Origin of the sequence: Lysobacter enzymogenes (assembly GCF_017168095.1) — a bacterium.
Classification (GTDB): Bacteria; Pseudomonadota; Gammaproteobacteria; order Xanthomonadales; family Xanthomonadaceae; genus Lysobacter; species Lysobacter enzymogenes_D.
This window is the reverse complement of record NZ_LXSD01000346.1, coordinates 1-46,571: the sequence shown is the minus strand read 5'-3', so window position 1 is coordinate 46,571 and position 46,571 is coordinate 1. Positions and strand designations below refer to the sequence as shown.

Annotated in this window: 37 protein-coding genes and 1 riboswitch; of the genes, 13 read left to right on the top strand and 24 right to left on the bottom strand. The window is 67.9% G+C overall.

Annotation, left to right across the window (positions count from 1 at the left end):
• From A7A76_RS12920 to btuB, 6 genes are all read right to left on the bottom strand, one after another.
• Positions 1-693: CobD/CbiB family cobalamin biosynthesis protein (locus tag A7A76_RS12920; protein ID WP_241200915.1), on the bottom strand; the 693-nt coding region annotated here is incomplete at its 3' end.
• Positions 690-1,997, bottom strand: coding sequence for a cobyrinate a,c-diamide synthase (locus A7A76_RS12915; protein WP_343225332.1), 1,308 nt, complete (start codon positions 1,995-1,997; stop codon positions 690-692). The genes A7A76_RS12915 and A7A76_RS12920, both read right to left, overlap by 4 nt.
• A complete protein-coding gene (gene cobO / locus A7A76_RS12910; RefSeq protein WP_206411564.1) occupies positions 1,994-2,626 on the bottom strand; it encodes a cob(I)yrinic acid a,c-diamide adenosyltransferase in 633 nt (210 codons plus the stop codon). The genes A7A76_RS12915 and cobO overlap by 4 nt, the downstream gene beginning before the upstream one ends.
• Positions 2,623-3,222 carry a hypothetical protein gene (locus A7A76_RS12905; RefSeq protein ID WP_428995143.1) on the bottom strand — a complete coding sequence of 200 codons (600 nt, stop codon included), beginning with the start codon at positions 3,220-3,222 and terminating at the stop codon, positions 2,623-2,625. Before A7A76_RS12905 ends, cobO begins: the two co-directional genes overlap by 4 nt.
• Before the next feature lie 22 nt (positions 3,223-3,244).
• A complete protein-coding gene (locus A7A76_RS12900; protein WP_241200914.1) occupies positions 3,245-3,886 on the bottom strand; it encodes a hypothetical protein in 642 nt (213 codons plus the stop codon).
• Positions 3,887-3,927: 41 nt separating this feature from the next.
• Complete coding sequence (gene btuB, locus A7A76_RS12895; protein ID WP_206411563.1) at positions 3,928-5,841, bottom strand: TonB-dependent vitamin B12 receptor; 1,914 nt, start codon at positions 5,839-5,841, stop codon at positions 3,928-3,930.
• A 117-nt stretch (positions 5,842-5,958) separates the two neighbouring features.
• A riboswitch (cobalamin riboswitch) is annotated at positions 5,959-6,224 on the bottom strand.
• Positions 6,225-6,726: 502 nt separating this feature from the next.
• Between btuB and A7A76_RS12890 the strand changes: the two genes are divergently transcribed.
• Complete coding sequence (locus A7A76_RS12890) at positions 6,727-9,108, top strand: TonB-dependent receptor plug domain-containing protein (protein WP_206411562.1); 2,382 nt, start codon at positions 6,727-6,729, stop codon at positions 9,106-9,108.
• Positions 9,109-9,399: 291 nt separating this feature from the next.
• Positions 9,400-11,448, top strand: coding sequence for an amidohydrolase family protein (locus A7A76_RS12885; protein WP_206411561.1), 2,049 nt, complete (start codon positions 9,400-9,402; stop codon positions 11,446-11,448).
• Between the two features lie 169 nt (positions 11,449-11,617).
• Here A7A76_RS12885 and clpB read toward each other — a convergent pair whose 3' ends face one another.
• The 7 genes from clpB to rluD all read right to left on the bottom strand — a co-directional run bounded on the left by clpB (position 11,618) and on the right by rluD (position 20,426).
• Positions 11,618-14,203: an ATP-dependent chaperone ClpB gene (clpB, locus tag A7A76_RS12880; RefSeq protein WP_206411560.1), complete on the bottom strand. Its 2,586-nt coding sequence runs from the start codon at positions 14,201-14,203 to the stop codon at positions 11,618-11,620.
• Positions 14,204-14,447: 244 nt separating this feature from the next.
• A complete protein-coding gene (gene gloA / locus A7A76_RS12875; protein WP_206411559.1) occupies positions 14,448-14,978 on the bottom strand; it encodes a lactoylglutathione lyase in 531 nt (176 codons plus the stop codon).
• 52 nt (positions 14,979-15,030) lie between these two features.
• Positions 15,031-16,617: a hypothetical protein gene (locus tag A7A76_RS12870; RefSeq protein WP_206411565.1), complete on the bottom strand. Its 1,587-nt coding sequence runs from the start codon at positions 16,615-16,617 to the stop codon at positions 15,031-15,033.
• Between the two features lie 508 nt (positions 16,618-17,125).
• Positions 17,126-17,830 carry a DUF4166 domain-containing protein gene (locus A7A76_RS12865; protein WP_206411558.1) on the bottom strand — a complete coding sequence of 235 codons (705 nt, stop codon included), beginning with the start codon at positions 17,828-17,830 and terminating at the stop codon, positions 17,126-17,128.
• A gap of 15 nt (positions 17,831-17,845) precedes the next feature.
• Positions 17,846-18,679, bottom strand: coding sequence for a hypothetical protein (locus tag A7A76_RS12860; RefSeq protein WP_206411557.1), 834 nt, complete (start codon positions 18,677-18,679; stop codon positions 17,846-17,848).
• Positions 18,676-19,455 (bottom strand): peptidoglycan editing factor PgeF, encoded by a 780-nt coding sequence (pgeF, locus tag A7A76_RS12855; RefSeq protein ID WP_206411556.1) that lies wholly within the window; start codon positions 19,453-19,455, stop codon positions 18,676-18,678. Before pgeF ends, A7A76_RS12860 begins: the two co-directional genes overlap by 4 nt.
• Positions 19,452-20,426 (bottom strand): 23S rRNA pseudouridine(1911/1915/1917) synthase RluD, encoded by a 975-nt coding sequence (gene rluD, locus A7A76_RS12850; protein WP_206411555.1) that lies wholly within the window; start codon positions 20,424-20,426, stop codon positions 19,452-19,454. The genes pgeF and rluD overlap by 4 nt, the downstream gene beginning before the upstream one ends.
• A gap of 105 nt (positions 20,427-20,531) precedes the next feature.
• Here rluD and A7A76_RS12845 point away from each other — a divergent pair, with 105 nt between their 5' ends.
• Entirely contained in the window at positions 20,532-21,449 is a 918-nt protein-coding gene (locus A7A76_RS12845; protein ID WP_206411554.1) for an outer membrane protein assembly factor BamD, read from the top strand.
• A gap of 406 nt (positions 21,450-21,855) precedes the next feature.
• Here the strand turns inward: A7A76_RS12845 and A7A76_RS12840 are convergent, their stop codons facing one another.
• From A7A76_RS12840 to sucC, 4 genes are all read right to left on the bottom strand, one after another.
• On the bottom strand, positions 21,856-23,490 hold the full coding sequence (locus A7A76_RS12840) for an NAD+ synthase (protein ID WP_206411553.1): 1,635 nt from the start codon (positions 23,488-23,490) through the stop codon (positions 21,856-21,858).
• Positions 23,491-23,504: 14 nt separating this feature from the next.
• Positions 23,505-25,463 (bottom strand): acyltransferase family protein, encoded by a 1,959-nt coding sequence (locus A7A76_RS12835; RefSeq protein ID WP_206411552.1) that lies wholly within the window; start codon positions 25,461-25,463, stop codon positions 23,505-23,507.
• Between the two features lie 91 nt (positions 25,464-25,554).
• Positions 25,555-26,430 carry a succinate--CoA ligase subunit alpha gene (gene sucD, locus A7A76_RS12830; RefSeq protein ID WP_206411551.1) on the bottom strand — a complete coding sequence of 292 codons (876 nt, stop codon included), beginning with the start codon at positions 26,428-26,430 and terminating at the stop codon, positions 25,555-25,557.
• A gap of 13 nt (positions 26,431-26,443) precedes the next feature.
• Entirely contained in the window at positions 26,444-27,610 is a 1,167-nt protein-coding gene (gene sucC, locus A7A76_RS12825) for an ADP-forming succinate--CoA ligase subunit beta (protein ID WP_206411550.1), read from the bottom strand.
• Positions 27,611-28,000: 390 nt separating this feature from the next.
• Here sucC and A7A76_RS12820 point away from each other — a divergent pair, with 390 nt between their 5' ends.
• The 6 genes from A7A76_RS12820 (at position 28,001) to A7A76_RS12795 (ending at position 35,814) form a co-directional block, all read left to right on the top strand.
• Positions 28,001-29,626, top strand: coding sequence for a sensor histidine kinase (locus A7A76_RS12820; protein WP_206411549.1), 1,626 nt, complete (start codon positions 28,001-28,003; stop codon positions 29,624-29,626).
• Between the two features lie 97 nt (positions 29,627-29,723).
• On the top strand, positions 29,724-31,133 hold the full coding sequence (locus A7A76_RS12815) for a sigma-54-dependent transcriptional regulator (RefSeq protein ID WP_206411548.1): 1,410 nt from the start codon (positions 29,724-29,726) through the stop codon (positions 31,131-31,133).
• Between the two features lie 442 nt (positions 31,134-31,575).
• On the top strand, positions 31,576-31,998 hold the full coding sequence (locus tag A7A76_RS12810; RefSeq protein WP_206411547.1) for a pilin: 423 nt from the start codon (positions 31,576-31,578) through the stop codon (positions 31,996-31,998).
• An 836-nt stretch (positions 31,999-32,834) separates the two neighbouring features.
• Positions 32,835-33,257: a pilin gene (locus A7A76_RS12805; protein ID WP_206411546.1), complete on the top strand. Its 423-nt coding sequence runs from the start codon at positions 32,835-32,837 to the stop codon at positions 33,255-33,257.
• A 133-nt stretch (positions 33,258-33,390) separates the two neighbouring features.
• The gene (locus tag A7A76_RS25885) at positions 33,391-33,807 is read left to right on the top strand and encodes a pilin (RefSeq protein ID WP_206411545.1); all 417 of its coding nucleotides are present in this window, start codon (positions 33,391-33,393) and stop codon (positions 33,805-33,807) included.
• A 102-nt stretch (positions 33,808-33,909) separates the two neighbouring features.
• Entirely contained in the window at positions 33,910-35,814 is a 1,905-nt protein-coding gene (locus tag A7A76_RS12795) for a hypothetical protein (RefSeq protein ID WP_206411544.1), read from the top strand.
• A gap of 52 nt (positions 35,815-35,866) precedes the next feature.
• Here A7A76_RS12795 and A7A76_RS12790 read toward each other — a convergent pair whose 3' ends face one another.
• The 6 genes from A7A76_RS12790 to A7A76_RS12765 are packed head-to-tail and all read right to left on the bottom strand — an operon-like array spanning position 35,867 to position 41,337.
• Positions 35,867-36,769 (bottom strand): lysylphosphatidylglycerol synthase domain-containing protein, encoded by a 903-nt coding sequence (locus A7A76_RS12790; RefSeq protein ID WP_206411543.1) that lies wholly within the window; start codon positions 36,767-36,769, stop codon positions 35,867-35,869.
• 16 nt (positions 36,770-36,785) lie between these two features.
• Complete coding sequence (locus A7A76_RS12785; protein ID WP_206411542.1) at positions 36,786-37,850, bottom strand: hypothetical protein; 1,065 nt, start codon at positions 37,848-37,850, stop codon at positions 36,786-36,788.
• Complete coding sequence (locus A7A76_RS12780) at positions 37,847-38,527, bottom strand: hypothetical protein (RefSeq protein WP_206411541.1); 681 nt, start codon at positions 38,525-38,527, stop codon at positions 37,847-37,849. The genes A7A76_RS12785 and A7A76_RS12780 overlap by 4 nt, the downstream gene beginning before the upstream one ends.
• Positions 38,524-39,375: a hypothetical protein gene (locus A7A76_RS12775; RefSeq protein WP_206411540.1), complete on the bottom strand. Its 852-nt coding sequence runs from the start codon at positions 39,373-39,375 to the stop codon at positions 38,524-38,526. The genes A7A76_RS12780 and A7A76_RS12775 overlap by 4 nt, the downstream gene beginning before the upstream one ends.
• Entirely contained in the window at positions 39,366-40,475 is a 1,110-nt protein-coding gene (locus A7A76_RS12770) for a UDP-N-acetylglucosamine 2-epimerase (RefSeq protein ID WP_206411539.1), read from the bottom strand. Before A7A76_RS12770 ends, A7A76_RS12775 begins: the two co-directional genes overlap by 10 nt.
• Positions 40,476-40,485: 10 nt before the next feature.
• Complete coding sequence (locus A7A76_RS12765) at positions 40,486-41,337, bottom strand: glycosyltransferase family 2 protein (protein ID WP_206411538.1); 852 nt, start codon at positions 41,335-41,337, stop codon at positions 40,486-40,488.
• Between the two features lie 134 nt (positions 41,338-41,471).
• Between A7A76_RS12765 and pilB the strand changes: the two genes are divergently transcribed.
• From pilB to coaE, 4 genes are read left to right on the top strand one after another with little or no spacing between them, the layout of a single operon-like run.
• A complete protein-coding gene (gene pilB / locus A7A76_RS12760) occupies positions 41,472-43,199 on the top strand; it encodes a type IV-A pilus assembly ATPase PilB (protein ID WP_206411537.1) in 1,728 nt (575 codons plus the stop codon).
• A gap of 3 nt (positions 43,200-43,202) precedes the next feature.
• Positions 43,203-44,471 carry a type II secretion system F family protein gene (locus tag A7A76_RS12755; RefSeq protein WP_206411536.1) on the top strand — a complete coding sequence of 423 codons (1,269 nt, stop codon included), beginning with the start codon at positions 43,203-43,205 and terminating at the stop codon, positions 44,469-44,471.
• 19 nt (positions 44,472-44,490) lie between these two features.
• Complete coding sequence (locus A7A76_RS12750) at positions 44,491-45,378, top strand: prepilin peptidase (RefSeq protein WP_096376938.1); 888 nt, start codon at positions 44,491-44,493, stop codon at positions 45,376-45,378.
• Positions 45,378-45,992, top strand: coding sequence for a dephospho-CoA kinase (coaE, locus tag A7A76_RS12745; RefSeq protein ID WP_206411535.1), 615 nt, complete (start codon positions 45,378-45,380; stop codon positions 45,990-45,992). Before A7A76_RS12750 ends, coaE begins: the two co-directional genes overlap by 1 nt.
• A gap of 173 nt (positions 45,993-46,165) precedes the next feature.
• Here coaE and A7A76_RS12740 read toward each other — a convergent pair.
• The coding region (locus A7A76_RS12740) for a thiamine phosphate synthase (protein WP_206411534.1) at positions 46,166-46,571 on the bottom strand (406 nt) is incomplete at its 5' end.

Below are 46,571 nucleotides of genomic sequence, written 5' to 3'. Positions count from 1 at the left end.
CGCCTGCGCGCGCCAGCAGCGCAGCGCGCGCCGGCCGCGGCCGAGCGCGGCGTAGGTCAGCGCGGTCAGGCGCGCGGGCAGCCAGTTGAGCGCGTCGTCGATGCGCGCCGCGGCCCAGCCGAAGCGCTCGAAGCGCGCGGTGCGATAGCCCCACATCGCATCCAGGGTATTGCTCAGCCGGTACAGCACCGCGCCGGCCGGGCCGAGCAGGGCGAACCAGAACAAGGCGGCGAACACTGCGTCGCTGCCGTTCTCCAGCACCGATTCGGTCGCCGCGGCGGCGACGCGCTCGGCGTCGAGCGCCTGCGTATCGCGGCTGACGATGCGGCCGACTGCGGCGCGCGCGCGTTCGAGTTCGCCGGCCTGCAAGGCGTCGGCGACCGGCATGGCGTGCTCGCGCAGGCTGCGCAGGCCGATGGCCAGGTACAACACCGCCGCCGCATACGCGCCGCCCAGCCACGGCGACCACTGCCACAGCGCCCAATGCAGCGCGCCCGCGGCCGCGCTCAACGGCAGCACCGCCAGAAGCCACGCCGCCACGCCGCGCACTCGGCGGTCGGCGTGCAGCGCGGTTTCCAGCGCGCGCGCCATACGGCCGAAGCCGACCAGCGGATGCGCGCGGCGCGGCTCGCCCAGCGCGGCGTCGAGCAGCGCGCCGCCGAGCATCGTCCACGCCAGCGCCTGCGCGCTCATGCCAGGAACAGCCGCACGGCCGCGTCCGGATTGGAGGGGAAATAGAAATGCACGAAGCTCGCGCTCATGCGGCCGCGGCGGTACAGCGCTTCGCGGCTCGGCCCGCCGTTGGGGTTGACCGACATCGCCGCGGCTTCGTCGGCGATCTCGGCCTGGGCGTAGTGGAAGGTGTGTCCGCGCAGCTCGCCCTCGGGCAGCGCTACCGATTGCAGACCGAGCGCGGCCAGGCGCGCGCCGATGCGGGCGCTACCGCGCAACAGGCCGGCCATCGGCGCGGCGCGGCCGTCGCGCTCGACCAGTTCGTCCAGGCAATACAACAGGCCGCCGCATTCGGCCAGCAGCGGTTTGCCGGCGGCGACGTGCGCGCGCAGGCCGTCGCGCAGCGCCGCGTTCGCCGCCAAGGCGTCCAGGTGCAGTTCCGGATAGCCGCCGGGCAGCCAGACCGCATCGCACTCGGGCAAGGCCTGGCCGGCGATCGGCGAGAAGAAAATCAGTTCGGCGCTGGCCTGGCGCAACAGTTCGAGGTTGGCCGGATACAGGAAACAGAACGCGGCGTCGCGCGCCACGGCGATGCGGCGACCGCTCAATGCGGCGGTCGGCGCAGGCATCGGCACGGCGGCGAATTCAACCGCCGGCGGCAACTGCGCATCGGCGTGCGCCGCCCAGGCGTCGGCGAGCGCGTCCAGGCGCGCGTCGAGGTCGCTCAGCTCTCCTGCCGCGACCAGCCCCAGGTGCCGCTCCGGCAGCGCCAGCGCCGGATCGCGCGGCAGCGCGCCGAGCCAGCGCAGCGACGCCGGCAGGCTCTCGCGCAGCAACTGCGCGTGATAGGCGCTGCCGATCCGGTTCGCGGCGACGCCGTACATCGGCAAGCCGTCGCGATAACTCGCCAGCCCAAAGGCGAGCGCGCCGAAGGTCTGCGCCATCGCCGAGCCGTCGATCACCGCCAGCACCGGCACGCCGATGCGCTGGGCCAGGTCGGCGCTCGACGGCGCACCGTCGAACAGGCCCATCACGCCTTCGATCAGGATCAGGTCGGCTTCGCCCGCGGCCGCGTGCAGGCGCGCGCGCACGTCGTCCTCGCCGCACATCCATAGGTCCAGTTGCTGCGCCGGCGCGCCGCTGGCGCGCTCGAGCACCATCGGGTCGAGGAAATCCGGCCCGGTCTTGAACACCCGCACCCGTCGCCCCTGGCGCGAATGCCAGCGCGCCAGCGCCGCGGTCACGCTGGTCTTGCCCTGGCCAGAGGCCGGGGCGGAAATTAGCAGCGCCGAGCAATGGGCGGGACCGGGCGCCGCGATACTCACAGCTCGATCCCCTTCTGCGCCTTGATCCCGGCCTTGAACGCATGCTTGACCACGCGCATGTCGGTGACCGTGTCGGCGACTTCGACCAGCGCATCGGGCGCGCCGCGGCCGGTGATCACCACGTGCTGGCGCGGCGGCCGCGCGCCGACCGCGGCGACCACTTCGTCGACGGCGATGTAGCGATGGGCCAGGGCGATATTGAGTTCGTCGAGCAGGACGAAGTCGTAGGCCTCGTCGCCCAGCATGCGCGCGGCCACCGCCCAGGCCGCCTGCGCGGCGGCGATGTCGCGCTGCTTGTCCTGGGTTTCCCAGGTGAAGCCCTCGCCCATCACGTGGTAGTCGAGTTCTTCGAAGCGGCGGAAGAACGCTTCCTCGCCGGTGGCGAAGCTGCCCTTGATGAACTGCACCACGCCGCACTTGAAGCCGTGGCCGAGCGAGCGCGCGAGCATGCCGAAGCCGGACGAACTCTTGCCCTTGCCGTTGCCGGTGTTGACCACCAGCACCCCGCGCTCGATGGTGGCGCGGGCGATCTTGCGGTCGATCAGCTCCTTCTTGCGCTGCATGCGCTCGCGATGGCGCTCGTCGCTGGCGGCGGCGAAGCCGGCGCGGTCGTCGTCGTTCTCGCTCATGCCGCAGCTCCGGCGCGCTGGCGCGATTCGAACAGGCGCGCGACGGCGTAGACCACGAAGCCCGCGCCGACGTAGCCGGCCAGGGTGCCGAGCGTGCGCGGGTAATAGCGCGGGATGCGGTCGAGGAAGCCGGCCCAGGTCGCGTCCGGATAACGGCCGGACAGGAAATAGAAGCCGCCCTTGGAAATCAGGTAGGCGATCACCGACGTCGCCAGCAGGCACAGCACCAGCACCGGCACCGTGGCGATGCGGTCGCGGTGCATGCGCGCGTAGACGCGTCCGCCCCACCACAGCGCGCCGTAGGCCAGCGCCAGCGCCCAATAGGCCGGCGACAGGCACCAGTCGGTGACTCGCCCCAACGCCAGGCTGGCCAGGTCGAGCAACGAGGACAGCACGAACAGCGCCGGGAACAGCCAGGCCGGGCGCAGCAGCGCGCCGGCCAGGAAGAACACCGCCCACGACGCGCTCGGCAAGGCGTCGACGGTGGCGAAGTGCTGGCCGCGCGTGCACACCATCAGCGCGGCCAGGGCCAGCGCGGCGGCGATCTGCGCGTTGCGCGAGCGCAGCGGCAGCGCGGCCTCGCTCGGCGGAAGCATCCAGGTCATGAGCGATTCCTCCTCAACCGCGCCGCGGCGCGATGTCGGCGCGCGGCCGGGCGAAGCGCGCGATCAGCGCGTGCGCCAGCAGCGCCGCGCCGATGTAGGCCATCGTGGTGCCGACGAACAGCGGCCCCCAGCGCCACACGCGATCGATGTATTCGGCGAAGTTCGGATCGGCGTAGCGGCCGCCGAACCAATAGAACGCGCCGTTGGAAATCAGGAACGACGCCGCCGCCGCAACCAGCGCCACCGCCAGCGCGCCGAGCATCGCCCGCGGCCGCGCCGACATCGACGGCGCCCAGGCCCGGCCCAGGTACCACAGCACCGCGTAGGCCAGCAGCAGGAACGCATACGACGGCGTCACGCAGTAGTGCTGGAAGAAATCCATGCCGCGCCCGGTGATGGCGATGTAGTCGATCGCCACCGCCGCGGCCAGCAGGCCGGCGAACAAACGATGGCGCTGCAGGTACAGCCCGCCGAGGAAGAACACCGCCATCGACGCATCGGGCAGGTGCAGCGCGGCGCCGATGGCGTGGAAGCGGGTGGCCGCCATCAGGATCGACAGCGCCGCGAGAATCGCCAGTTGCGCCGGGCCCGCGATCAGCGGACGCAGCTCGGCGTGGAACGGGGACGGCGTCCGGGAGTGGGTCGTGGGCTTCATCGTCGCCTCTGGGTGGTCATCTCGTGTGGGCCCGGCCGCGATCAGCGCTGGGGACGGTAACGCAGGCTCAGCAGATAGGTGCGGCCGGGTTGATTGTAGAAGGCCGCGGTTTCGTAGCGCCGGTCGAACAGGTTGTTGGCCGCCAGCTGCACGCTCCAGTCCGTGCCCAGCGCGTAGCCCACGCGCAGGTCGGTCAACGCGTAGCCGCCCAGGCGGCGGGCGTTGGCGAGGTCGTCGTAGCGGTCGTTGGCGGCGTAGACGCTGGCGCCGATCGACAGCGCATCGCCGGCGCCGACTTCGAAACGGCGGTCCAGGTCGATGCGCGCGCTCTGCCGCGCGCGCCGCGGCAGCACGTTGTCGCGGTAACTGCCGCGGCTGTCGTTGCGCGGGTCCAGCCAGGTCGCGCTGGTGCGCAGGTCCCAGCCGGCCAGGCGCGTGTCGAGCACCGCTTCCAGGCCGCGGATGCGGGCGCGGTCGACGTTGCCGGGCAGGCCGATCGAGGCGTCGTAGGCGATCAGATCGTCGATCCGGGTCTGGTACGCGTTGAGCGACCACACCTGGCGCGCGCCTTCGCCGAAAGTTCCGCGCAGACCCAGCTCGAAACTGCGCGAGGTCTCCGGGCCCAGGTCGGGATTGCCGTAGCCGGGGTAATACAGCTCGTTGAAGGTCGGCGCCTTGAACGCGGTGCCGTAGCTCGCGGTCAGGCGCAGCGCGTCGCTGAGGTTCCAGCCCCACAGCACGCTGCCGGTGGTCTTGCCGCCGAATTGGCTGTCGTCGTCGCGGCGCACGCTGGCCTGCAGCGCGTACGCGCCGAACTCGCGCTGGTATTGGCCGAACGCGCCGCGCAGCACGCGCGAATCGCGCTTGTACGCGGTGTTGCTGTCGACCTCGTCGCGCTGCCAGTCGAAGCCCAGGGTCAGCAGGCCGCCGCCGAGGCCGAGGTCGCCCTGCAGCGAACCGAGCTGGCGGCGGGTGTCGAAGGTGCTGGAGTACTTGCCGTCCTTGTACTGCTCGCTCAAGTCCCAGCTGCGGCCGGCGTTGAGGCTCAGCGCGAGGCGCTCGCTGGGGCGATAGCGCAGCTTGGCGCCGGCCACCTGCTGGACGATGTCGGCCTGGTTGTTCTGGCTGCCGTCGTACTCGTTATAGCCTTCGGCGCGGAACGCGCGCGCTTCGGCATCCCACTGCTCGTTGAAGCGATAACCGCCCTGCACCGTCAGCGAGGTGTTGCGGTAGCCGTCGCGGTCGGGCGAGTGGGTGAAGCAGCCGGCGCCGCCCGGCGAGGGCTTGCCGCGGCAGGCGTTGATGCCGTCGGTGTCCTCGTGCGCGGCGTTGATCGAATACCAGCCGCGCTCGCCCTTGCCGGCCACGCCGGCGGCGGCGCGATGGGTCGCGTTGCTGCCGACGCCGACGCTGACGCTCGGCGCGAACGGGCCCTGCGGGCGGCGGGTGAAGATCTGGATCACGCCGCCGATGGCTTCCGAACCGTACAGGCTGGAGAACGGGCCGCGCACGATCTCGACCCGCTCGATCTGCTCGACCGGAATGTCCTGCAGCGACGCGCCGCCGCTGGTGGCCGAGCCGAGCTTGATCCCGTCCACCAGCACCAGCACGTGGTCGGATTCGGTGCCGCGCAGGAACAGCGAGGTCGACTTGCCCGGCCCGCCGTTGTTGGCCAGCGACGCGCCCGGGGTGCCGCGCAGCAGGTCCGGCAGCGAGGCCGGCTGCAGGCGCTCGATTTCGGCGCGGTCGATCACGGTGACCGCGGCCAGGGTCGCGTCCTGGGTCTGCGCGGTGCGGCTGGCGGTGACCACGACCTGGTCGAGATCGACCGCGGGCGCGGCCTGCGCGCCGGCGGCGGCGCCGAGCAGGGCCAGCGACAGGGCCGGCGCGAGCGTGCGCAGCGCCTGGCGGGAAAGCGGGCGCGAAAAGAGCGGGGACGAAGCGAAGGACGGCATTGCGTGCGGGTCTCCAGGCCGCGCCTCACCCGCGCGGCCGACAAGGGTCGGGACCGGCGAGGAAACGGCACGGAGGAATGCGCGCAGGCGCGATCGTCCGCAACCAGGCCCACCGCCGGTCGGTTCGCGCTCCGGGCCGGTCTCCGGGCTTGCGAGCGGAACCTGATCGAGCGTCCTTGTCCGGGTTCCCGTACCGCGCCTTCCCATGCCGGCCGTAGGCCTGGGCACAGTGGCGGTTGCGGTGCGTCGACTCGCCTACCGTTGCGGGGGCAGCTCCGGCTTGAGCGCGCGGACCGTTCTGGACGAACTGGCCAGCGGCGCGACCGGATTCCCGTTTCAATCGCCGGACTGTGCCGGCGATCACCTTGAGCGCGGGCATCTTAACAGTGTGCGGCCGCAACGACGCCAGCGCGGCGTGCGCCCAGCGGCGCGCGGCCTGTCGCGACCCGGCCGCCGACAGCGCGAAAGCCGCGCAACCCCGACCCGGCGGCGGCCCGGGCCGCGACCGGACCCGCGTCGATTTCGGACCAGTCCCATACCCACACGCCGGCGCGCCCGGCGATGCTGGAGCCGCTGCACGCCTGCGCGCGGCTCGCCCGATCGAATCTCCATCTGTGCGATTTCTGGCCGCCGGCCCGTCCCGCAGTCGCGGGTCCGGCGGATTTTTTTGCTCGCGCCCGCGCCGTCCCCTCATCCGGCACCCGCTCCGCGCCCGCCCGGCTCGGCGCTCGCCCTTGCCGTGGCGCCATCGCGGCGCCGAAAACGTGGCGACTACCACTTTTTGATTACTTGCGTTAGCCGGTTTCTGGCCGCTTCATTGACCCGGTTGTTATGACCGTGTTAAACCCGAATGACATCGCTGTCAGTCCCCTTGCAGGAGCCTTCATGCACGCCAGCCGCACGCACCGCCTCCGCGCCCGCCATCCTTTGACCCTCGGTCTGCTGATCGCCCTGGCCGCGCCCGCCGCGCTGGCCCAGCAGCCCGCGCCGCAAGCCGACGCCAAGACCCTCGACCAGGTCATCGTCACCGGCACTCGCGTGTCCGACCGCACCGTGGCCGAGTCCACCGCGCCGATCGACATCATCACCCCCGAAACCCTGGAAGCCACCGGCACCGTCGAGCTGGCCACCGCACTCGCGCGCGCCCTGCCGTCGCTGAACTTCCCGCGCCCGGCGATCACCGACGGCACCGACGCGGTGCGCCCGGCGCAGTTGCGCGGCCTGGCGCCCGATCAGGTGCTGGTGCTGGTCAACGGCAAGCGCCGCCACACCACCGCGCTGATCAACCTCAACGGCAGCCAGGGCCGCGGTTCCTCACCGGTGGACCTCAACGCGATCCCGATCGCCTCGATCGAGCGCGTGGAAGTGCTGCGCGACGGCGCCTCCGCGCAGTACGGCTCCGACGCCATCGCCGGCGTGGTCAACGTGGTGCTCAAGGGCTCCGGCAAGGGCGGCTCGATCGCCGCGCGCTACGGCCAGTACAGCGCCGGCGACGGCGAGCAGTACCAGCTCTCCGGCGATGTCGGTTTCGAAGGCGAGCGCGGCTGGCTGCGCCTGGCCGCGCAGGGCGGCCACCAGGACCAGACCAACCGCGCGCGGCCGTTCCAGGGCGTGGTCGAACAGCGCTACGGCGATCCGGAAATCGATCAGGGCGCGTTCTCCTACAACGGCGAATTCAAGCCGGTGGATTACCTGAGCTTCTATTCCTTCGGCAGCTACAGCGAGCGCGATGTGCTGTCCAACGGCTATTTCCGCTTCGCCGCCGACCCGCGCAACATTCCTTCGATCTATCCCAACGGCTTCCTGCCGCAGATCCACAACATCAGCAAGGACCGCGCCGCGGTGTTCGGCGTGCGCAGCGAAACCGCCGGCGGCACCCAGATCGACCTGAGCTACAACTACGGCCACAACGGCCTGACCTTCGACATCGAGAACACCCTCAACCGCAGCCTCGGTCCGAGCTCGCCGCGCAAGTTCTACGCCGGCGCGCTGGAAGTGACCCAGCACGTGCTCAACCTCGACTTCACCCGCCCGGTCGACTTCGGCTGGAAGTACCCGATCACCTTCGCCTGGGGCGCGGAATGGCGCGGCGAGGAGTTCAGCCAGCGCGCCGGCGAGCCGCTGTCCTACGCCAACGGCGGCGTGCCCGCCTCGAACGGCCAGATCATTCCCGGCGCGCAGGTGTTCTCCGGCTTCCGCGCCAGCGACGCCGGCGAGTTCGACCGCCACAGCTATTCGTTCTATCTCGACGTGGAAGGCGACCTGACCGAGAAGTTCTCCGCCGGCGTGGCCGCGCGCTACGAGAGCTACAGCGATTTCGGCGACACCACCTCGGGCAAGCTGTCGGCGCGCTACGCCTTCACCGACAAGGTCGCGCTGCGCGCCACCGCCTCCACCGGCTTCCGCGCGCCGTCGCTGCAGCAGCAGTACTTCCAGTCCATCGCCACCAACTTCATCAGCGGCATTCCCTACGAGATCGGCACCTTCCGCGTCGACAACCCGGCCGCGGTGGCGCTGGGCTCGGAGCCGCTGAAGGCCGAGGAATCCACCAACTACAGCCTGGGCCTGGTGTTGCAGCCGGCCGACGGCTTGTACATCACGGTGGATGCGTACCACATCAAGGTCGACGACCGCATCCTGCTGTCGGAAAACCTGACCAGCACCGCGGTGCGCAACTATCTGCAGGCCAACGGCTATCCGGGCATCGGCGGCGGCCGCTATTTCACCAACGCGGTCGATACCAAGACCCAGGGCGTGGATATCGTCGCGACGCAGGCCTGGGATCTGGCGGCGGGCAAGTTCAACCTCACGCTCGGCTACAACTACTCCAAGACCGAGATCGAGCACATCGCGCCCAACCCGGCGCGGCTGGCGGCGATCGATCCGGCCGCGGTGCGCATCGGCCGCACCGAGATCGGCCGCATCACCAAGGGCGCGCCGAAGGACAAGTTCTTCCTCAGCGGCGACTGGAAGACCGGCCACTGGAACTTCAACGCCACCGCCACCCGCTACGGCGAGTTCACCGAGCTGCACGCGACCGACCCGCTGCAGGACCAGACCTTCAGCGCCAAGTGGACGCTGGACCTGGCCGCGACCTATCGCCTGAACCAGTGGGACTTCACCATCGGCGGCGACAACGTGCTCAACGAGTATCCCGACGAGTCCAAGCTGGTGCGCGGCACGCGCAACTACCTGCCGTACAACACCGCCTCGCCGTTCGGTTTCAATGGTGCGTTCGCGTATCTCAAGGTCGGGTACAAGTGGTGATGCCGCTGGCGATTTGAATGCGTGAGCGGAGGCCCGGGCGATCCGGGCCTTCGTTTTTTGCGCGGCCCTCATCCGCCCTGCGGGCACCTTCTCCCGCAAGCGGGAGAAGGAACAGCGAGCGACGCTGCGGCAGGAAGCCCCTCTCCCGCTTGCGGGAGAGGGATTGGGGTGAGGGCCGTCACACTCGCCGCCCCCTGCCCTTTCCGGCACATCCCCGCCGCCGCCGAATCGGCTATACAACGCCAGCGCCACCCGCGCCCCGTTGCCAGCACGCCACCCCGGAGCCCTTCGATGCGCCCGATCGCCCTGCTGTCGCTGTCCCTCGCCCTGTGCTCCGCGTTCGCCGCCCACGCCGCGCCCGCCACCCGCGACTACGCCGTGCTGATGCAAGGCCGCCCCGCCGGCGAACAGACAGTCGCCGTCGCCGCCGACGGTTCGGTCCGGGTCGACTTCCACTACACCGACCGCGGCCGCGGCGACCGCAGCACCACGCGCTGGCGCGCCAACGACGACGGCACCCTGCGCGAGTACAGCGGCAGCGGCAACGATTACCTGCTCACTCCGTTCGAAGAAAGCTACCGCGTCGACGGCGCCAAGGCGCGCTGGAAGAACCCCAGCGAACAGGGCGAACGCGAGCTCGCCGCGCCGGCGTTCTTCCTGCCGCTGCAGGCCGCGCCGGAAGCCACCGGCGCGCTCGCCCGCGCCTTGCTCAAGGCGCCGCAAGGCAAGCTGGCGCTGTTGCCGGCCGGCGAAGCGCGGATCGAACGCGTCGGCGAGTATCCGATCGCCGGCCGCCAGGGCACGGCGAACCTGCGGCTGTACAGCATTCTCGGGCTCGACTTCACCCCGCGCATGGTCTGGCTGCGCGAAGACGGCAGCACCGCCGCGACCATCGCCGCCTCGGGCTGGTTCGTCACCGTCGATCGCGAGTTCGAGCCGGCGGTGGCGAAACTGATCGAGCTGCAGGAAGCCGCCGGCGCGCGCTGGGGCGCCGAGTTCGCCCGGCGCCTGACCCACGCGCCCCAGGGCCCGCTGCTGATCCGCAACGCGCGCCTGTTCGATCCGCGCGACCTCAGCGTCGCCGCCGGCAGCAGCGTGCTGGTCGAGAACGAGCGCATCGTCCGGGTCGGCCCCGACGCGCAGGTGCGCGCGCCGCAGGGCGCGCAAGTGATCGACGCGCGCGGCCGCTTCCTGATGCCCGGCCTGTGGGACGTGCACAAGCACTACAGCAGCACCGAGGACGGCGCGCTCGACATCGCCGCCGGCGTCACCAGCGCGCGCGACATCGCCAACAACTTCGACACCTTCCTCGAGCGGGTCAAGCGCTTCGACGCCGGCAGCGAAATCGGCCCGCGCGTGCTGATGGCCGGCTTCATCGACGGCCCCGGCCCCTACGCCGGCCCGACCAAGATGCTGGTGTCCACGCCGGAAGAAGCGATCAAGGCGGTGGACTTCTACGCCGACCGCGGCTACATGCAGATCAAGAGCTATTCGTCGCTGAAGCCCGAACTGGTGCCGGTCATCGCCGACCGCGCCCACGCCCGCGGCCTGCGCTACAGCGGCCACGTGCCGGCATCGATGTCGGCGCGGCAGTTCATCGAGAACGGCGCCGACGAACTGCAGCACCTGCTCTACGTCGAACTCAACTTCATGTACCCCGGGGTCAAGGACACCCAGAGCATGCAGCGGCTGACCGCGGTCGCCGCGCACGCGCACGAGTACCCGCCCGAAGCGCCGCCGGTGCGCGAGTTCATCGACTTCCTCAAGCGCCACCGCACCGTGATCGACGCGACCATGGCGCTGGAGGAAGACCTGTTCGGCGGCGACCCGACCGACAAGACCCCGCCGGGCCTGCGCGGCGTGGCCGAACGCTTCCCGCCGCAGGCGCGGCGCAATCTCAGCTGGGGCGCGCTGAAGCCGCCGCACGGCCAGGAAGAAGCCTACAAGCAGGCGTTCCCGAGCATGCTCAAACTGCTCAAGGCGCTGCACGACGCCGGCGTGACGATCCTGCCCGGCACCGACGCCATGGCCGGCTACATGCTGCACGCCGAGCTGGAGAGCTACGCGCGCGCCGGCATCCCCAACGCCGAAGTGCTGCGCCTGGCGACGCTGACCCCGGCGCAGGTGCTCGGCGTGGACAAGGATCGCGGCGTCATCGCGCCGGGCAAGTACGCCGACCTGGTGCTGATCGACGGCGACCCGCTCAAGGACATGCGCGACATCCGCAAGATCGATGCGGTGTTCAAGGGCGGCAAGCGCTTCGATCCGGGCGAGATCGAGCAGGCGCTGGGGATCGCGCCGCGCAAGCAGGGTGCGGTGGCGGTGGCTGGCGGGGAGTGACGCCGGGGTTTGCGGTGGCGCGGTCGCGGCTTGCGCCGCTCCTACAAGGGCTACCTGTAGGAGCGGCGCAAGCCGCGACCGCGACAACCCGAACCACCGCGCAACCGCATCATCCCGAAAACGAAAACGGCCCGCATCGCGGGCCGTTTTCTTTCGCAATTCCCGCGCCTCACCCCTTGGCGAACACCAGATGCCCGCCCGCGGCATCCACCCGGATCGTATCGCCGCTGACGAACTCGCCGCCGAGAATCTTCTGCGCCAGCGGATTCTCGATCTGCTGCTGCACCGCGCGCTTGAGCGGCCGCGCGCCGTACACCGGATCGAAACCGACATTGCCGATCAAGGTCAACGCCGCCTCGCTCAACGCCAGCTTCAGGCCGCGCTCGCCCAGGCGCTTCTCCAGCCCGTGCAGCTGGATCTTGGCGATCTCGCGGATCTGGCTCTTCTCCAGCGGGTGGAACACCACGATGTCGTCGAGACGGTTGATGAACTCCGGACGGAAGTGGGTCTGGACCACGCCCATCACCGCCGCCTTCATCTGCGTGTAGGCCTCCGGCGAGGAATCGGCGCTGAGCTCCTGGATCATCTGCGAGCCCAGGTTCGAGGTCATCACGATCACCGTGTTGCGGAAGTCCACGGTGCGGCCCTGGCCGTCGGTCAGGCGGCCGTCGTCGAGCACCTGCAGCAGGATGTTGAACACGTCCGGATGCGCCTTCTCGACTTCGTCGAGCAGGATCACGCTGTACGGACGCCGCCGCACCGCTTCGGTGAGGTAGCCGCCCTCCTCGTAGCCGACATAGCCCGGAGGCGCGCCGACCAGGCGGCTGACCGCGTGCTTCTCCATGAACTCGCTCATGTCGATGCGGACCATCGCGTCGGACGAATCGAACAGGAATTCGGCCAGCGCCTTGCACAGCTCGGTCTTGCCCACGCCGGTCGGGCCGAGGAACAGGAACGAGCCGCTGGGACGATTGGGATCGGACAGGCCGGCGCGCGAACGCCGCACCGCGTCGGACACCACCCGCACCGCCTCGTCCTGGCCGACCACGCGCGCGTGCAGCGCCTGTTCCATCTTCAGCAGCTTGTCGCGCTCGCCTTCGAGCATCTTCGACACCGGGATGCCGGTCCAGCGCGCGACGACCTCGGCGATCTCCTCGGCGGTGACCTTGTCCTGCAGCAGCTTGAAGCCCTGGGTTTCGGCTTCCTGCGCGGCCTTGAGCTGCTTTTCCAGTTCCGGCAGCTTGCCGTACTGGATCTCGCTCATGCGGCCGAAGTCCTGGGTGCGCTGCGCGGCTTCCAGGTCGAGCTTGGCCTGCTCGATCTGCTCCTTGATCCTGGTCGCGCCCTGCAAGGTGGCCTTCTCGGCCTTCCACACCTCTTCCAGGTCGTTGAACTCGCGTTCGAGCGCGGCGATCTCGGCTTCCAGGTCGGCCAGGCGCTGTTTGGATTCGGCGTCCTTCTCCTTCTTCAGCGCCTCGCGCTGGATCTTGAGCTGGATCAGCCGGCGTTCCTTGCGGTCGAGCTCTTCCGGCTTGGAGTCGATCTCCATGCGGATGCGCGAGGCCGCCTCGTCCATCAGGTCGATGGCCTTGTCGGGCAGCTGGCGGTCGGCGATGTAGCGGTGCGACAAGGTCGCCGCGGCGACGATGGCCGGGTCGGTGATCTCCACGCCGTGGTGCACGGCGTAGCGCTCCTTGAGCCCGCGCAGGATCGCGATGGTGTCCTCCACCGTCGGCTCGCCGACGAACACCTTCTGGAAGCGGCGCTCCAGCGCGGCATCCTTCTCCACGTACTTGCGGTATTCGTCCAGCGTGGTCGCGCCGATGCAGTGCAGCTCGCCGCGCGCCAGCGCCGGCTTGAGCATGTTGCCGGCGTCCATCGCGCCTTCGGCCTTGCCGGCGCCGACCATGGTGTGCAGTTCGTCGATGAACAAGATCACCTGGCCTTCGTTCTTGGCCAGGTCGCTGAGCACCGCCTTGAGCCGCTCTTCGAACTCGCCGCGGAACTTGGCGCCGGCGATCAGCGCGCCCATGTCGAGCGAGAGCACGCGCTTGCCGCGCAGGCCTTCGGGGACTTCGTTGTTGATGATGCGCTGGGCCAGGCCTTCGACGATCGCGGTCTTGCCCACGCCGGGTTCGCCGATCAGCACCGGATTGTTCTTGGTCCGGCGCTGCAGCACCTGGATGGTGCGGCGGATCTCTTCGTCGCGGCCGACCACCGGATCGAGCTTGCCGTTCTCGGCGCGCGCGGTCAGGTCGATGCAGTACTTTTCCAGCGCCTGGCGCTGTTCTTCGGCGTTTTCCGATTGCACGCTCTCGCCTCCGCGCAGTTTGTCGATGGCCGCCTCGAGCTTGGCCTTGGTCGCGCCGGCGGCCTTGAGCGCGCGGCCGGCATCGCCGCCGTCGTCGAGCGCGGCGAGCAGGAACAGCTCGCTGGCGATGAAGGCGTCGCCCCGCTGCTGCGCCAGCTTGTCGGTGACGTTGAGCAGCCGCGCCAGGTCGTTGCCGAGCGACACGTTGCCGGCCTGGCCGCTGACCTTGGGCAGCTTCTCCAGCGCCTCGCCGAGGCGCTCGCGCAGCAGCGGCACGTTGACGCCGGACTGGGCCAGCAAGGGGCGCGTGCTGCCGCCGCTCTGGTCGAGCAAGGCGGTCAGCAGGTGCGCCGGTTCGATCACGCTGTGGTCGCGCCCGACCGCCAGCGATTGCGCGTCCTGCAAGGCCTGCTGGAAGCGCGAGGTCAGCTTGTCCATCCGCATGGAGGGTTCTCCGAAAGGTAGGTGGCGGCTGCCGCGCGAGTCTGCCAAGCGGGCCGCGAATGAGCTGTTAATGCGGGCTTTGGCGGGTGTTTCAAGATGGCTGGAGACGCGGAATTCAGCCGGTGGGGACGACCGGGGACGTGCGCTCCGGGGCCCGAAAAAACGAATCCCCCGGCCGCGGGCGCGGCTCGGGGGATCGGTTGCGTGAAGCTCCGGCGGCCGCGGACGGCGCCGCGAGCGGGCCTCAGACCCGCGAGGTCGGCTGCAGGATCTCGACCCAGTAGCCGTCCGGGTCCTTGATGAAGGCGATGTCCTTCATGCGCCCGTCGGTCAGGCGCTTCTGGAACGCCACGCCGAGCTGCTCGAAGCGCGCGCAGGCCGCTTCCACGTCCGGCACCGACACGCAGATGTGGCCGAAGCCGCGCGGTTCGCTGTTGCCGTGGTGGTAGGCGAACTCCGCGTCGTGCTCGGTGCCGTGGTTGTGGGTCAGTTCGAGCACGCCGCGCTGGCTCAGCAGCCACTGCCCGCGCGCCGGCTCCTCGGCCGGAATCTGCGCCGGGTCGTTCACCAGCACCAGGAAGTACAGGCTGAACTGCGCTTCCGCGAAATCGCGCTTGCGCACCAGGGTGAAGCCGAGCACGCGGGTGTAGAAATCCAGCGAGGCCCGGGGATCCTTGATCCGCAGCATGGTGTGGTTGAACACGAAGTCGCGGGTCGCGGCCTCCGGGTTCGCGGTCACGCCGGGCACGGCGTTGAGTTCGTTCTGCAGGGACATGGCGCGGGCCGGTGTGGGGACACGGAAGAACTGGGGCCTGCGGCGCAGGCTCTCAAGCCTGCGCCGGCGGTTCGACCGGATCGCGCTGCAGCGACAACAGGATCAGCAAGGCCGCCAGCCCGACATAGGCGCCGATGAACTGCCAGGCGATGACCTTCTGCAAGCCCTCCAGCGCCCACGGCAGGTACACGCCGCCGCGCGGGTCGACCGAATGGATGATCCCGAACAGCGCCAGCGCGGCGCCGCCGAGCAGGAACGCGGCGGCGCGGCGCAGGCGGCCGTCGACCATCGCCGCGACCGCCGAGGTCCAGATCATCGAGGTCATGATGAAGCCGTTGCCCAGGGTCACGATCACCGCCAGTTCCGGCAGGCCGTGGCCGTCGAGCGCGCTGGCGAGCTCGGCGTGGCGGGCCGGGTCGATCCAGGCCGGGTTGCCGGTCTTGATCGACAGCATGTACGCGATCGGCGGCAGGAAGCCGAACACCATCGCGGTGGCGTGCTTGCTCGGCGTGGCCTGGAACGCCTGGGTGGTGATGTCGAGCGCGACGTAGACGATGATCGGCGCCAGCACCGCCAGCGGCAGCCACTGCACCAGGCCCGAGACGATGCCGAGCATGCCGCCCAGGCCGATGAACAGGCCGGTCAACAAGGTGTAGCCGCTGCGCGCGCCCATGTGCTTGTAGGCGGGCTGGCCGATGTAGGGCGTGGTCTGGGCGACGCCGCCGACGAAGCCGGCGACCAAGGTCGAGAACGCTTCCGCCAGCAGGATGTCGCGGGTGCGGTAGTCGTCGCCCGCGGCGCGCGCGCTCTCGCTGACGTTGATGCCGCCGACGATCATCAACAGGCCGAACGGCAGCAGCAGCGGCAGGAACGGCACGGTGTGCGGCAGGCCGTCGATGAAGCCGAGCGTGGGCAGCGGCAGCACGAATTGCAGCGGTTGCGGCGTAGGCCAACCGAAGCCCGGAGCTCCCAACCCAACGGCCCCGAAGCCGTAGAACAACACCGTGCCGAACACGAACGCCACGAACACTCCCGGCAGCTTCACCGGCAGCTTGCCCTTCGCCACCAGCACGTACAGCAACAAGCCGAGGGTCATGAACCCGACCAGCGGCGAGCGCAACGTCTCGATCAGCGGCAAAAAGCCCATCAGCACCAGCGCGGTGCCGGCGATGGAACCGAGCAGGCCGGCGCGCGGGATCAGCCGGGTGACCGCGTCGCCGGCAAACGAAAGCACGAACTTCAGCGCGCCCATCACCACCAGCGAGGCCATGCCGAGCTTCCAGGTGGCGTCGGCCGCGGCGGCCTGGTCCAGGCCGGCCTGCTTGAAGCCGACGAAGGCCGGGCCGAGCACCAGCAGCGCCATGCCGATGCTGGTCGGCGCGTCCAGGCCCAATGGCATCGCGGTGACATCGTCGCGGCCGCTGCGCGCGGCCAGCCGCCGCGCCATCCAGGTGTAGATCAGGTTGCCGACCAGCACGCCGAACGCGGTGCCGGGGAACATGCGGGTGTAGATGACCTCGGCCGGGAAGCCGAAGATGCCGATCAGCGCGGCGGCGATGAAGCCCAGGATCGACAGGTTGTCGACGACCAGGCCGAAGAAGCCGTTGAGGTCGCCGGGGACGAACCACGAGCGCTGCATTCGCTTGGAATCGACGTTCACCGTCCGCGCCCCCCGTCCCTCTCGCCCGACGCGAGCCCTGTCCATCGAACCGCATCCCGCGCCGACGCCGGCGCGGACCCGAAACACGATGCTGGCCAGCCAGCGGGAACATAGTTCATGGACGCTACTCGTAACGCGGAAAGGGAGGCTTCCATGCCGGGCGGGCCTGCGATCCGTGCGCAGCCGCGAGTGTGCCGCCAATCGGCGGGCTTGGGGCGATCGCGCGGCGAAGGATGGGTTATCGGCTCATGCCAACCGCAGCGACGCAGCCCCGCCGCCGCGGCCCGAAGCCCGCTCCCGGTGAGCGCTTTACGGAATCCGCTTCGCTGCAACCCCGGAGCCCCTGTAGGAGCGGCGCAAGCCGCGACCGCGACATCGCGCTTACGACGTAAGCCAGGTTTCGCGGTCGCGGCTCGCGCCGCTCCTACAGGGGGCGACCGATGTTCCGTGTCCGGCTGGAACGGCAGCGCCGCGACGCGACCGCCGCCTACTCCGCCACCTCCAGCCACCCGCGATACCGCACCAGCAGCCCCACCACCGGCAACTGCGCGCTGACCTCGAAGTGATAGCGCCCCTCGCGCTCGAACTCGCGCGCGTGCACGCCGGCGAACCAGCCGCGCGGCAGCGGCAGGCCGAACGCGCGCACCCGCATCAGCCGCCAGCGCAATCCTGGATCCCGGCCCTCGCCGTCGTCGTGCTCGGCGCCATAGCTGCGCGGCGCGCCCATCGCCGCCGCGGGCACCGCCGCGGAGGAGACCGTGATCGAATCGCCCGTGTGCGCCGACACCGTGCGCGCCAGCGCCGCTTCGGGCGCCTCGCCGATGGGTTCGAGCGCGAACGCGAAGCGCATCGGCCCCAGCCGCTCCAGCACCAGTCCGTCGCGTCCGGCCAGGCGCGAGCGCATCGTCGACTTGCCGAATCTGCGGGTCCAGGTCTCGGCGCGCGGGCCGGCCTGAATCTCCACGTCGACCGGCCCGGCATACGCCTTCGGCAGCCGCACGATGCGGGCGAAGACCCGCGACAGCAGGCCGTGCCCGCGTTCGACCTCGGCTTCGCCGCGATAAACGCAGCGCCCGCTGCGCCCGTGCAGCAGGCGCAGGGTCCGCGGCAACAGCACGAAGCGCACGCCGAGCACGCGCGGATACAGGCCTTCGCGCGCGCCCAGGCGCTCGCCGTCGCGCGAGCCCTTCACTGCCCTGGCGCCCACTTACGAACCACGCAGCTCGGCAGGCACCGCGTAACGGCGGCCATCGAACGGCAGGCGCTGGCTGATCTTGCGCTTGGCCCCCTGGACTTCGGCGCACTCCTCGCGCTTGGCCACGTTGCGGTTGTCCTGCGCGACCGAGTTGACCAGCAGGCCGGCATAGCCGTGGTCGCGCTTGGCGTCGATGGCGACGGTGCGCTGCACGGTCTCGAACTCGCCCGCGCAATTGCCGTCCCACTCGCCGCGGTCGAGCGACACCTGCAGGTTGCTCAGCACCGGCCGCAACCTGTTCTCGCCGTCGGCGGCGTAGAGGCTCAGCACCGTGCTTGCGTAGGGATTGACCCGCGAGGAGCCGCTGTAGCTCACGCGCACGCCGAACGCGGTGGTGGCCTCGTTGAGGCGGTAGCGCGCGGTGTCCAGGGTCACCGAGGAAATCCGCACCGCATCGGAGGTCAGCGCCTCGGTCTCGCGGTAACGCTGCAGGATGCGCGGCTGGGCCGAGTCGGCGACCAGCACTTCCAGGTCGGCGACGTCGACGTCGCCGCTGGCCGCGTCGTGGCGCAGGCGCACCGCCAGCAAGGTCTTGCCGGGCGAGGCCGGCCAGACCTTGCAGGCCACATCGTCGAGCTTGATCCAGCGCTTGGGCGAACCGGCGGTGCGCAGGAGTTCGCCTTCGTCGCCGGTTTCGCTGTCCGCGCCCGGATAGGCCGCCAGCAGCAGTTCGTAGGAACGCTCGTCGCAACCGTCGCCGGCGCGCGCTTCGAAGGACGCCGCGCTGCAGGCCGCGGCGAGGCAGAGCGAGAGGAACAGGGCCGTCCGTGGGACCGCGTGCGTCATCGTTGCATCCAGATCAGAGTCGCCATGCGTCCGGTGCGGCGGTCGCGGCGGTGGGAATAGAAGCGGTCGGGCTCCGAAATCGTGCACAACCCGCCGCCGTGGATATGTTCGGCGCGCAGGCCGGCGCGCGCCAGCCGTTGCCGCGCCAGCGCGTACAGGTCGACCCGCCAGTGGCCCGGCCGGGTCGCGACGAACGCGGCGTCGGCCGCGGCATCGACCGCGAGGAAGGCGTCGCGCACCTCGGCGCCGATTTCGTAGCGCTGCGGCCCCGCGGCCGGGCCGAGCCAGGCGCGCAGGCGCGCGGGCTGGCTGCGCATCGCCGCGACCGTGGCTTCCAGCACGCCGTCGGCGAGCCCGCGCCAGCCGGCGTGGGCGGCGCCGACTTCGCTGCCGTCGTCGGCCGCCAGCAGCACCGGCAGGCAATCGGCGGTGAGGATCGCCAGCACCGTGCCCGGCGTGGAGGTCACTGCGGCGTCGGCTTCGGGTTCGCCGCTTTCGTTCGCGCCATCGAACCGGACCACGCCGGCGCCGTGCACCTGATGCAGCCAGCGCGGCGCCGACGGCAAGCCGGCCGCCTGCGCCAGCAGCTCGCGATTGCGCAGCACCGCGGCCGGCTCGTCGCGCTGCTCGCCGTAGAGCGTGCCCAGGTTGAGCGCATCGAACGGCGCCTGCGACACGCCCAGGCCGGCGCGCACCGTGGTGAAGCCGCGCACGCCCGGCGGCGCCGGCCAGTCGGCGTCGATCCAGGGCCTGGCCGCGTCGGCGTCGGCGCTCACCGCCCGGCCTCGGCCGCGGCGCGCGAATCGGCGCGCAGTTCGGCGATCAGCTGCAGCATGTCGGCCGGCACCGGCGCGGTGCAGCGCACCGGCTCGGCGCTGACCGGATGGGCGAATTCCAGGGTCTCGGCGTGCAGGGCCTGGCGCTTGAAGCCGCGCAGGGTCTCCACCAGCGAATCGGTGGCGCCCTTGGGCAGCTTGAGCGGGCCGCCGTAGAGCGGATCGCCGACGATGGGATGCTTGAGGTGCTGCATGTGCACGCGGATCTGGTGGGTGCGGCCGGTTTCCAGCCGGCACTCCAGCAGGGTGTGGGCGCGGAAGCGCTCGCGCAGGCGGTAATGGGTGACCGCGTCGCGGCCGTCCTCGCGCACGGCCATGCGCAGGCGGTCGCGCGGGTGGCGGTCGATCGCGGCGTTGGCGGTGCCGCCGGAGACCAGCGCGCCGACCACCACGGCCAGGTACTGGCGGTGGACCGCGCGCGCGGACAGCTGGTCGACCAGCGAGGTGTGCGCCGGCAGGGTCCGCGCGACCACCATGACCCCGGAGGTGTCCTTGTCCAGGCGGTGGACGATGCCGGCGCGTGGCAGCGCGGCCAGCGACGGGTCGCGGTGCAGCAGGGCGTTGACCAGGGTGCCGGCCGGGTTGCCGGCGCCGGGGTGGACTACCAGCCCGGCCGGCTTGTCGAGCACGATCACCTCGGCGTCCTCGTACAGCACGTCCAGGGCGATGTCCTGCGCCACGGCGTGGGTCTGGGTGTCCAGGACCACGTTCAATTCGACCGTCTCGCCGCCCTGGACCGGGTCGCGCGGGCGCGCCTCGCGGCCGTTCAGGCGGGCGTCGCCGGTCTTGATCCAGGCGGCCAGGCGCGAGCGCGAGTAATCGGGGAACAGTTCGGCCAGGACCGCGTCGAAGCGGCGGCCGGCGGCGGCGTCGGGCACGGTCGCGGTCAGGGTCTGGCAGGAGTCGGTCATTGCGGCGTCTGGGGCTCGTGAGGGAAGACGGGTCCGGTTAAGGGCTCGGACCCGCGGACTGCTATTATCGGCTCTTCGTGCCTCCGGCGCCTGTCGATGCCTGCCATGACCGTACGTTCCACCCCGTCCCGCGCCGTCCTGCGCCTCGTGTCCCTGCTGCTGATCGTTGCCGTGGCCGGTACCGGCTGCTCGCGGGTCGGCAAGATGTTCAAGAAGAACAAGGACACCGACGAAGGCCAGCCGGTCGAGGCGATCTACGAGAAGGCCCACAAGTCGATGACCAACGGCAACTGGGCCTCGGCCGAGGTCAGCTTCCGCCGCCTGGTCGCCCAATACCCGTACGGCCCGTACACCGAGCAGGCGCTGATCGAAACCGCCTACGCCCAGTACAAGTCGGGCAAGCACGACGACGCGATCAGCAGCATCGACCGCTTCATCCGCACCTACCCGACCCACCGCAACATCGCCTATCTGTACTACCTGCGCGGCCTGGTCAATTCCAGCCGCGACACGGTGTTCCTGCAGAAGGTCTGGCGCCTGGACGTGAGCCGCCGCGACCTAGCCACGCCGATGCAGGCCTACAACGACTTCCAGATCGTGGTCGAGCGCTACCCGAACAGCCGCTACGCCGAAGACGCGCGCAAGCGCATGATCGTGCTGCGCGACACCTTCGCCCGCCACGAGCTCGACGTCTCGCTGTACTACCTGCGCCGCACCGCCTACGTGGCCGCGGCCGACCGCGCCAAGTTCCTGCTCGAGACCTATCCGCAGAGCCGCTACCAATACGACGCGGTGGCGGTGCTGCTGAAGTCCTACGAAGGCCTGGACAACCAGAGCCTGGCCGGCGACGCCAAGCGCGTGCTGCAGCAGAACGATCCCAACCACCCGGCGCTGACCGGCAAGTGGCCGGACTACCCGAGCAACCTGCGCAAGCTCAACCCGTTCGCGGGCGAGAAGTCGGCGGTGGACAACCGCGACAAGCTCGAAGCCAAGCGCGCCGAGCAGGCCGGCAAGGGCCAGTAAGCCCCGCCCCGCCGCCGCAAGAAAAACGCCGCCCCAGGGCGGCGTTTTTCGTTTCAGGCGCATGCATCCGCAGCTACCTGCAGGAGCGGCGCAAGCCGCGACCGCGACACCGCGGCTACGACGCCGCTTGCAGCAAGCCAAGCAACAATCCAGACCTCAAACGCTCTCGCACGAGAAGCCCTGGATTCCCGCCTTCGCGGGAATGACGGCGATGTGGGTTCGCCGGGCAGCCGCGGCCGCCTCCTGCAGGATCGGCGCGAATCGCGATCAAGCGAAGCGATCGACCCCCACGCAACTATCCGAAGCCCGGCATCGGCCACGACGCCGCACGATCCAGGCCTCGTCGCCATCGCGATAGCGCGGTCGCGGCTCGCGCCGCTCCTGCAGGGAGCAGCCCGGCGATACCTCAGCCGGAATAACGATTGGTGATCGGATAACGCCGCTCGCGCCCGAACGCGCGCCGCGAGACCTTCGGCCCCGGCGCGGCCTGGTGCCGCTTCCACTCGCTGATCCGCACCAGCCGCAGCACCCGGTCGACGGTCGCGGCCTCGAAGCCGGCCGCGACGATCTCCTCGCGCGACTGCTCCTGGTCGACGTAACGCAGCAGGATCGCATCGAGCACGTCGTAGGGCGGCAGCGAATCCTGGTCCTTCTGGTTCTCGCGCAGTTCCGCCGACGGCGGCCGGTCGATCACCGCCCACGGGATCACCGGCGAACCGGCGATGGCGTTGCGCCAGCGCGCCAGCGCGAACACCTCGGTCTTGTACAGATCCTTGATCGGCGCGTAGCCGCCGCACATGTCGCCGTAGATGGTGGCGTAGCCGACCGCGTACTCGCTCTTGTTGCCGGTGGTCAGCAGCAGGCCGCCGAACTTGTTGCTCATCGCCATCATCAGCGCGCCGCGGGTGCGCGATTGCAGGTTCTCCTCGGTCACGTCCACCGGCTTGCCGTCGAAGGCGTCGGCGAGGGTGTCGAGGAAACCCTGGAACGGCTTTTCGATCGGCAGCGCCAGCAGGCGCACGCCCTGGCTCGCGCATTGCTCGGCGGCCAGGTCGTTGGACAGGTCGGCGGTGTAGCGCGAGGGCATGCGCACCGCAATCACGTTCTCCGGCCCCAGCGCATCGACCGCGATGGCCATCACCAGCGACGAATCGATGCCGCCCGAGAGCCCCAGCCAGACCTGGCCGAAGCCGTTCTTGCGGCAGTAGTCGCGGGTGCCGCGCACCACTGCGCGCCAGGCCAGCGCGTCGCGGCCCTCGTCGTTCTCCACCGGCCACGACACCGGCGCGAAGCGGCGGGTCGCGTCGTCGTAGTCGGCGACCAGCCAGTGGTCCTCGAACGCCGCCGCGGCCGCGTGCACATGGCCGTCGCCGTCGGCCAGCACCGAGGCGCCGTCGAACACCAGCGCGTCTTGCCCGCCGACCACGTTGAGATAGGCCAGGGCCACGCCGGTCTCGCGTGCGCGCTGGTCCAGCAGCGCGTCGCGCTGGGCGTGCTTGTCGCGCTCGAACGGCGAGGCGTTGGGCACCAGCACCAGGCTGGCGCCGGCGCGCGCGGTCGCCGCCAACGGCTCGGCGAACCACAGGTCTTCGCAGATCACCACGCCGACCTGGACGCCCCTGACCTCGAACACCAGCGCGTCGCCGTCGGGATCGACATCGAAGTAGCGGCGCTCGTCGAACACCGCGTAGTTGGGCAATTCGCGCTTGCGATAGGTCGCCTCGACCCGGCCGCCGCGCAGCACGCTGGCGGCGTTGTACACCACCGCCCCGGCCGCCTGCGGCCAGCCGACCACGGCGACGATGCCGTGCGCGGCCGCGGCGACCCGCTCCAGCGCGGCCTCGCAATCGGCCAGGAAGCTCGGGCGCAGCAGCAGGTCTTCCGGCGGGTAGCCGCTGATTGCCAGTTCCGGGAACAACACCACGTCGGCGCCGTGTTCGTCGCGCGCCTGCGCGATCAGCGCGGCGATGCGCTCGGCGTTGCCGTCGACCGCGCCGACGGGGAAATCGAACTGGGCCAGGGCGATGCGGAGGCGATTCATAGGAAGTCTAGAGGTCAGTTCGAGGTACGCTGCCGGTTCGACGGCGAAGGGCCGGGTTGCGTGTCCTGCGAGGCCGCCAACAAAGGGGCGAGCCGTTGCGCGAGCGCCCCGGAAAGCGATTCGACGTAAGCCGCGTTGAGGTGCTGTGCGTCCCGGTAAGCGAGCTGTCCGTCCACCACCGCCGAGCACACGCCATTCAAGCACAACAGGTCGTTCAAATTCACGAGGCGGGCCCCTGGCACTCTGGCGACGGCGGCACCCAACGCCTGCTCGATGTCTTTGCGCTCGATCTCGTCGAGGCGCGCCGCGCAGTCCGGCGCGCTCAATCGTCCGCCGTCCTCCTCGCGGCCGCGCGTGGCGACGCACGCCGGGGCGTTGAACGGGAGCATCGGAGTAGGCATCAGCACCAGCACCTTGTTCGCGGCGGCCGCCAGTGGGCGCAACACCGCGACCGTGCCGTCCTGCCACTGCTGCGCGTCCAGCGGATATCCCTGCGACGAGCCGATGACCACGACATCCGGACGGAGCCGCGCGATCGCCTGGATGGCCCCGGCCCGCCATCGCTCGCACTCCACGTAGCGACGCTTGATGCGCTCGTAGACGAAGGGTTGGTCGGCGATCAGGCAAGCCGACTTAGTGATCACCATGAACCGCAGGCCATTGCGCTGGGCTACGGCTTCCAGCGCCGGCGACCAATCCGCGCCGACGCTGTCGGCCAGCAACACCATCAATCCGTCGCCGGGGCGCGCCTGCCCGAGCTGGCACGGCACGACCGCAGAGCCCTTGAACCACTGGTCGCACTCGGGCCTTTCGTACAGCTTCGGCAGGGTTATCCGCGCCCTGACCTTCTGTTCGAACGTCTGCGGCACGCGCGCCGTCGACATCGGCTCCAGCGCGGGTGCCATCGACAGCTTCAGCCCGACCGCCACCACCAGCAGCCCCAGCACGCCGGCCAGCACCGTCGGGCGGGCTCGCGCCGAACGCCGCCGGCGGATCGGCTCTTCCAGCCAGACGCTGCTCGCCCAGGCCAGCAGCAAGGAAGCGAGGACCAGCGCGGCGCGCTCTGCCGGCGACGGCGTCCCCAGCGACATCGCCGGCAGCATCGCCAGCAACGGCCAATGCCACAGGTACCAACCATAGGAAACCCGGCCCAGGAAGCGCAACGGCCGCCATTGCAGCGCGGCCGCCTCACGGCCGCCGAGCAACAGCAAGCCCGCGCCCAAGGTCGGCAGCACGGCCGACACACCCGGGTAGGCGGAATCCGGGCCAATCAGGCACAACCCGACGACCAGCAGGGCGGCGCCCAGCCACGCGACCACACGACGGCCGCTGCCCTGCGGGCCTGCATAGACGTAGACGCAGGCGCCCGCCGCCAGCTGCCATAGCCGCGTCGGCATCGAGTAATACGCCGCCATTGGATCCCAGCGCCCGACCGCCAGGCAGACCGCGAAGCCCAGCACTGCCACCCCGGCGAAGTATTTCCAAGATCGCAGGCCCGCTTTCCAGGCTAGGGCGATCGCCGCCGGCCAAAGCAGGTAGAACTGCTCCTCAACGCCCAACGACCACGTGTGCAGGAACAGGTTCTCGGCCGCGCCCGATTCGAAATAGCCGAAATCGGCGCCCATGAAATGGATATTCGACAGCCACACCGCCGCCCAGCCGGCAGCCTGCAACTGGCCATCGAGGGCGAATCCCGGCAGCAACAGGCTGGCGAGGGCAACGGTCGCAGCCAGCATCGCCAGCATCGCCGGCGCCAGGCGGCGCAAACGGCGCTCGAAGAAGGCCCAGAAATCGATCCGCGCCCGCGCCTGAAGTTCGCCCAGGAGCTGGCCGGTGATCAGGTAACCGGAGATCACGAAGAAGACATCGACGCCGATGAATCCGCCGCCGAAGCCCGGTACCCCGGCATGGGCCAATACCACCAGCGCGATCGCGATGCCGCGCAAGCCTTCGATGTCGCCCCGAAACGTCATTGCGCTCCTCACTCTGCGAACCCGGGGCCTGGAAACGAAGAAGGGACCGATAGACGGTCCCTTCTTCCCAGGCGGCTGGTCCTGCCGGCCGTTACTTGGCCAGACGCTTGGCGATCGCCGCGCCCAGGTCGCCCGGCGACTTGACCGTGGTGACGCCGGCCTTTTCCATCGCCGCGAACTTGCCTTCGGCCGTGCCCGAACCGCCCGAGGCGATCGCGCCGGCGTGGCCCATGCGCTTGCCCTTCGGCGCCGAGGCGCCGGCGATGAAGCCGACCACCGGCTTGGTCACGTACTGGGCGATGAACTCGGCCGCTTCTTCCTCGGCCGAACCGCCGATCTCGCCGACCATGATGATGCCTTCGGTCTGCGGGTCGTCCTGGAACCACTTCAGCGCGTCGATGAAGTTGGTGCCGTTGATCGGGTCGCCGCCGATGCCGATGCAGGTCGACTGGCCCAGGCCCACGTCGGTGGTCTGCTTGACCGCTTCATAGGTCAGCGTGCCCGAGCGCGAGACGATGCCGATCTTGCCCGGCTTATGGATGTGGCCCGGCATGATGCCGATCTTGCACTCGCCCGGGGTGATCACGCCGGGGCAGTTCGGGCCGACCAGGACCACGTCCTCGTAGCCGCCCAGGGTGTTCTTGACCCGCAGCATGTCCAGCACCGGGATGCCCTCGGTGATGCACACGATGACCTTGATGCCGGCGTCGGCCGCTTCCAGGATCGCGTCGGCCGCGAACGGCGGCGGCACGTAGATCACCGACGCGTCGGCGCCGGTCTCGTCGACCGCGTCGCGCACGGTGTTGAAGACCGGCAGGCCCAGGTGCTGGGTGCCGCCCTTGCCCGGGGTCACGCCGCCGACGACCTTGGTGCCGTACTCGAGCATCTGTTCGGCGTGGAAGGTGCCCTGCGAGCCGGTGAAGCCCTGCACGATCACCTTGGTGTTCTTGTTGATCAAAACGGACATTGTCGTGAGCCCCTTACTTGCCAGCGACGGCAGCAACCGCCTTCTTAGCGCCGTCGTTGATGTCGTCGGCCGGGGTAATGGCCAGACCCGAATTCTTCAGCAGTTCCTTGCCGGCTTCCACGTTCGTGCCTTCCAGGCGAACGATGACCGGCACCTTGACGTCGACTTCCTTGACCGCGGCGATGATGCCCTCGGCGATCATGTCGCAGCGGACGATGCCGCCGAAGATGTTGACGAAGATCGCCTTGACCTTGTCCGAGCTCAGGATGAGCTTGAACGCCTCGGTCACGCGCTCCTTGGTGGCGCCGCCGCCGACGTCGAGGAAGTTGGCCGGCGAGCCGCCTTCGAGCTGGATGACGTCCATCGTCGCCATCGCCAGGCCGGCGCCGTTGACCATGCAGCCGATATTGCCGTCCATAGTGACGTAGTTGAGGTCGTGCTGGCTGGCCTTGACCTCGGTTTCGTCTTCCTGGCGGATATCGCGCATGTCGGCGAGATCCTTGTGGCGGAAGGTCGCGTTGTCGTCGCTGTTGACCTTGCCGTCGAGCACGGCGAGGTCGCCGTTGGTGAGGATCGCCAGCGGGTTCAGTTCGACCAGCGCCAGGTCCTTCTCGTTGAACAGCTTGTACAGGCCCAGCATGATCTTGGTCAGCTGGCCGGCCTGCTTGGCGTTGAGGCCCAGGTCGAAGGCGAGCTCGCGGCACTGGTAGGCCTGCAGGCCCTGCACGTAGTTGACGTGGATGGTCTTGATCGCTTCCGGGGTCTCCTCGGCGACCTTCTCGATCTCCACGCCGCCTTCGGCGGAGGCGATGAAGGTGACCGACTTGGTCGAACGGTCGACCAGGACCGACAGGTAAAGCTCCTTGGCGATGTCGGTGCCTTCGGAGATCAGCACCGTATCGATCGGCAGGGCGACGCCGGCCGACTGGTAGGTCTCCATCTTGGTGCCCAGCATGGCCTGGGCGTACTGCTTCACTTCGTCGAAGTTCTTGGCCAGCTTGACGCCGCCGGCCTTGCCGCGGCCGCCCGCGTGGATCTGGGCCTTGACCACCCACAGGTCGCCCGGGATGGCCTTGGCGGCCGCGACGGCCTCTTCGGGAGTGCGCGCAACGCGCCCGGCCGGCACTGCGATGCCGTAGTCGGCAAACAGCTGCTTTGCCTGATATTCGTGGAAATTCATGCGTCACCGAGGGGAGTGAAAGACGTCCCGCGCGGACGCACGGCCGGGGGCCGGAGCGGGCGCGAGGGGGCCGCATTGTCGCCGATCGCGGCGGGGCGAGCAAAACCCCGAGGGCGCGGGCCGACCGGCGGAGCCCGGTTCGCGGGGGTTCGACGGCCCGTCGCCCGGTCCCGGCGACGGCGAAGCCGCGGCCAAAGTCCGGCTGGAGCGGCCAGGACCGGGCCGATCCAGACCGCTACGGCCAGATCGGGCAAGCCCGGCACGCTCCTGCCGCAACGTCTGCCCGGCGGCCGCATCCGGCCCGGCACGTTCGGTCACCAAGTCGCCGTCCGTCCGCGCCGGCCAGCCGCCCTATACTGATCGATACTCCGCCCGCGCAGGGAAACCCGCTTGCCGTCAGGTCTCGCCCCCGTCACTCCGGCCGATGCCGACTCCGCGCTGCGCCGCGAACTGTATTTCTTCACCCTCTACCGCCTGCTCGAAGCGGCGTTGCTGGTGTTGTTCCTGTTCGGGCCGGTCGACAACCTGATCGCCGAGCCGCGCCACGACCTGTTCGCGCGCTCGCTGGCGCTGTCCTACCTGTTCATCGCCGGGCTGCTGTTCGTGTTCGGCCGCCGCGGCGACCTGCGCGCGCACGTCTTCGCCGGCATCGCCTGCGACCTGTTCTTCGGCATCCTGTCCATCCACGCCCTGCCCAGCGCCGGCACCGGCATCGCCTTGATGCTGATGTTCAACGTCGGCGCGGCGGCGCTGCTGCTGCCGACCCGCTTCGGCATCGGCGCGGCGATCCTGGCCTGCCTGGGGCTGATCGGCGAATGGCTGTGGACCGAACTGGGCGACGAGACCGCCACCCGCACCATCGCCGAACCGGTGATGTTCGCCCTGGGCTACCTGTCGATCGCGCTGCTGACCAACACCCTGGGCCGGCAGATGCGCGAGAGCCAGGAGCTGGCCGAGCGCCGCGGCGCCGAGGCCGCCAACTACGCCGAGATCAACGAACTCATCATCCGCCGCATGCGCACCGGCGTGCTGCTGGTCGACGGCGAAGGCCGGCTGCGCCTGGCCAACGAGGCGGCGATGCTGCTGCTGGGCGACAACGGCGAACACAACGGCAGCCAGCACGGCCACCGCGTGCTGGCGATCGCCTCGCCGGAGCTGTCGCGCCGGCTCGGCCGCTGGCGGGTCGAGGGCCGCCCGGACGAGAGCCCGCTGCGGCTGGCGCCGGACCTGCCGGAAGTGGTGCCGCGCTTCACCCGCCTGCTCGCCGGCAGCGACCAGACCCTGATCTTCCTCGACGACACCTCGCTGGTCTCGCGCCGCGCCGAATCGATCACCCTGGCCGCGCTCGGCCGCTTCTCGGCCAGCCTCGCCCACGAGATCCGCAACCCGCTGGCGGCGATCAACTACGCCGTGCAGCTGCTGGAGGAATCGCGCGACATCGCCGTGTCCGACCGCCGCCTGCTCGAGATCATCCGCCAGCAGGGCTCGCGCATGAACGGCATCGTCGAGAACGTGCTCGGCATGGCCCGGCGCGAGCCGGCCAAGCCCGAGCACGTCGAGCTGATGAGCTTCGTGCGCCAGTTCGTCGAGGAATACCGCGCCAGCCACCCGATCGAACTCGACACCTTGCGCGCCACCGGCGCGCACGCGCAGGCGCCGGCGCTGGTCGATCCGCGCCAGCTGCACCAGGCGCTGACCGTGCTGGTGCACAACGCGCTGACCTACGGCCGCCAGCCCGGCGAGCCGGCGCGGGTCAGCGTGCACGTGTATTTCGACGAAGTCGGGCTGCCGGCGATCGACGTGCTCGACCGCGGCCCCGGCATTCCCGATTCGGTCGCCGAACGCCTGTTCCGGCCGTTCTTCACCACCTCCGCGCACGGCACCGGCCTGGGCCTGTACATCGCGCGCGAGCTGTGCCGCGCCAATCAGGCCTCGCTCGATTACGTCGCCGTGCCCGGCGGCGGCGGCTGTTTCCGCATCCGCCTGGCCGGCGCGAGCGCGCTGGCTTCGGCCTGAGCGGCAGTGTGACTGCGCGCACGGCAAGCAGAAAACGTGCCATTCGCGTCTTGGCCGCGACAGGTTTGTTAAGTTATCGTGGGCGGTGGAGGGCGCAATGGCTGAAACCCGTAGTGCATTGGTAGTCGACGACGAACGCGATATCCGCGAGTTGCTCGTCATGACGTTGGGCCGCATGGGCCTGCGTTGCGATACCGCGTCGGGCCTCAACGAGGCCCGCAGCCAGCTGCTGCGCAATCGTTACGATTTGTGCCTGACCGACATGCGCCTGCCCGACGGCTCGGGCATGGACCTGGTCGCCGAGATCAGCCAGAAGTATCCGAACACGCCGGTGGCGATGATCACCGCGTTCGGCAACGTCGAGGCCGCGGTGGAAGCGCTCAAGGCCGGCGCGTTCGACTTCGTCGCCAAGCCCGTGGACCTGTCGGTGCTGCGCGACCTGGTCCGGCACGCGCTGGAACTGCACGAAACCCGGCGCAACGCCAGCGAGGCGGTCGGCTCGCGCCTGTACGGCGAATCGCCGGCGATGATCAAGCTGCGCCAGACCATCGGCAAGGTCGCGCGCAGCCAGGCGCCGGTGTACATCGCCGGCGAATCGGGCGTCGGCAAGGAACTGGTCGCGCGCACCATCCATTCCGAGGGCGGCCGCGCCGACGGGCCGTTCGTGCCGGTCAACTGCGGCGCGATCCCGGCCGAGCTGATGGAAAGCGAGTTCTTCGGCCACAAGAAGGGCAGCTTCACCGGCGCCCACGCCGACAAGCCCGGCCTGTTCCAGGCCGCCGACGGCGGCACCTTGTTCCTCGACGAAGTCGCCGAGCTGCCGCTGGCGATGCAGGTCAAGCTGCTGCGCGCGATCCAGGAAAAATCGATCCGCCCGGTCGGCGCCCAGGCCGAGGTCACCGTCGACGTGCGCATCCTCTCGGCCACCCACAAGGACCTGGCCGCGCTGGTCGCCGAAGGCCGCTTCCGCCAGGACTTGTACTACCGCATCAACGTGATCGAACTGCGCGTGCCGCCGCTGCGCGAGCGCCTGGACGACCTGCCCGGCCTGGCCGCGAAGATCCTCCACCGCCTCGCCGGCAACCAGGGCCGGCCGGTACCGCGCCTGGGCGACGACGCGCTCGAAGCGCTGCGCGCCTACAACTTCCCGGGCAACGTGCGCGAGCTGGAAAACATCCTCGAACGCGCCCTGGCCCTGGCCGAAGGCGAAACCCTCAGCGCCAGCGACCTGCGCCTGCCGCGCCTGGCCACCCAGACCGCTCCGGCCGCGACCGCCGCGCCCAGCGCCGGCCAACCGGCGCAGCCGCCCGGCGCCGTCGACCCGCGCACGATCAGCCCGCGCGACACCGCCACCAGCGCGCTTCCTTCTTATATAGAAGAGATCGAGCGCGCCGCGATCCAGCAGGCGCTGCAGGAAAACCGCTACAACAAGACCCGCACCGCGGCGGCGCTGGGGATCACTTTCCGGGCGTTGCGGTACAAGCTCAAGAAGCTTGGGATCGACTGAGGGCGGGCGGTTGCGGGTGTGAGCCGTCGCACTCCTTAGTCATTCGCTGCGAACACGAGACGCCGGGCCGCGAGGTCCGGCGTCTTCGTTTGTGCGCCAGGTCGGCAGCACCGACCCAACCCCATCGCGCCCGGCCCGAAGCGGGCAACAGCGTGGCCTATGCCGATGCGCGACTGTTTTTCCGACTCACTGCATCCGTAAATAAATTCGCTTCCAGGCACACCGATTTCGAGCCGAAATATCGGCGATTCGTTGCCTCGGCAAGAGACATATCGAATAAGCATTTATTACTACATTCCTGGATCAACAGATCCACACCCCATCGAATTGGCACGAGGCGTGCGTGGAACGAGTCGCACCAGCAATCCGCACGACCGCCGGAATCCCGCGGACGCTGCGCCTGCCGGCGCGCAACGACCGACACTTCCTAGGGGAAACATCCATGAACAAGCAGCAAGGCTTCACCCTGATCGAACTGATGATCGTCATCGCGATCCTCGGCATCCTGATCGCCATCGCGTTGCCGGCCTATCAGGACTACACCATCCGTACCAAGAACGCCGAGTGCCTGAACGTCGCCGCCGCTGCCAAGCTGGCCGTGGCCGAAACCGCCCAGGATCGCGGCGGCCTGGCCCAGATCACTGCCAGTAATCACGGTTACGCCTTCGAAGCCACCAAGTACTGCGAGAAGATCGAGATTGAAGCGGGCAAGGGCATCATCACCGCCACTACCAAGGCCACCGGCGCCTCCCCGCTGGCCGTTTTCAAGCTGACTCCGACCCAGAGCGCGGGCCGTATCGAGTGGACGTGCACGGCCAATACCAACGCGAAGAAGTCGCAGTTGCCGGCCGAGTGCAGGGGCTGATCCGCGACCCTGTCGCAGCTTCACGTTCCGACTCGAGGCCCCGAACGCCCATCGCGGCGCTCCGGTCCGGATAGACAAAAAACGCCGGCTCTCAGGAGCCGGCGTTTTTCATTGGGCCCGCAAAACTATGCGTGACGACCGCTGCCTCGCTCAGCTTCCGGCGAGCAGCGGCTTTCCGACCGATCAAACATTGTCCTGCGCGAGCCGGTCAACACGGCGCAGACCGCCCGCAACCCGCTATATCTATGGTCTGCGTAGCCTCGCCACGACATCCGGCTTGAGCCGCCCACACCTCGCCTGGCTACCTGCCCCAAACCGCCACGCTACGAGCACTGCTGCCCCCCTGCGGCCGCTACTTGCCGGTTATTCCGTATTGAAGGTATCGGAGCCGGACCGAATACGCGCCTGCCCGCGCCGGCGCCGGCCGCTCACGCCGGACGCCGCCCGGCGAATTACCGCGGGGCTGGTTTGGCAACCTAGGCCGAGGCCTGTTCAGCCGCCAAGTTTCGGCAAGCCCCATCGCGACGCCTGTCGCGAATGCTCGCGGACGGAAATTGCTGATAAAGATCACATTTTCTGAATCCCGCCTTCCAACCTGACGCATTTGGTCACCACTCGCACCTTCGGACTGACCCAAAGCGTCACCTCACTCACCCCCGCCCACCCCCGTTGCGTGACTGCCCTAGCAGTTTCGCAGGTGGTGCCATCAGCGTCGCTACTTGGCACGGGTTGTGCGTAGTCCTTACGTGCACGAACAGCTGGCCAGGCACCTTCGATGGATCGAAAGCCGACACCTTCTGGCACGTGAAGCAACCAACACTCCTAGGGGATACACCATGAAGAAGCAGCAAGGCTTTACCCTGATCGAACTGATGATCGTCATCGCCATCCTCGGCATCCTGATCGCCATCGCTCTGCCGGCGTACCAGGACTACACCATCCGCACCAAGAACGCCGAGTGCCTGAACGTCGCTGCCGCCGCCAAGCTGGCCGTGGCCGAAACCGCTCAGGACCGTGGCGGCCTGGACAAGATCACCACCAGCAACCACGGCTATCAGTTCGCCGCCACCAAGTATTGCGAGAAGGTCGAGATCACCGCCGGCAGCGGCGTGATCACCACCACCTCGAAGGACACTGGCGGTAACCCGCTGGCCAAGCTGCAGCTGACCCCGACCCAGAGCCTGGGTCGCATCGAGTGGTCCTGCAAGGACACCGGTGGTGCGAAGAAGTCGCAGCTGCCGGCCGAATGCCGCGGCTAATCCGCGCTTAATCGGGCAGTACGAGAAACCCCGGTTCTGCCGGGGTTTCTTTTGACCGGTCAGCTGAGCAGCACCCTGGATCCCTCCCGGACCAGCGCGTGCGAGCCATTACGCTTCTACAGGGGGGAACACCATGAAGCGAAACTATGGTTTTACGCTGATTGAGCTGATGATCGTCATCGCCATCCTCGGCATCCTGATCGCCATAGCTCTACCCGCGTACCAGAACTACACCATCCGCACCAAGAATTCCGAGTGCATCGCGGTGGCGGCGAGCGCGAAAGTCGCCGTAAGCGAAGCGGCACAGGATCTTGGGCAGTTGTCGAAGATCACTGCAACCAGCATCGATTACCAGTTCGAACCCAGCAAGTATTGCGGGTCCATCGCGGTCGGAAACTCCGGGGTGCTCACCCTGCAGACCCGCAACACCGGCGGCCCCGTGGCCCAGCTCCAACTAACCCCGAGCGAAGGCAAAGGGCGTGTCGAATGGGACTGCAAAGAGACCAATGGCGTTCCCAAAGGCCAGTTGCCAGCCGAATGCAGGCAGTAAAGTCGAGCCCCTGAGGCCTCGGTACGGATACCATGAACCCCGGTCCTTGCGGCCGGGGTTCGCTCTTTTATGCTTCCTAATTCCTACGCTTCGAGCAACGGCATGTCCCAACTCAGTTCACGCGCATTGTTTTACATCGCCACCTTAGCGACCCTTGCCTTGTACTGGGCTGGGCTCAAGGGCCCCTTCATTCTCGACGACGCGTTCAATCTTTCTCCGCTGCAGAACTGGCTCGACGGAAGCTCCAGCGCTCGCGAGGTGCTGAGCAACAACTCTTCCGGAATGCTGGGGCGGCCGGTATCGATGGCCAGCTTCATGTTCTCCGCCGCCACCGGCGGCATGCACCCGTTCCCCTTCAAGTTCGGCAATCTGGTGATTCACCTGGCCTGCGGCCTTCTGGCCTGGCAGGTCACTAGCCGCATGCTGGCCCTGGACAAGCGGATGGCCCCGCATGCGAATCTCATCGGCGTGATCGTCGCGGGACTGTGGCTGATCCACCCGCTCAACGTCAGCACGGTGCTGTACGCCGTACAGCGCATGGCCCAACTCAGCAGCCTGTTCACCCTGGCTGCGCTGTGGATTTACCTGTCGTCCCGAACCAAGCTCGATCAGGGCGAACGTCGCGCTGCCTTCTGGGGCCTGTTCGTCGCCCTCCCGCTCGCTACCCTCGCCGGGGTGCTGAGCAAGGAAAACGCCGCCGTGGCACCAGCGCTATGCCTGGTGCTCGAACTGGCCTACTTTCAGCAGCGCCCGCGCCCTCGCGCGGTCGGTGTTTTCTATGGGTTCTTCCTCTTGCTTCCCGGGCTCCTCGTCGGCGCCCTGGTGCTGCGCAATCCCGATCAGTTCCTGTCGGGCTATTACGCCCGCGACTTCAGTTTGACCGAGCGACTGCTGACTCAGCCGCGTGCTTTGTTCGAATACATCGGGCTCATCCTCGTTCCGCGCGGCGAGCGTATGGGCGTCATGGTCGACGACTTCCAGATTTCGCACGGATTGCTCGCTCCGTCCACCACGCTGCTCTGCTTGCTTGGCCTAGCCGCCATCACCATCGCAGCGATTGTGTTGCGTAAGCGGGCGCCGAGTTTCTTCGCGGGCTGGCTGTTTTTCTTGGTCGGTCATGGCGTCGAATCGTCGTTTCTGCCGCTGGAGATCTATTTTGAGCACCGCAATTATCTGCCGATGATCGGATTGATAGTCGCTGTGATTGGGCTATGGGATCTGGTGCCGCGGTCCATCGCTTCGCCTGAGCGATATGCCAAGATCGGCCCCATCGTCGCCACCCTGGTCGCGGCGATGTTCGCCTGGGTCACCTGGGGACAAGTCCAGACCTGGCGCAGCGAGGAAAGCCTGGCCGATCAGGCGCTGGCCGGCCGGCCCAAGTCGATTCGCGCCTTGATGATGAAAGCGGAACTGGAGCTTCGACAGCAGCATTTCGATGGGGCTCGCATTGCTCTGCGCACGATCGCCGATGACAAGAATCAGCCGGCCCGCCTGCAAGGCTGGGTAAGCCTGATCGTGGTCGACTGCCTGGAGAAGAAGAATGGCTCGGCGGCCTATCTTGCTACTGCAGAACGTGAATTTTCGCCGCCAGTCCGGATGTCGGATGCGTTGAGCTACGACACGCTGATGAGCACCGTCCAGGCCGAAAGCTGCGGACCGCAGATCACTTACACGCGTATCGCCGACAGCATCGAACGCTTGCTCGCCCAGGCCGAGGCGCAACCCGAAAGATCCAAGGCCAAGGCGATGATGCGCATGTCTGCAGCGAAGGCCAATGTGCGCGCCGACCGCTGGGAACGCGCACAAATGCATGCCGAGAAGGCTTGGCGCGGAGGCGGTTCCGACCCAGCAATGGGGGCGTTCCTGGCGCGGATCTATGTCCATAACGGACACAAGGAAGCGGCCGATAGAACTCTGAAGGAAGTCTCTGCTCGGGTCCGTCAGTATGAAACGATGGCCAATCAGGAACTCGACAGCATTCGGGCACTGATCGCAAAGATGCCCTGATCGAGGCTCAGGCAGGCAGGCGATGCGCGGCATGCTCAGCCGCCGCGCATCGCTAAGGCCGCGGAAGCGGCCGCGACCGATCGATGAAAAAGTAAAGTAGCGCTCCGGCCGTCAGGACCGCCACCTGCACGAAACGGTCGACCAGCAGCGCCCCGACAAACGCGTTCTCATCGATCGAGAACGCGACAGACAATGAACCCAGCAAGGCCTCCTTCACGCCCAGATTGCCCGGCGTCAACGACAACACCAGCATCAGGTTCGCCGCTGCGCTTACCAGGGCCGAGAACACCCAGTCGCCGCCGATGCCCACCGAAATCATCAGCCATTGCGTCTGCAGAACCTGCAGCAAGAAAGACAGCGCCAGCAAAGCCACGATCTTGATTTGACTGCGAGCCGGCCGCGACATCGCGTTGTGGACGCCAACCAGGGCGCTTGGGAGCAGAAAACGTATCCGGGAATAGAGCGTCTCCATGGACAGGGCCACGCACGTGAAGACGACGCCCGCACCAACCAGTGTCATAACGCCTACCGCCGCACGATAGCGCTCCAGCATCTGCGCTCCCTGAGCCAGCACTACGATCACGAACATGATCGCGCTGAGCCCTATCGTCAGCAGAGTGACGAGCAGGAACTGCCCAACCACATAGCCGGGCGACACCTTGTAGCGCGCACCGAGCATCACCAGCCGAGTACCCAGCCCTCCCACCCGAAGCGGCGTAAGGTAGCCGGCCAAGGACGAGGTCATATTGATGCCCATCAGGCCCGACAACTGGACCTCATAAGGTGGCTCCAATCCCGCCTTGAGGATCAACGCATTGAGTACGTGGCTGAGCGAGTACGACAGCGCCAATATCGCTACGTTCGACCAGCCGAACCGAACGGCCCGGGACAATACTTCCGGATTTGCCGCGCAATACCAGCCGATGCCGGCAATCGCGGCCAGGAACAGCGCCAAACGGAGCCAGCGACGTTCAAACACCTAGAAGCCTCAGCGCCGGACGAGGGTCGGTCAGGCGAAAATGCGCCATCAGCCAACGCCTTGTAACCAGGGCCTTGATCGCGGCCGGAAGGCTGGGCCAGTCGCTAGCCAGGGACAACGGAAATCCCTCATGCACCCAAGCCACCCGACCGCGCCGCACCGTCGGCTGCTCCATCTCCCCGCCCGTGACCAGGTCCGCGTACAAGCGCACATAATCGACCCCCAGCAGCGCTCCCAGCTCGTGCTGCAGCCAGAAGCGCAGGTTGATGTCGATCATGTAGTAGCGTGCTCGCTCGGCGCACCGGATGAATTCGATCTCGAATATTCCTGAGTAATCCAGATAAGCGAGCAGGCGGTCCGACAACTGCATGAGTTCGCCGTGGACCTCGGCATCCGTGTCCACAACCGACAGTGTCGAGGTTCCCCCAGGATGCGGGTATTCCAACACCTTGGCAAAGGTCAAGGCACCGACGATTTTCGAGCCGCGCACTCCGCACAGGGAAAAATGCTCGCGCAGTGGCGATACGATGCGCTCTTGCGCAACGAACGATTCGCCCTGGGCCAACGCAATCGAAACATCTCGAGCATTCGCTCCTTTTTTCCTGATCCGAAAGCCTTCGAAAGGAAACCTAGGCTTGACGATCTCATCCACCCCAGCATCGAGGCCGTCGTACGCGCGGGTACGCGGGATATCGACTATGTCCGCGAGCGCTTGCGCCGAATGCAGCTTATCGGCAACCAGCTCCATCGCATGGATACTGGAAAACGGAAACTTGATGCCGGCCGCATGCAGCCTCGCCGAGTTGCGTACGACGAACGCGTTCCAGCGATCGTCCGTGCAGTACGCCACCGCGCCCTGTTCTGCGCTCAGCTCAAGCAGCTTGGCGACGATGGACTCGTCATCCGCCTCGACGACGTGGAAACGTTCGACCGCGTTGGACACACTGCAAACAGCGCGAGGATCCAAGTCCACGACGTGCCCACCTCGCCCGGCATGGCGCAACCGCCTGACGACGCCCAGGCCATTGGCGCGCCCTCCCAGGACGATATGTTTCATAGGATGCGCAGCACCATCACGACTTCGTTGCACAACGGCGCTGTCGCCGCCCGGCTCAGCCAGGATGCGACTCCAACCAGCCGCGGAGCCCGCCGGTTCGCGAGATTCACCAGCATATTGTCGACATACTCCAAGGCCACCACCTCGGTTCCAGCTGGTGCCATCGCCCGCAACAGCGCCTTGGTGAAACGACGATAGCGAAACAGCGAATCGCCACGTATCCGTTTGAACGTGGATACGGCCACATCCAGGGCATTCCAACGATTATGCGCAAAGACCACTGCGTACTTCGAAGTCACCCGGACCTGCTCTTGTATGATGCGCGCCGACTGGGCGTCGTCGAACACGATGATCAAACCGCTGTGAAAACTCAGCTCGAAGGCGCGATCGCAGAACGGCATCCTGAAAGCATCGGCGACCACGCAGGAAGTATCCGCTACCGCCGCGGCGTCGAAGACAGCCCGCTCCTTGTCCAGACTGCAGCAGAGGGCTCGCTCGAACCGCTGCGACAGGTAACGGACGTCCTTGCCGCTAAACGCTCCCATTTCAAGGATGCTTTCGGGCTGAATGTCGTTTGCATGCAGGAAGTCCGCCAGATATTGACCCCGCTTCGGACGCGCCCTGCGATAGCGCCCGATGTTTTCGTCGAACAGGTTATCCCACTCGTGCGGCTTCACTTGCCCCCTCCTTCGCAGGAGGCGATCAGCTCCACGCCTAGCTCGCGAAGTCGCTCTATCGTCTTTGAAAACAGTACTTGTCCCTTGCCGGCGCAGAACACTGGATGGTCGTAAACCATGCCGATCGAATCGGGCTCGATCTGCAAGCAAGACGCTACCTCATCCGCCAAGCGCTCGGCCGACGAATCGCGGACCCATGCATTTTCGAAGAACCCGATTCCACCCGGCTCCCCGGCGAATGCCGTATTCAGCTCGACCAGTCCGTCCTCTTGCCCGTAGCTGGGTGGGTTCAACTCGCCCGGAACATGACGGTCATGCAATTGGGCGAAACCTTGTTCAAGCAGCACGTCCGGCAACAGCGGCGGTGAATTCCAACCCGGAGAAGAAAAGCTCGTCGGCCGTGGCAATCCCGCTTTCTCGAACGCGGCCACGCCCCAAGCAACCTCCGCCTGAAGACGCTGCCGATCCCAGAACTGAGCGCCCCATTGCCACTCGCCATGGTTGCGACCGCCATGCAGCCCGAGACTGTGTCCATCCTTCAGCGCGCGATGCAGGATGGCATGCGCACTGCTTCCCACCTGCGGATTGATTATCGCGGTGTGCAGATAAGCCGGCAAACCCATGCGCCCGACCGAACCGAGCTTGGCCGCGCAGATCGCCATCGGCTGCGCGTCGCCGAACCGACGCCGCAACCCCTTGCTTAGCGTCATCGTCCGCGAAACCGCTCGCCCCATGTTGACCATGAAGCTGAAGCGCGCATCCAGCGTGCGAGCCAGATCGACAAGGAATGGCATGCCCCTATGAGCGCACGACCATGTGTCGACATCGAAGCGGACGATCAAACGCATTCGCCCGCCCCCATCCCTGTCATACGACACAGCGCATCGACCACCTCGCGGCTCGGCGACGAATCGGCCAGTGGTCGTTGCGTGAACCGGCGTGACGCCGCTTCGCGCGCGAAACTTACGATTCGGGGAGCGTCCAGGTCGGCAAGCAGGACACCTTGCTCTTGCAGCCCATCCCCTCGCTCCGTCGCCCTACGAAGCAGAGCACAGGGAATGCCCAATGCAGCGCACTCCTCCTGGTTGCTACCGCCATCGGTCACCACCAGGCGGGCTCCGCGGATCAGTCGACTGAACGATACGAAATCCATCCGATCGACCAAGCTCACACCGGGCCACGTCCCTACCTCTGCGAGCAGACCGAGTTTGCCCAGTCGCTTCCGAGTAACTGGATGCAGCACGAACTTGACCGGCATCACTTCGCCTGCGAGCTCGCGCAACACGGCCAGCGCCCGAGTCAATCGTCGTTTCTTGAACAGATTCTCCTGCCGATGCATCGAAAAAACCGCATAAGGTTCGCCCGACGACGACGGCTCCTGAGCCACGGAAGACTGCGCGACACGCAGCGAATCGATCATGGTGTTGCCGTGCGTAAGCACCTTCTCGCCCCTGGCGCCAGCGAGATTGCCCAGCGACACCCGATCCGGGCACAAATGCAAAGCGGTCATCTTGGAGACGAGAATTCGTATCGCCTCCTCCGGAAACGGATGCAGGAGATCGAAAGAGCGCAAGCCCGCCTCAACGTGCGCGAGCGGCAGGGAGAACCGTTTGGCGATCAAAGCGCCCAAGAGCGTCGACGCCGTATCCCCATGCACCACGACCGCGCGCGCCTGACTCCATACGTCATCGCGCAACTCACGAGCACCGGCCCGACGCCAGGCGCGCAGGCCCCAAGACAGGAACGACAGTCTGGTCTTTACTTCCTCGCCCGGCACCAGCACGTGATCCGGCCCCGTCAAGGAAAAATTGCGCTGCAGTTCGTCGAAGGTTTCCCGATGCTGCCCGGTGAACACCAACGAATAGCGAATCTGGCGGCGCGCCGTCTCGGCGATGACGGGAGCCATCTTGATGTATTGCGCTTTCGTTCCGACGACGTAAACCAGCACGCGTCGCCCCTCAGTCCCGACGGTAGGTCAGACTGGTGATCTGCTCTGAAATCAGCCCGATCAAGAAGATGATGACCGATGCGCTCAACAGAAGCGCCGACATGTTGGTGAAACGCCCATGCATGGTGTACGTCCAGGCGTAGTAGCCCAGGCCGGTGAAGAAAAACGCCATACCGGCGGGAGCGAACAGCTTCAGCGGTGAGTAGAGCGTTGCGATCTTGAAGATGATCAGCAAGAACCGCACGCCGTCGCGCAAGGGACGAATATGACTGTTCGTGCCGACTCGGCGGGAAACGTGGATGGGCACATAGGCCACCGGATAGGCGCTGCGGAAGAACGCCATGGTACTGGTGGTGGGGTAGCTGAAGCCGTTCGGCAGCAAGTGCAGGAATTCGCGGAACTTGCCGGCGCGCACCGCGCGGAACCCGGAGGTGAGGTCGAGAATCGGCCGACCGGTCATCCAACTGGCCAAGCGGTTGTAGAAGGCGTTCGCGACTCCGCGGCCGACGCTGGCCTGACCGTTGGCGTTGCGCGCCCCCACGGCCATGTCGTACCCCCGCCCGAGCGGTTCCAGCAGCAAAGGGATATGCGCCGGGTCGTGCTGCCCGTCGGCATCCATGAACACGATGATCTCCCCCTGGGCCGCACGTGCGCCGCGTTTGATCGCAGCACCGTTGCCCATCGAATAGGGGGAGGAGAGGACTTGGGCCCCGAGTTCGGCGGCGACCTGAGCCGTCTCGTCGGTCGAACCGTCGTCCACCACGATGATTTCCGCGTCCGGCAGCGCCGCACGCAGGGCCGGCAAGGTACGGCGCAGCCCCTCCGACTCGTTCTTGGCCGGCAAAACGATAGAAATAGACATGCCACCTCCCCGTGGCGGAGGATACCTTGTCCGGGTTGGACCCGACACGGGCCGACCGCAGAATAGCGACGCCGTTCCGCTCGCTACGACCTGAGATTGCGGTAAAGTCAGGGTGGGGAAAACTGAGGGCTGAGATGTCCACCGCTACTGCCAACCTGGTGGGAATCACCGGCATTGCCCGGCGTTTGGTCATGGACGGCGCCCTGGACGAGGTCAAGGCCCGCGAAGCCATGGCCGCGGCCAGCGCCGAGCGCAAGCCGCTGGCCTCATACCTGGCTGAGAACCGGCTGGCCACCTCGGCCCAGCTCGCCGCCGCCAACTCCATCGAGTTCGGCGTGCCGCTGTTCGACGCCTCCGCGATGGATCCGACCCAGTCGGCCTCGCGCCTGATCAGCGAAGAACTGGTCCGCAAGCACAACGCCTTGCCCCTGTTCAAACGCGGCAACAAGCTGTTCATCGGCCTGGCCGACCCGACCAACAGCCGCGCGCTCGACGAGATCAAGTTCCAGACCAACCTGGTGATCGAGGCGATCCTGGTCGACGAGGACCTGATCAAGTCCACGCTCGACCGCTGGATGGACACCAACGACAGCCTCGGCGACGCTACCGGCGACGGCGAGGGCCTGGACACCCTGGAAGTCGGCAAGGACGACGAGGGCCTGTCCGCCGGCGGCGACAGCGGCGTCGACGCCAAGGGCGACGACACCCCGGTGGTGAAGTTCGTCAACAAGGTGCTGGTCGACGCGATCCGCCGCGGCGCCTCGGACATCCACTTCGAGCCCTACGAAACCGAATACCGCGTGCGCCTGCGCATCGACGGCCTGCTCAAGCAGGTCGCCAAGGTGCCCAACAAGCTGCACTCGCGCATCGCCGCGCGCCTGAAGGTCATGGCGCAGCTGGACATCGCCGAGAAGCGCGTGCCGCAGGACGGCCGCATCAAGCTCAACCTGTCCAAGACCAAGCAGATCGACTTCCGCATGAGCACCTTGCCGACCCTGTTCGGCGAGAAGATCGTGCTGCGTATCCTCGACGGCTCGGCCGCGCGGCTGGGCATCGAGAAGCTCGGCTACGAGGACGACCAGAAAGAATTGTTCGTCAACGCGGTGGTCAAGCCCTACGGCATGGTCCTGGTGACCGGCCCGACCGGCTCGGGCAAGACGGTGTCGCTGTACACCGCGCTCAACATCCTCAACGACGATCAGCGCAACATCTCCACGGTCGAGGACCCGGTCGAAATCCGCGTGCCGGGCATCAACCAGGTGCAGATGAACGTCAAGCGCGGCATGACCTTCGCCGCCGCGCTGCGCAGCTTCCTGCGCCAGGATCCGGACGTGATCATGGTCGGCGAAATCCGCGACCTCGAGACCGCCGAAATCGCCATCAAGGCCGCGCAGACCGGCCACATGGTGCTGTCCACGCTGCACACCAACGACGCCCCGCAGACCATCGCGCGCCTCATGAACATGGGCGTGGCGCCGTACAACATCACCTCCTCGGTGACCCTGGTGATCGCCCAGCGCCTGGCCCGGCGCCTGCACGACTGCAAGCGCGAGGTTCATCTGCCCGAGCACGCGCTGCTGGCGGAAGGTTTCACCCCCGAAGAAGTCGCCGCCGGCATCACCCTGTTCGAACCGGTCGGCTGCCCCGACTGCACCGAGGGGTACAAGGGCCGTACCGGCATCTACCAGGTCATGCCGATGACCGAAGAAATCCAGGCGATCGTGCTCGAAGGCGGCAACGCGATGCAGATCGCCGCCGCCGCCACCAAGTCCGGCGTGCGCGATCTGCGCCGCTCGGCCCTGGTCAAGGTGCTCAACGGCGTCACCAGCCTGGCCGAAATCAACCGCGTAACCAAGGACTAATCCATGTCCGCGACCCGATCCGCCACTCGCGCCGCCACCAAGACCGCCCCCCCGGTCCGTCGCGAAAATCCCCTGGAAGTGTTCGTCTGGCAGGGCACCGACAAGCGCGGCATCAAGATGAAGGGCGAGCAGGCGGCCAAGAACGCCCACCTGCTGCGCGCCGAACTGCGCCGCCAGGGCATCACGCCGAACGTGGTCAAGCCCAAGGGCAAGCCGCTGTTCGGCGCCGCCGGCAAGCGCATCACGCCCGGCGACATCGCCATCTTCAGCCGCCAGATCGCCACGATGATGAAGTCGGGCGTGCCGATCGTGACCTCGCTGGAGATCATCGGCGAGGGCCACAAGAACCCGCGCATGAAGAAGCTGCTCAACGCCATCCGCGCAGACCTGGAAAGCGGCCTGTCGCTGTACGAGGCGATGAGCAAGCACCCGGTCCAGTTCGACGAGCTCTACCGCAACCTGGTCAAGGCCGGCGAATCGGCCGGTGTGCTGGAAACCGTGCTCGACACGGTCGCGACCTACAAGGAAAACATCGAGACCTTGAAGGGCAAGATCAAGAAGGCGCTGTTCTACCCGGCCACGGTGGTCGCGGTGGCGATCCTGGTCAGCGCGATCCTGCTGATCTTCGTGGTGCCGCAGTTCCAGCAGACCTTCAAGAACTTCGGTGCGGACCTGCCGGCGTTCACGCTGATGGTCATCGGCATGAGCGATTTCATGATTAAGTGGTGGTGGCTGGTGCTGATACTGATCGCCGGCGCAATCACGGCCTTCATCATGGCCAAGAACCGCTCCCCCGCCTTCGCCCATTTCCTCGACCGGGCGATGCTGAAGATCCCGGTGGTCGGACAGATCCTGCACAACGCCGCGGTCGCGCGCTTCGCCCGCACCCTGGCGGTGACCTTCCGCGCCGGCGTGCCGCTGGTGGAAGCGCTGGACACCGTCGCCGGCGCCACCGGCAACGTGGTCTACGAGAAGGCGGTCTACCGCATCCGCGACGACGTCTCGGTCGGCTACCAGGTCAACATGGCGATGAAGCAGGTCAACCTGTTCCCGCACATGGTGATCCAGATGACCGCGATCGGCGAAGAGGCCGGCGCGCTCGACACCATGCTGGTCAAGGTCGCCGAGTTCTACGAGCAGGAGGTCAACAACGCCGTCGACGCGCTGTCGAGCCTGCTGGAACCGCTGATCATGATCATCCTGGGCGTCATCGTCGGCGGCATGGTGGTGGCGATGTACCTGCCGATCTTCAAGCTGGCCGCGACGATCTGATCGGCGATATCCTCACCGCATGGCATTCCTAGATCAGAACCCCGGCCTCGGGTACCCGCTCGCGGCCGGTTTCGGGCTGCTGCTCGGCAGTTTCTACAACGTGGTCATCCTGCGCCTGCCCAAGCGGCTGGAGTGGGAATGGAAGAAGGATTCGCGCGAGGCCCTGGAGCTGCCGGAGGTCTACGACCCGCCGCCGCCCGGCATCGTGGTCGAGCGTTCGCACTGCCCGCACTGCAAGCACCAGCTCGCCTGGTTCGAGAACATTCCGCTGTTCAGCTACCTCGCGCTGCGCGGGCGCTGCCGCTACTGCAAGACTCCGATCTCGATGCAGTACCCCGCGGTCGAGCTGCTGACGATGCTGCTGATCCTGGCCTGCGTCGCCCGCTTCGGCTTCGGCTGGCAGGGCTTCGGGGCGATGGTGTTCACCAGCTTCCTGATCATCCTGTCGGGCATCGACCTGCGCACGCAGTACCTGCCCGACAAGCTCACCCTGCCCTTGATGTGGCTGGGCATCATCGCCGCCAGCGACAACCTGTATTTCCCGGTCAAGCCGGCCGTGCTCGGCGCGATCGCCGGCTACGGCAGCCTGTGGCTGGTGAACTGGATCTACCGGCAGTACCAGGTGGTGGTCAAACGGGTCAAGGACCCGCGCGACGGCATGGGCGGCGGCGACTTCAAGCTGCTCGCCGCGATCGGCGCCTGGGTCGGGCTCAAGGGCGTGCTGCCGGTGATCCTGATGTCGTCGCTGGTCGGCGCGGTGATCGGTTCGATCTGGCTCGCGATCAAGGGCCGCGACATGGGCATCCCGATTCCGTTCGGGCCCTATCTCGCCATCGCCGGCTGGATCGTATTCTTCTGGGGCGAAAGCCTGCTGCAGGCCTACCTGTCCTACTCCGGACTGGGCTGATGGCCGGCTTCTGCGTCGGCGTCACCGGCGGCGTGGCTTCGGGCAAGAGCGAGGCGACCCGGCGCTTCGAAGCGCTGGGCGTCTTCGTCGCCGATGCCGATCTGGCCGCGCGCGCCGCGGTAGCGCCCGGCAGCGATGGCTTGGCCGAAGTCGCCGCGACCTTCGGCGCGCAAGTGCTCGACGCCGACGGCGGCCTGGACCGCGCGGCGATGCGCCGCTTGGTGTTCGCCGACGAGGCCGCGCGCAAGCGGCTGGAAGCCATCGTCCATCCGCGCGTGCGGGCGATGCTGCAGGCGCAGTGCGCGCAGGCGCCGGGCGCGTACGCGATCGCCGCGATCCCGCTGCTGGCCGAAGGCGGCCGCGAGGCCTATCCCTGGCTGGATCGGGTGCTGGTGGTCGATGTCCCCACCGCCGTGCAACAGGCGCGGGTGATGCAGCGCGACCGCATCGACGCCGAACTGGCCGCGCGCATGATCGCCGCTCAGGCCACGCGCGAAGCGCGGCTGGCGGTGGCGGACGATATCGTGGTCAACGACGGGCCGCTGGAGGCGCTGCAGGCGCAGGTGGAGGCGCTGGATCGGCGCTATCGGGCGATGGCTGCGGCGGCGGGTTGAGCGCGCGGCGGCTGGCACAAAGGCATCGGGCCTAAAGGCCCTCCCACAACAGCGAAGCGCCTGCGACAACAACCGACCGCGGTTGCATCGCGACGGCCAGCGCCGGTTCTTGTGGGAGGGCCTTCAGGCCCGATGCTTTCCGATCAGGCCAGGCCAAACCCCGCCCATGCCGATCACGCCGGCCACAAACTCCGGATCGCCGCCACACCCTGCGCCCCATGCCGGCGCGCATCGCCCAGATCCTGCGCGCCGAGCCCGCCGATGGCGTAGATCGGCAGCGACACCGACTCGCGCAGCGCCGCGAACGCTTCCCAGCCGATGCCCAGCACACTCGGATGGCTCGGCGTCGGCTTGATCGAACCGACCACGGCGAAGTCGCAGCCCAGCGCCTGCGCCGCCTGCAGCTCGCGGGCGTCGTGGCAGGACGCCGCCAGCGGCAGTTGCGCCGGCAGCGGGCGTTCGCGGAGCCCGCGCAGTTGCGCCGCGCGCAGGTGCGCGCCCACGCCGAGCTCGCGCGCCAGGGCCAGATCGGCATTGACCAACAGCTCGGCCTTGGCCGCCCGGCCGCGCTGGGCCGCG

What these genes read in the sequence shown, in the direction of transcription:
- coaE (WP_206411535.1), top strand. Translation starts at nt 45,378, where the DNA reads ATGGCCGGCTTCTGCGTCGGCGTCACCGGCGGCGTGGCTTCGGGCAAG.
- btuB (WP_206411563.1), bottom strand. Translation starts at nt 5,841, where the DNA reads ATGCCGTCCTTCGCTTCGTCCCCGCTCTTTTCGCGCCCGCTTTCCCGC.
- gloA (WP_206411559.1), bottom strand. Translation starts at nt 14,978, where the DNA reads ATGTCCCTGCAGAACGAACTCAACGCCGTGCCCGGCGTGACCGCGAAC.
- cobO (WP_206411564.1), bottom strand. Translation starts at nt 2,626, where the DNA reads ATGAGCGAGAACGACGACGACCGCGCCGGCTTCGCCGCCGCCAGCGAC.
- rluD (WP_206411555.1), bottom strand. Translation starts at nt 20,426, where the DNA reads ATGACCGACTCCTGCCAGACCCTGACCGCGACCGTGCCCGACGCCGCC.
- A7A76_RS12755 (WP_206411536.1), top strand. Translation starts at nt 43,203, where the DNA reads ATGTCCGCGACCCGATCCGCCACTCGCGCCGCCACCAAGACCGCCCCC.
- sucD (WP_206411551.1), bottom strand. Translation starts at nt 26,430, where the DNA reads ATGTCCGTTTTGATCAACAAGAACACCAAGGTGATCGTGCAGGGCTTC.
- A7A76_RS12835 (WP_206411552.1), bottom strand. Translation starts at nt 25,463, where the DNA reads ATGACGTTTCGGGGCGACATCGAAGGCTTGCGCGGCATCGCGATCGCG.
- clpB (WP_206411560.1), bottom strand. Translation starts at nt 14,203, where the DNA reads ATGCGGATGGACAAGCTGACCTCGCGCTTCCAGCAGGCCTTGCAGGAC.
- A7A76_RS12775 (WP_206411540.1), bottom strand. Translation starts at nt 39,375, where the DNA reads ATGCGTTTGATCGTCCGCTTCGATGTCGACACATGGTCGTGCGCTCAT.
- A7A76_RS12815 (WP_206411548.1), top strand. Translation starts at nt 29,724, where the DNA reads ATGGCTGAAACCCGTAGTGCATTGGTAGTCGACGACGAACGCGATATC.
- A7A76_RS12765 (WP_206411538.1), bottom strand. Translation starts at nt 41,337, where the DNA reads ATGTCTATTTCTATCGTTTTGCCGGCCAAGAACGAGTCGGAGGGGCTG.
- A7A76_RS12870 (WP_206411565.1), bottom strand. Translation starts at nt 16,617, where the DNA reads ATGCAGCGCTCGTGGTTCGTCCCCGGCGACCTCAACGGCTTCTTCGGC.
- A7A76_RS12750 (WP_096376938.1), top strand. Translation starts at nt 44,491, where the DNA reads ATGGCATTCCTAGATCAGAACCCCGGCCTCGGGTACCCGCTCGCGGCC.
- A7A76_RS12885 (WP_206411561.1), top strand. Translation starts at nt 9,400, where the DNA reads ATGCGCCCGATCGCCCTGCTGTCGCTGTCCCTCGCCCTGTGCTCCGCG.
- A7A76_RS12860 (WP_206411557.1), bottom strand. Translation starts at nt 18,679, where the DNA reads ATGACGCACGCGGTCCCACGGACGGCCCTGTTCCTCTCGCTCTGCCTC.
- A7A76_RS12900 (WP_241200914.1), bottom strand. Translation starts at nt 3,886, where the DNA reads ATGAAGCCCACGACCCACTCCCGGACGCCGTCCCCGTTCCACGCCGAG.
- A7A76_RS12795 (WP_206411544.1), top strand. Translation starts at nt 33,910, where the DNA reads ATGTCCCAACTCAGTTCACGCGCATTGTTTTACATCGCCACCTTAGCG.
- A7A76_RS12905 (WP_428995143.1), bottom strand. Translation starts at nt 3,222, where the DNA reads ATGCTTCCGCCGAGCGAGGCCGCGCTGCCGCTGCGCTCGCGCAACGCG.
- A7A76_RS12805 (WP_206411546.1), top strand. Translation starts at nt 32,835, where the DNA reads ATGAAGAAGCAGCAAGGCTTTACCCTGATCGAACTGATGATCGTCATC.
- pilB (WP_206411537.1), top strand. Translation starts at nt 41,472, where the DNA reads ATGTCCACCGCTACTGCCAACCTGGTGGGAATCACCGGCATTGCCCGG.
- A7A76_RS12840 (WP_206411553.1), bottom strand. Translation starts at nt 23,490, where the DNA reads ATGAATCGCCTCCGCATCGCCCTGGCCCAGTTCGATTTCCCCGTCGGC.
- A7A76_RS12810 (WP_206411547.1), top strand. Translation starts at nt 31,576, where the DNA reads ATGAACAAGCAGCAAGGCTTCACCCTGATCGAACTGATGATCGTCATC.
- sucC (WP_206411550.1), bottom strand. Translation starts at nt 27,610, where the DNA reads ATGAATTTCCACGAATATCAGGCAAAGCAGCTGTTTGCCGACTACGGC.
- A7A76_RS25885 (WP_206411545.1), top strand. Translation starts at nt 33,391, where the DNA reads ATGAAGCGAAACTATGGTTTTACGCTGATTGAGCTGATGATCGTCATC.
- A7A76_RS12845 (WP_206411554.1), top strand. Translation starts at nt 20,532, where the DNA reads ATGACCGTACGTTCCACCCCGTCCCGCGCCGTCCTGCGCCTCGTGTCC.
- A7A76_RS12785 (WP_206411542.1), bottom strand. Translation starts at nt 37,850, where the DNA reads ATGAAACATATCGTCCTGGGAGGGCGCGCCAATGGCCTGGGCGTCGTC.
- A7A76_RS12890 (WP_206411562.1), top strand. Translation starts at nt 6,727, where the DNA reads ATGCACGCCAGCCGCACGCACCGCCTCCGCGCCCGCCATCCTTTGACC.